The sequence below is a fragment of the Pseudomonas sp. Irchel s3f19 genome (assembly GCF_900187555.1).
GTDB lineage: Bacteria > Pseudomonadota > Gammaproteobacteria > Pseudomonadales > Pseudomonadaceae > Aquipseudomonas > Aquipseudomonas capeferrum.
Window position 1 is genome coordinate 736,817 of the sequence record NZ_FYDW01000003.1, and the last position, 57,671, is coordinate 794,487.

The 57,671-nt window shown below is 58.4% G+C and carries 44 protein-coding genes and 3 pseudogenes (2 of these 47 running past the window's edge); 32 read left to right on the top strand and 15 right to left on the bottom strand.

Translation table 11 applies throughout. From position 1 onward, the window contains the following. The 26 genes and pseudogenes from pheA to CKW22_RS11430 all read left to right on the top strand — a co-directional run. A protein-coding gene (gene pheA / locus CKW22_RS11310) for a prephenate dehydratase (RefSeq protein ID WP_033700696.1) crosses the window boundary here: on the top strand, positions 1 to 574 show its 3' portion. It extends 521 nt beyond the left edge of the window; only the last 574 of its 1,095 coding nucleotides appear in the window; its start codon lies off the left edge, out of view; it ends in the stop codon at positions 572 to 574. 108 nt (positions 575 to 682) lie between these two features. Then, positions 683 to 2,890: a bifunctional prephenate dehydrogenase/3-phosphoshikimate 1-carboxyvinyltransferase gene (locus tag CKW22_RS11315; protein WP_033701506.1), complete on the top strand. Its 2,208-nt coding sequence runs from the start codon at positions 683 to 685 to the stop codon at positions 2,888 to 2,890. Continuing rightward, positions 2,887 to 3,573, top strand: coding sequence for a (d)CMP kinase (gene cmk / locus CKW22_RS11320; RefSeq protein WP_033700694.1), 687 nt, complete (start codon positions 2,887 to 2,889; stop codon positions 3,571 to 3,573). The genes CKW22_RS11315 and cmk overlap by 4 nt, the downstream gene beginning before the upstream one ends. A gap of 124 nt (positions 3,574 to 3,697) precedes the next feature. Further along, positions 3,698 to 5,374 (top strand): 30S ribosomal protein S1, encoded by a 1,677-nt coding sequence (rpsA, locus tag CKW22_RS11325; protein ID WP_003252673.1) that lies wholly within the window; start codon positions 3,698 to 3,700, stop codon positions 5,372 to 5,374. Between the two features lie 287 nt (positions 5,375 to 5,661). Beyond that, positions 5,662 to 5,958 carry an integration host factor subunit beta gene (ihfB, locus tag CKW22_RS11330; RefSeq protein WP_003252675.1) on the top strand — a complete coding sequence of 99 codons (297 nt, stop codon included), beginning with the start codon at positions 5,662 to 5,664 and terminating at the stop codon, positions 5,956 to 5,958. A gap of 19 nt (positions 5,959 to 5,977) precedes the next feature. After that, positions 5,978 to 6,241: a lipopolysaccharide assembly protein LapA domain-containing protein gene (locus CKW22_RS11335; protein WP_095064109.1), complete on the top strand. Its 264-nt coding sequence runs from the start codon at positions 5,978 to 5,980 to the stop codon at positions 6,239 to 6,241. Positions 6,242 to 6,342: 101 nt separating this feature from the next. Further along, positions 6,343 to 7,773 carry an MBL fold metallo-hydrolase gene (locus CKW22_RS11340; RefSeq protein WP_095064157.1) on the top strand — a complete coding sequence of 477 codons (1,431 nt, stop codon included), beginning with the start codon at positions 6,343 to 6,345 and terminating at the stop codon, positions 7,771 to 7,773. Between the two features lie 218 nt (positions 7,774 to 7,991). Then, a complete protein-coding gene (locus CKW22_RS11345; RefSeq protein ID WP_095064110.1) occupies positions 7,992 to 9,044 on the top strand; it encodes an LPS O-antigen chain length determinant protein WzzB in 1,053 nt (350 codons plus the stop codon). A 120-nt stretch (positions 9,045 to 9,164) separates the two neighbouring features. Next, positions 9,165 to 9,695, top strand: a pseudogene (rfbC, locus tag CKW22_RS27805) (dTDP-4-dehydrorhamnose 3,5-epimerase); the annotation flags it as partial. Positions 9,696 to 9,752: 57 nt separating this feature from the next. Further along, entirely contained in the window at positions 9,753 to 10,136 is a 384-nt protein-coding gene (locus CKW22_RS27810; RefSeq protein WP_256577293.1) for an FdtA/QdtA family cupin domain-containing protein, read from the top strand. Continuing rightward, the gene (locus CKW22_RS11355) at positions 10,129 to 10,599 is read left to right on the top strand and encodes an acyltransferase (RefSeq protein ID WP_095064112.1); all 471 of its coding nucleotides are present in this window, start codon (positions 10,129 to 10,131) and stop codon (positions 10,597 to 10,599) included. The genes CKW22_RS27810 and CKW22_RS11355 overlap by 8 nt, the downstream gene beginning before the upstream one ends. Continuing rightward, positions 10,592 to 11,698 (top strand): DegT/DnrJ/EryC1/StrS aminotransferase family protein, encoded by a 1,107-nt coding sequence (locus CKW22_RS11360; protein WP_095064113.1) that lies wholly within the window; start codon positions 10,592 to 10,594, stop codon positions 11,696 to 11,698. The genes CKW22_RS11355 and CKW22_RS11360 overlap by 8 nt, the downstream gene beginning before the upstream one ends. 8 nt (positions 11,699 to 11,706) lie before the next feature. After that, a complete protein-coding gene (locus CKW22_RS11365) occupies positions 11,707 to 12,978 on the top strand; it encodes an O-antigen translocase (RefSeq protein WP_095064114.1) in 1,272 nt (423 codons plus the stop codon). Positions 12,979 to 12,981: 3 nt separating this feature from the next. Continuing rightward, positions 12,982 to 14,415 carry a hypothetical protein gene (locus CKW22_RS11370; RefSeq protein ID WP_095064115.1) on the top strand — a complete coding sequence of 478 codons (1,434 nt, stop codon included), beginning with the start codon at positions 12,982 to 12,984 and terminating at the stop codon, positions 14,413 to 14,415. A gap of 2 nt (positions 14,416 to 14,417) precedes the next feature. Continuing rightward, complete coding sequence (locus CKW22_RS11375) at positions 14,418 to 15,683, top strand: hypothetical protein (protein ID WP_095064116.1); 1,266 nt, start codon at positions 14,418 to 14,420, stop codon at positions 15,681 to 15,683. Next, complete coding sequence (locus tag CKW22_RS11380; RefSeq protein ID WP_177447940.1) at positions 15,643 to 16,491, top strand: hypothetical protein; 849 nt, start codon at positions 15,643 to 15,645, stop codon at positions 16,489 to 16,491. Before CKW22_RS11375 ends, CKW22_RS11380 begins: the two co-directional genes overlap by 41 nt. Further along, positions 16,488 to 17,195 carry an acyltransferase gene (locus CKW22_RS11385; protein WP_095064117.1) on the top strand — a complete coding sequence of 236 codons (708 nt, stop codon included), beginning with the start codon at positions 16,488 to 16,490 and terminating at the stop codon, positions 17,193 to 17,195. Before CKW22_RS11380 ends, CKW22_RS11385 begins: the two co-directional genes overlap by 4 nt. Next, positions 17,192 to 18,283 (top strand): glycosyltransferase family 4 protein, encoded by a 1,092-nt coding sequence (locus CKW22_RS11390; RefSeq protein WP_095064118.1) that lies wholly within the window; start codon positions 17,192 to 17,194, stop codon positions 18,281 to 18,283. The genes CKW22_RS11385 and CKW22_RS11390 overlap by 4 nt, the downstream gene beginning before the upstream one ends. Next, positions 18,273 to 19,382, top strand: a complete 1,110-nt coding sequence (locus CKW22_RS11395; RefSeq protein ID WP_095064119.1) for a DUF1972 domain-containing protein — start codon at positions 18,273 to 18,275, stop codon at positions 19,380 to 19,382. Before CKW22_RS11390 ends, CKW22_RS11395 begins: the two co-directional genes overlap by 11 nt. Continuing rightward, positions 19,382 to 20,371, top strand: a complete 990-nt coding sequence (locus CKW22_RS11400; RefSeq protein WP_095064120.1) for an SDR family oxidoreductase — start codon at positions 19,382 to 19,384, stop codon at positions 20,369 to 20,371. The genes CKW22_RS11395 and CKW22_RS11400 overlap by 1 nt, the downstream gene beginning before the upstream one ends. After that, positions 20,368 to 21,381: a glycosyltransferase family 4 protein gene (locus tag CKW22_RS11405; protein ID WP_095064121.1), complete on the top strand. Its 1,014-nt coding sequence runs from the start codon at positions 20,368 to 20,370 to the stop codon at positions 21,379 to 21,381. The genes CKW22_RS11400 and CKW22_RS11405 overlap by 4 nt, the downstream gene beginning before the upstream one ends. A 58-nt stretch (positions 21,382 to 21,439) precedes the next feature. Continuing rightward, positions 21,440 to 23,437, top strand: coding sequence for a nucleoside-diphosphate sugar epimerase/dehydratase (locus CKW22_RS11410; protein ID WP_095064122.1), 1,998 nt, complete (start codon positions 21,440 to 21,442; stop codon positions 23,435 to 23,437). 117 nt (positions 23,438 to 23,554) lie between these two features. Continuing rightward, positions 23,555 to 24,625 carry a dTDP-glucose 4,6-dehydratase gene (gene rfbB, locus CKW22_RS11415; protein WP_095064123.1) on the top strand — a complete coding sequence of 357 codons (1,071 nt, stop codon included), beginning with the start codon at positions 23,555 to 23,557 and terminating at the stop codon, positions 24,623 to 24,625. Beyond that, complete coding sequence (gene rfbD / locus CKW22_RS11420) at positions 24,622 to 25,518, top strand: dTDP-4-dehydrorhamnose reductase (protein WP_095064124.1); 897 nt, start codon at positions 24,622 to 24,624, stop codon at positions 25,516 to 25,518. Before rfbB ends, rfbD begins: the two co-directional genes overlap by 4 nt. 5 nt (positions 25,519 to 25,523) lie before the next feature. Further along, complete coding sequence (rfbA, locus tag CKW22_RS11425; RefSeq protein ID WP_095064159.1) at positions 25,524 to 26,405, top strand: glucose-1-phosphate thymidylyltransferase RfbA; 882 nt, start codon at positions 25,524 to 25,526, stop codon at positions 26,403 to 26,405. A gap of 59 nt (positions 26,406 to 26,464) precedes the next feature. Then, positions 26,465 to 27,154, top strand: a pseudogene (locus CKW22_RS11430) (polysaccharide biosynthesis protein); the annotation flags it as partial. A gap of 215 nt (positions 27,155 to 27,369) precedes the next feature. On the opposite strand, the gene CKW22_RS11435 reads toward CKW22_RS11430, so the two are convergent. The 12 genes from CKW22_RS11435 to wecB form a co-directional block, all read right to left on the bottom strand. Then, positions 27,370 to 28,446 carry a DUF6270 domain-containing protein gene (locus CKW22_RS11435; RefSeq protein WP_095064125.1) on the bottom strand — a complete coding sequence of 359 codons (1,077 nt, stop codon included), beginning with the start codon at positions 28,444 to 28,446 and terminating at the stop codon, positions 27,370 to 27,372. Positions 28,447 to 29,085: 639 nt separating this feature from the next. Beyond that, on the bottom strand, positions 29,086 to 31,257 hold the full coding sequence (locus CKW22_RS11440) for a hypothetical protein (RefSeq protein WP_143500725.1): 2,172 nt from the start codon (positions 31,255 to 31,257) through the stop codon (positions 29,086 to 29,088). Positions 31,258 to 31,883: 626 nt separating this feature from the next. After that, positions 31,884 to 32,861 carry a D-glucuronyl C5-epimerase family protein gene (locus CKW22_RS11450; RefSeq protein ID WP_095064127.1) on the bottom strand — a complete coding sequence of 326 codons (978 nt, stop codon included), beginning with the start codon at positions 32,859 to 32,861 and terminating at the stop codon, positions 31,884 to 31,886. Between the two features lie 233 nt (positions 32,862 to 33,094). Further along, positions 33,095 to 33,478: a hypothetical protein gene (locus CKW22_RS11455; protein WP_095064128.1), complete on the bottom strand. Its 384-nt coding sequence runs from the start codon at positions 33,476 to 33,478 to the stop codon at positions 33,095 to 33,097. 72 nt (positions 33,479 to 33,550) lie between these two features. Next, positions 33,551 to 34,777, bottom strand: a complete 1,227-nt coding sequence (locus tag CKW22_RS11460) for a glycosyltransferase family 4 protein (protein WP_095064129.1) — start codon at positions 34,775 to 34,777, stop codon at positions 33,551 to 33,553. Positions 34,778 to 34,784: 7 nt separating this feature from the next. Beyond that, positions 34,785 to 36,020, bottom strand: coding sequence for a glycosyltransferase family 4 protein (locus tag CKW22_RS11465; RefSeq protein ID WP_095064130.1), 1,236 nt, complete (start codon positions 36,018 to 36,020; stop codon positions 34,785 to 34,787). Next, positions 36,017 to 37,753, bottom strand: coding sequence for a hypothetical protein (locus CKW22_RS11470; protein ID WP_095064131.1), 1,737 nt, complete (start codon positions 37,751 to 37,753; stop codon positions 36,017 to 36,019). The genes CKW22_RS11465 and CKW22_RS11470 overlap by 4 nt, the downstream gene beginning before the upstream one ends. A 42-nt stretch (positions 37,754 to 37,795) precedes the next feature. After that, positions 37,796 to 38,209 (bottom strand): hypothetical protein, encoded by a 414-nt coding sequence (locus CKW22_RS11475; protein ID WP_095064132.1) that lies wholly within the window; start codon positions 38,207 to 38,209, stop codon positions 37,796 to 37,798. A gap of 12 nt (positions 38,210 to 38,221) precedes the next feature. Next, positions 38,222 to 40,021, bottom strand: coding sequence for a glycosyltransferase (locus CKW22_RS11480; protein WP_095064133.1), 1,800 nt, complete (start codon positions 40,019 to 40,021; stop codon positions 38,222 to 38,224). Between the two features lie 8 nt (positions 40,022 to 40,029). After that, positions 40,030 to 46,974: a methyltransferase domain-containing protein gene (locus CKW22_RS11485; protein WP_095064134.1), complete on the bottom strand. Its 6,945-nt coding sequence runs from the start codon at positions 46,972 to 46,974 to the stop codon at positions 40,030 to 40,032. Between the two features lie 13 nt (positions 46,975 to 46,987). Beyond that, positions 46,988 to 48,250, bottom strand: a complete 1,263-nt coding sequence (wecC, locus tag CKW22_RS11490; protein ID WP_033700671.1) for a UDP-N-acetyl-D-mannosamine dehydrogenase — start codon at positions 48,248 to 48,250, stop codon at positions 46,988 to 46,990. Continuing rightward, positions 48,247 to 49,389, bottom strand: a complete 1,143-nt coding sequence (gene wecB, locus CKW22_RS11495; RefSeq protein ID WP_095064135.1) for a non-hydrolyzing UDP-N-acetylglucosamine 2-epimerase — start codon at positions 49,387 to 49,389, stop codon at positions 48,247 to 48,249. Before wecB ends, wecC begins: the two co-directional genes overlap by 4 nt. 687 nt (positions 49,390 to 50,076) lie before the next feature. Between wecB and CKW22_RS11500 the strand changes: the two genes are divergently transcribed. Then, positions 50,077 to 50,409: a ComEA family DNA-binding protein gene (locus CKW22_RS11500; protein ID WP_033701499.1), complete on the top strand. Its 333-nt coding sequence runs from the start codon at positions 50,077 to 50,079 to the stop codon at positions 50,407 to 50,409. An 80-nt stretch (positions 50,410 to 50,489) separates the two neighbouring features. On the opposite strand, the gene CKW22_RS11505 is transcribed toward CKW22_RS11500, so the two are convergent. After that, entirely contained in the window at positions 50,490 to 50,657 is a 168-nt protein-coding gene (locus CKW22_RS11505) for a DUF2897 family protein (RefSeq protein WP_077068581.1), read from the bottom strand. Between the two features lie 182 nt (positions 50,658 to 50,839). Between CKW22_RS11505 and pyrF the strand changes: the two genes are divergently transcribed. Continuing rightward, the gene (pyrF, locus tag CKW22_RS11510; RefSeq protein WP_033700668.1) at positions 50,840 to 51,541 is read left to right on the top strand and encodes an orotidine-5'-phosphate decarboxylase; all 702 of its coding nucleotides are present in this window, start codon (positions 50,840 to 50,842) and stop codon (positions 51,539 to 51,541) included. A gap of 135 nt (positions 51,542 to 51,676) precedes the next feature. On the opposite strand, the gene CKW22_RS11515 is transcribed toward pyrF, so the two are convergent. Further along, positions 51,677 to 52,678 (bottom strand): NADP-dependent oxidoreductase, encoded by a 1,002-nt coding sequence (locus CKW22_RS11515; RefSeq protein ID WP_047581796.1) that lies wholly within the window; start codon positions 52,676 to 52,678, stop codon positions 51,677 to 51,679. Positions 52,679 to 52,861: 183 nt separating this feature from the next. On the opposite strand from CKW22_RS11515, the gene CKW22_RS11520 reads away from it, so the two are divergent. Continuing rightward, entirely contained in the window at positions 52,862 to 53,623 is a 762-nt protein-coding gene (locus tag CKW22_RS11520) for an SDR family oxidoreductase (protein ID WP_095064136.1), read from the top strand. Positions 53,624 to 53,758: 135 nt separating this feature from the next. Here CKW22_RS11520 and CKW22_RS11525 read toward each other — a convergent pair whose 3' ends face one another. Next, positions 53,759 to 54,928: an MFS transporter gene (locus CKW22_RS11525; protein WP_095064137.1), complete on the bottom strand. Its 1,170-nt coding sequence runs from the start codon at positions 54,926 to 54,928 to the stop codon at positions 53,759 to 53,761. A 136-nt stretch (positions 54,929 to 55,064) separates the two neighbouring features. Between CKW22_RS11525 and CKW22_RS11530 the strand changes: the two genes are divergently transcribed. The 3 genes and pseudogenes from CKW22_RS11530 to CKW22_RS28125 form a co-directional block, all read left to right on the top strand. Beyond that, entirely contained in the window at positions 55,065 to 56,462 is a 1,398-nt protein-coding gene (locus CKW22_RS11530) for a PLP-dependent aminotransferase family protein (RefSeq protein WP_095064138.1), read from the top strand. A gap of 668 nt (positions 56,463 to 57,130) precedes the next feature. After that, positions 57,131 to 57,658, top strand: a pseudogene (locus CKW22_RS28120) (HAMP domain-containing protein); the annotation flags it as partial. Next, positions 57,656 to 57,671, top strand: partial view of a methyl-accepting chemotaxis protein gene (locus tag CKW22_RS28125; RefSeq protein ID WP_371856412.1) — the 5' portion only. Its footprint extends 848 nt past the window's final position; only the first 16 of its 864 coding nucleotides appear in the window; its start codon is at positions 57,656 to 57,658; its stop codon lies beyond the right edge, outside the window. The pseudogene CKW22_RS28120 and the gene CKW22_RS28125, both read left to right, overlap by 3 nt.

Consider the following 57,671-nt stretch of genomic DNA (forward strand, 5'->3'; position numbering starts at 1 on the left):
CATCCACCACCACTTGCTGGTGGGCGAGAGCACGAAGACCGACAGCATCACCCGCATCTACTCCCACGCCCAGTCCCTGGCCCAGTGCCGCAAGTGGCTGGATGCGCATTACCCGAACGTTGAACGCGTGGCGGTCTCGAGCAATGCCGAGGCAGCCAAGCGGGTCAAGGGTGAGTGGAATTCGGCAGCGATCGCCGGCGACATGGCGGCGAACCTGTATGGCCTGACCCGCCTGGCCGAGAAGATCGAAGACCGTCCGGACAACTCGACGCGCTTCCTGATGATCGGCAACCAGGAAGTGCCGCCGACCGGCGACGACAAGACCTCGATCATCGTTTCGATGAGCAACAAGCCAGGTGCCCTGCACGAGCTGCTGGTGCCGTTCCATCAGAACGGTATCGACCTGACCCGCATCGAGACTCGTCCGTCGCGCAGCGGCAAGTGGACCTACGTGTTCTTCATCGACTTCGTCGGCCACCACCGTGACCCGCTGATCAAGGCGGTGCTGGAGCAGATCAGCCAGGAGGCTGTGGGGCTGAAGGTGCTGGGGTCGTATCCGAAGGCGGTGCTTTGATTGATGGCCTTGGGGCTGCACAGCAGCCCCAGTGGCCCCGCAGACTGTCTTGATTTCTGAACAGGGTTCGCACTCGTGGTAGATGCCGTAACAAACAAACCCGCGCCAATCATCGGGCGCCTGGTCGTCGTAGGCCTGGGCCTGATCGGCGGCTCCTTCGCCAAGGGCCTGCGCGAAAGCGGCCTGTGTCGCGAAGTGGTCGGCGTCGACCTGGATGCCCCCTCGCGCAAGCAGGCCGTGGCCCTGGGCGTGGTCGACCGCTGCGAAGAAGACCTCGCCGCCGCTTGTGTCGGCGCCGACGTCATCCAGTTGGCAGTCCCCATCCTGGCCATGGAAAAGCTCCTCGCGCGCCTGGCCCCGCTCGACCTTGGCAACGCCGTGATCACTGACGTCGGCAGCGCCAAGGGCAATGTGGTTCGCGCCGCGCGCCAGGTGCTGGGCGGGCGGCTGTCGCGCTTCGTCCCCGGCCACCCGATCGCTGGGTCCGAGCAAAGCGGGGTAGAGGCCTCCAATGCCACCCTGTTCCGCCGCCACAAAGTCATCCTCACGCCGCTGCCGGAAACCGACCCGGACGCCCTGGCCAAGGTCGACCGCCTGTGGCGCGCACTGGATGCCGATGTCGAACACATGCCGGTCGAGCGCCATGACGAAGTGCTGGCTGCCACCAGCCATCTGCCGCACCTGCTGGCCTTCGGCCTGGTCGATTCGCTGGCCAAGCGCAATGAAAACCTCGAGATCTTCCGGTACGCTGCGGGGGGCTTTCGCGATTTCACGAGAATCGCTGGCAGCGACCCGACCATGTGGCACGACATCTTCCTCGCCAACCGCGAAGCTGTCCTGCGCACGCTTGATACATATCGCAGCGATCTCGACGCCTTGCGCGACGCGATCGATGCAGGGGACGGGCATCAGTTGCTGGGTGTATTCACCCGCGCACGTGTTGCCCGCGAGCATTTCAGTAAAATCCTGGCCCGCCGGGCCTATGTGGACGCTATGAACGCCAACGATCTGATTTTCCTGGCCCAACCGGGTGGCCGCCTGTCCGGGCGAATCCGCGTACCGGGCGACAAGTCGATTTCCCACCGCTCGATCATGCTCGGCTCGCTGGCCGAAGGCACGACCGAGGTCGAAGGCTTCCTCGAAGGTGAGGATGCGCTGGCGACCTTGCAGGCCTTCCGTGACATGGGTGTGGTCATCGAAGGCCCGAACCAGGGTCGCGTGACCATCCACGGCGTCGGCCTGCACGGCCTCAAGGCGCCACCCGGGCCAATCTACGTGGGCAACTCCGGCACCTCGATGCGCCTGTTGTCCGGCCTGCTGGCCGGCCAGGCGTTCGACGTGACCATGACCGGTGATGCCTCGCTGTCCAAGCGCCCGATGAACCGGGTGGCCAACCCCCTGCGTGAAATGGGCGCAGTGGTCGAGACCGGCCCCGAAGGCCGTCCACCGCTGACCATTCGTGGTGGCCACAAGCTCAAGGCGCTCACCTACACGCTGCCGATGGCCAGTGCGCAGGTTAAATCGTGCCTGCTGCTGGCCGGCTTGTACGCCGAAGGCAAGACCACCGTCACCGAGCCTGCGCCGACCCGTGACCACACCGAGCGCATGCTGCGTGGCTTTGGTTATGCGGTGCAGACCAATGGCCCGGTGGCGTCGCTGCAGTCCGGCGGCAAGCTCACTGCAACCCGCATCGAAGTGCCTGCCGATATCTCGTCGGCGGCGTTCTTCCTGGTCGCGGCCTCGATCGCCCAGGGCTCGGAGCTGGTGCTCGAGCATGTCGGCATCAACCCGACCCGTACCGGTGTAATCGACATCCTGCGCCTGATGGGCGGCGATATCACCCTGGAGAACCAGCGTGAAGTCGGCGGCGAGCCGGTGGCCGACCTGCGCGTGCGCGGCGCCCAGCTGAAAGGTATCGACATCCCTGAAAACCTGGTGCCATTGGCCATCGACGAGTTCCCGGTGTTGTTCGTTGCCGCTGCCTGCGCCGAAGGGCGCACTGTGCTGCGCGGTGCCGAAGAGCTGCGGGTCAAGGAATCCGACCGCATCCAAGTGATGGCCGACGGCCTGATCAGCCTGGGCGTGAAGTGCGAGCCGACCCCGGATGGCATCATCATCGACGGCGGCCAGATTGGCGGCGGTGAAGTGCACGGCCACGGTGACCACCGTATCGCCATGGCCTTCAGCGTTGCCTCGCTGCGCGCCAGTGCGCCGATCCGTATCCATGACTGCGCCAACGTCGCCACCTCGTTCCCCAACTTCCTGGCGCTGTGTGCCGAAGTCGGCATTCGTGTGGCTGAAGAGGGCAAGTCGTGAACACCCAGGCGCCAGTCATCACCATCGACGGGCCAAGCGGTTCGGGGAAAGGCACAGTTGCCGGGCTGCTGGCCCGCGAGCTGGGCTGGCGGCTGCTGGACTCCGGCGCGCTGTACCGTCTGCTGGCCTTCAACGCGAGCAACCACGGTGTCGACCTGACCAACGAAGAGCTGCTCAAGCAGCTTGCCGCCCATCTGGATGTGCAGTTCATCGCGGCCGAGCCCGGTAAGCTGCAACAGATCATCCTCGAGGGTGAGGACGTCAGTAACGTCATCCGCACCGAAACCGTCGGTGCGGGCGCCTCGATGGTGGCTTCGCTGCCCGCCGTGCGCGATGCCTTGCTGATGCGCCAGCGCGCATTCCAGGAAGCTCCAGGCCTGATTGCCGACGGGCGTGACATGGGCACCGTGGTGTTCCCGGATGCGCCATTGAAGGTCTTTCTCACCGCTAGCGCGGAGGAGAGGGCACGTCGCCGTTACCTGCAGTTGAAGGGCAAGGGCGAAGATGTTAGTCTGTCGAGTCTGCTGGATGAGATTCGTGCACGCGATGAGCGTGACACCCAACGTGCAGTGGCCCCGCTGAAACCAGCGGCCGATGCCATTCAGTTGGACTCCACCGAGTTGTCTATCGAGCAGGTGTTGCAACGTATCAGGAGTGAGATCGCACTGCGCGACCTTCACTGATCGCCAGGAGAGCAGGCAGGTGCACCAGTCAACGTCCTGCCCGCTTTCCTTTTAAATAACGAAACCCACATTGTCTGGAATGTGGCGATGGGCGTCTGTTTCGCCCGAATCTACAGGAATTAAAATGAGCGAAAGCTTTGCAGAACTCTTTGAAGAAAGCCTGAAAACCCTCAATCTTCAGCCGGGTGCGATCATCACCGGTATCGTTGTCGACATCGACGGCGACTGGGTTACCGTACACGCTGGCCTGAAGTCCGAGGGCGTCATCCCGCTCGAGCAGTTCTACAACGAAGCTGGCGAGCTGACCATCAAGGTCGGTGACGAAGTTCACGTTGCGCTGGACGCGGTCGAAGACGGCTTTGGCGAAACCAAACTGTCCCGTGAAAAAGCCAAGCGCGCCGAGTGCTGGATTGTTCTGGAAGCAGCTTTCGCCGCCGAAGAAGTGGTCAAGGGCGTTATCAACGGTAAGGTTAAGGGCGGCTTCACTGTCGACGTTAACGGCATCCGTGCGTTCCTGCCGGGCTCCCTGGTTGATGTCCGCCCTGTGCGCGACACCACCCACCTGGAAGGCAAAGAGCTGGAATTCAAGGTCATCAAGCTGGACCAGAAGCGCAACAACGTTGTCGTTTCCCGTCGCAGCGTGCTGGAAGCCGAGAACAGCGCCGAGCGCGAAGCCCTGCTGGAGACCCTGCAGGAAGGCCAACAAGTCAAAGGTATCGTCAAGAACCTCACCGACTACGGCGCCTTCGTGGACCTGGGCGGTATCGACGGCCTGCTGCACATCACCGACATGGCCTGGAAGCGCATCAAGCACCCTTCCGAAATCGTTAACGTTGGCGACGAAGTCGACGTTCGCGTTCTGAAGTTCGACCGTGAGCGCAATCGCGTTTCGCTGGGTCTGAAGCAGATGGGCGAAGATCCGTGGGTTGCTATCACTGCCCGCTACCCAGAAGGTACTCGCGTACAAGCTCGCGTTACCAACCTGACCGACTACGGCTGCTTCGCTGAGCTGGAAGAAGGCGTTGAAGGTCTGGTACACGTTTCCGAAATGGACTGGACCAACAAGAACATCCACCCGTCGAAAGTCGTTCAGGTTGGCGACGAAGTGGAAGTCATGGTTCTGGACATCGACGAAGAGCGTCGTCGTATCTCCCTGGGCATCAAGCAGTGCAAGTCCAACCCATGGGAAGACTTCTCCGGCCAGTTCAACAAGGGTGACAAGATCACCGGTACCATCAAGTCGATCACCGACTTCGGTATCTTCATTGGTCTGGACGGCGGCATCGACGGCCTGGTTCACCTGTCCGACATCTCCTGGAACGAAACCGGCGAAGAAGCCGTACGTCGTTTCAAGAAGGGCGACGAGCTGGAAACCGTCATCCTGTCGGTCGATCCAGAGCGCGAGCGCATCTCCCTGGGCATCAAGCAGCTGGAAGACGATCCGTTCTCCAACTTCGTTGCTGTCAATGACAAGGGCGCTATCGTCAAGGGCATCGTGAAAGAAGTTGACGCCAAAGGCGCCATCGTCACCCTGGCCGACGACATCGAAGCCACTCTGAAAGCTTCCGAAATCAGCCGTGACCGCGTTGAAGATGCGCGTAACGTTCTGAAAGAAGGCGAAGAGATCGAAGCCAAGATCATCAGCGTTGACCGCAAGTCCCGCGTTATCAGCCTGTCGATCAAATCGAAAGACGACGCTGAAGAGCGTGAAGCCATCCAGAGCCTGAAAAACGCTCCGGAAGCGGCTGCCGACACCACCATGGCTGCGCTGCTGCGCGAAGCAATGGCCAAGCAGAACTAAGTTCTGTTTGATCGGTAAAAAGGGCGACCCTCGGGTCGCCCTTTTTTTTGCGTTTGCGTGGGCTTTTTGGTGTTTGCCTTTAGTTTTGGGGCGCCTGGACGATCGAGCGCCGCGTCACCGTAAATCCACCGCAGAACACCCATAGGCCCTTGCCGGCTAGACCATTCTTGTAAAACTTCAATCTTGATTTTTTTTATTAAGTCAATAACCGCCCTGTTCAAATCCTTCCCGGCGTGCTACAAACTGGATAAGCAATGATCTAGCTGCTTGATAACGAAGGGAAAAATATGACGAAGTCGGAGCTGATCGAACGTATTGTCACCCATCAGGGGCTGCTCTCCTCGAAGGATGTGGAGCTAGCCATCAAGACCATGCTTGAGCAGATGTCACAATGCCTGGCCACGGGCGATCGCATCGAGATTCGCGGATTCGGCAGCTTCTCGCTGCACTATCGTGCGCCCCGTGTCGGCCGCAACCCCAAGACCGGCCAGTCGGTCAGCCTCGAAGGCAAATTCGTGCCGCACTTCAAGCCCGGCAAAGAGCTGCGTGATCGGGTCAATGAAGAAGACGAGGCTGAAGCCTGATCAACCAAGGAGCAATCTGATGCGGAACCTCAAGCGCGCCCTCGCGGCGGTGTTCGTGCTGTTGTTGGCGGCTGTGGTGCTGTTCTTCGTGCTGGAGAATCAGCAGGCGGTCTCGCTGGTCCTGTTCGGCTGGGCGGCACCGGCCGTGCCGGTTGCGGTGCTGGTGCTTGCGGCCCTTGTCATTGGTTTGGCGGTTGGGCCATTGCTGGGCGCCTACGGCGTACAGCGCAGCAAGCGCAAGATCAGGGCGACTGCTCGTCAGGCAGCACTCAACGGCAGTTAGGAATTTTCCTACGCTAGTTTGGGAAAGACTCACCTATGCTTGCCCCGGTCGTCATGAACTAATAGCGCACTTCATCTTCGGCCCAAGCGAGTGTGCGCAGCATGGAATACCCCGTCCTTTCTCACCATGGTGGCACTCGAGGCGTAACCGGTTCTTGTCACCAGCTTCGTCTGGATGGCGCTACCAGCCTGCTGGTTGATTGTGGGCTGGAGCAAGGGGCCGATACACCGGCAGGTGCTGAGTTTGCACCGCTGGGGTTCGAGGTGAATGGGGTGCAGGCGTTGGTCATCACTCACGTGCATCTCGACCACGTTGGTCGCATTCCGGTGCTGCTGGCGGCCGGTTACCGTGGCCCCATCCTCTGCAGTGAGCCGTCCGCCAAGCTACTTCCGGTGGTGTTGGAGGATGCCTACCGGCTAAGCATCAGCCGTGAGCCGGCGCATGTGGCGCGTTATCTCGCCCTGCTCGAAGAGCTGATTGTGCCGCTTCCGTTCGAGCAGTGGCATGACCTTGCAGGCCTTTTTGGCCTCGGCTGCCGTATCCGCTTGCAGCGCGCTGGCCATCTGCTGGGCTCTGCCTACGTGGAATGCCATGTAGAAAACGAGCGAGGCAGTGTGCGTTACGTGTTCTCGGGCGACCTTGGTCCTTCTGGCAATGCCTTGTTGCACCCGGTGCGGCCCCCTGAACGAGTCGATGTGCTGGTGCTCGAAAGCACTTACGGCGATCGCCTGCATCCCTGTCTCGGCGACCGTGGGCAGAGGCTGGAAGCAGCCATCGACCGCGCCCTCGCTGACAAGGGCACGATTCTTATACCGGCATTCAGTCTGGGCCGAACTCAGGAGCTGCTGTATGAGCTTGAGGGCATCCTCCATCGCAAGTCCCTGCTCGGGTGTTCGGATGCCACTTCGGGTGAAGACCCGCTCGATTGGTCTCAACTGCCCATCATTCTTGACTCGCCTCTGGCCCAGCGGATCACCTCCGTTTACACGCAATTGCATGATTACTGGAATGACGAAGCCAGGGCCCATCTGGCTGAAGGGCGCGACCCGCTTGGTTTCACTCAGTTGATCAGGGTGGACACCCATGCCAGGCACCAACAGGTGGTCAATTACCTCAAGAGCACCGGGCGCCCGGCGATAGTCATTGCTGGCAATGGCATGTGCTCGGGTGGGCGTATCGTCAATTACCTCACGGCCATGTTGGGCGATTCACGGCATGAGGTGATGTTCGTCGGCTACCAGGCTAAAGGCACGCCGGGAGCAATGATACAGGCGAGCGAGGGGGTGGAAGGGTTGGCCCAGGTCGATCTGGGTGGGCAGATGCATGAGCTTCGGGCGAAGATCATGACCTTGCCGGGCTATTCGGCGCATGCGGACCAGAAAGGCTTGGTGCGGTTTGCGTTGGGTGGCCAGGTGCAGCCCGCCAAGGTGCTGCTGGTGCACGGCGAAAAAACTGCGAAAAAGGCCCTGGCAATGGCTTTGCACCAGGAAGCTGAGCGGGCCGGTATACACCTGGAAGTCTCCATCCCCTGACCCTTGGTCTGGCAGCGGTACCCTAGCTGACGCAAGGTGGGAACTAATGCGGCTGGGGTCTATCTACTGCGACTAGTCCAGATGCTGGATCGGCTAAAGGTAGGCATAATGCCGCTACACTGAGAGAGCGCGTCTCGCCCGGTTCCAGGCAGAGATTCGTGTTCTTTTGGTATGCCAGAAACCGTGTGCACAGTCAGACCCGAGGAAAAACACAAGAAATGCGCAATGACCTTGAGCGCCGCAGTAGCAATAGTGAAGAAGTTGACGTGTTGGAGTTTCTGGAGGGGGTATGGCGGCAAAAGTTACTCATCTTTATAGTGACGATTGCTGTCACTGCACTTGCTGTGGCTTATGCGTTCTTGGCCAAGCCGGTTTATGAGGCCAAGATTTTTCTGGCAGCGCCTTCTTCCAGTGATATTGCCGACCTGAACTACGGGCGTACCAGTCAGACTGGCCTCGAGCCTTTCACCTCGCGAAAGGTTTTTGATATCTTCATCGAACATTTGAACGGTGAGACCCTGCGCCGTCAGTTCTTCAAAGAAGTTTACGTGCCTTCGTTATCTGCGGGGCAGGGCGCACAAAGCGCATTGTACGCAGCGTTCAACAGCTCATTTGACGTCGTGCAACTGGCGGGGGGGCCGGCGCGGGCCTATGTCGCTTTCCGCGGTCGCGACCCTGCCTTGGCGTCGAAGTGGGCGGCCGCCTACGTCGAAAAGGCCAGCGGCGCCGCAAAGGCCGAGGTATTGCACGATGCGACCAAAGAGGCTGACGTTCGCGCCAGCACACTGCAGTTGGAGGTCGACAACCTGCGTGAGAACGGCCAGCGTCAACGTGAAGACAAGATCATCCGCTTGCAAGAAGCATTGCGTATAGCCACTGCCATTGGACTGCAAAACCCGCCACTGATTAGTGGGGAAGTGTCCAAGGCGTTGACGTCGAAAATGGATGGTGAACTGACTTACATGCGGGGCAGCAAGGCATTGGCCGCCGAAATCGATAATTTACAGCAGCGTAGAAGTGAAGATCCCTTCATTGCCGAGCTTCGTGAAGTGCAAAGTAGGCAGCAGTTCTATCAGGGGGTGGTTGCGGCGAATCGAACAGTGAGTGTGTATCAGCTCGACGGAACTATAGAACAACCGGATGTGCCGGTTAAGCCACGACGCAACTTGATTATTGCACTGGGATTGATTGCTGGCTTTGGTCTGGGTTGTCTGATAGCGACCCTGCGCTATGCCCTGCAGAATTTGCAAAGGCGCCGCGCCTGCCCTTGAGGCGAGTATGAAAGCGCACCTGGAATTTTGCGCGAGACATTTGCCGTGCGAACGGTGAAACTACTGAAATAAAGGGGGCTGGCCTCAACGGCCCCGAAAAAACATGCCAAAGGTTTGCCGATGAAGCTTGTTCAAACGAACATTCCCGATGTAGTCATAGTGGAACCCGCCGTGTATGAGGATGATCGCGGGTGGTTCACGGAAACCTTCAACGAAACCCGCTTTCATGGCGAATTGCTCAAGCTTGGCTTGAGCAAACCCCGTGCATTTGTCCAGGACAACCATTCGATGTCCCATCGGGGCGTTTTGCGCGGGCTGCATTTTCAGCGTGCGCCGCACGCCCAGGGCAAGCTCGTGAGGGTGGTGCGCGGCGCGGCCTATGACGTGGCAGTCGATATCCGCCCTGGCTCCCCGACCTTCGGGCAATGGGTAGGGGTGGAGCTGACCGAGCGCAACAACCGTATGCTGTGGATTCCCGAAGGTTTCGCGCATGGGTTTATTGCCCTCGAGGACGAAACACATTTTCTGTACAAAACGACGGATGTGTACAACAAGGCCGCCGAAGGCAGCATTCACTGGGACGATCCCGACCTGGCGATTGACTGGCCGATGCGTGATGGCCTCATCGTCAGCGAAAAAGACAACCTCGCGCCGCCGTTCAGGCATCACCTGAATGCCGCCGGGGAAGGGGCATTGTCCCAGATCGAGATGTTCAAGGTACTGGGGGATCATCGCGGCCAGTTGGTGGCCTTGCAAGCCTTGGATAACGTGCCGTTCGCAATCCAGAGGGTCTATTACCTGACCGAGACGTTGCCCGGGGTCGCCCGCGGGTTCCATGCCCACAAGGCGCTCAATCAGCTGGCGATCTGCGTGTCAGGGCGCTGCCGCATGGTCATGGACGACGGTGCCAACCGTACTGACCAATGGCTTGATACCTTCAACAAAGGCATCTTAATTCCGCCTATGGTATGGCACGAAATGCATGACTTCAGCCCGGATTGTGTCCTGCTTGTATTGGCTGACGCCCATTACGACGAGGCCGACTACATTCGTGACTACACAACGTTCACGGAGTTGAAACGCGATGCCTAGCATTCATCAATTGGCCGATGTGAAAAGCGATGCCATCGGCGAGGGTACCCGGGTCTGGCAATTCGTGGTGGTCATGAAAGGTGCGCAGATCGGGCGTAATTGCAACATCTGCGCACATACCCTGATTGAAGGCGATGTGGTGCTGGGCGATAACGTGACGGTCAAGTCCGGCGTTTACTTATGGGACGGTACGCGTATTGCCGATGACGTATTCATTGGCCCCAATGCCACCTTTACCAACGACGCAATGCCGCGGTCCAAGGTCTACCCGGAGCAATTCAACGGCATCAGCCTGGAGCGTGGCGCCAGTATTGGTGCAAATGCCACCTTGCTGCCAGGCATTGTCGTTGGCGAGTACGCCATGGTGGGGGCCGGGGCGGTCGTGACCAAAGACGTCCCGCCCTATGCAGTGGTGGTAGGCAATCCAGCAAAAATTATCAGGGTGATAGACCGCAATGGTTAAGTTTCTCGATCTGCAGGGTGTGAACGCGCAATACCGTCAGGCATTGATTGATGCTTGCACCGAAGTCATCGACTCTGGCTGGTACATCATGGGTGAAAAGCTCAAGCAGTTTGAGGCCCAGTTCGCCAGCTACTGTGGGGTGAAGCACTGCATTGGCGTCGCCAACGGCCTTGACGCGCTGACGCTGACCTTGCGTGCCTGGAAACTGCTTGGCCGTATCGCCGAAGGCGACGAGGTACTGGTGCCTGCCAATACCTACATCGCGACCATCCTCGCGATTACCGAGAACAAGCTGGTGCCCGTGCTGGTGGAGCCCGATGAGGGCAGCTTCAACCTGGGGGCGCACAACCTGGCGCAAGCGCTGACCCCGCGCACGCGCGTGATCATGCCTGTGCACCTGTACGGGCGGCTTGCCGATATGCCTGCCATCAACGCGTTCGCCAGTGAGCATGGGCTGTTGGTGCTCGAAGACTCTGCGCAGTCACATGCTGCCGAGCTGGACGGACGCCGGGCGGGTGCCTGGGGCGATGCGTCGGGCTTCAGCTTCTACCCTGGCAAGAACCTGGGGGCTCTCGGTGACGCCGGTGCGATAACCACCAACGACGATGGGCTGGCCGAGACGCTGAAGTCGCTGCGCAACTACGGTTCGCACGTTAAGTACATGAACATGTACCAAGGGGTGAACAGCCGCCTGGACGAACTGCAGGCAGCGCTGTTGAGCGTGAAGCTCGCGTACCTGGACGAAGAGACACGTCTGCGCCAGCACGTTGCCCAGCAGTACCTGGCCGGCATTCGCAACCCGGCCATTCAGTTGCCTGACCCGGGCGCTGCCGGCCAGCATGCCTGGCACCTTTTCGTGGTGCGCAGCGATTGCCGCGAACAGTTGCAGCAGCACCTGGCACAGCAGGGTGTACAAACTCTGGTGCACTACCCGATACCGCCGCACCGGCAGCAAGCCTATCCGCAGTTGGCCGATCTGTCGCTGCCGCTGAGCGAGCGGCTGCATGAGCAGGTGCTGAGCCTGCCCATGGACCCGACCCTGACTGCGTCCTCAGTCGAGCACGTCATTGACGCCTGCAACCGCTTTACGCGTCCTTGAGTGCCGGTATGACCCTGATCAGAACTAGCCTGCTCAATGCCGTAGCGGTTGCAGTGAAGATGGCCACCTTGCTGGGCCTCAACAAGGTGCTGGCCCTGTATGTAGGGCCGTCTGGCTACGCGGCCATCGGCCAGTTGCAGAATGCGGTGACGATGTTCACCACCCTAGCCAGCGGCGCCGTCAGCACCGGCGTTACCAAGTACACTGCACAGTTCGCCGAACAGCCCGAGCAGCAACGCAAGATATGGAGAACCGCCGGGACGCTGTCGGTGCTGGTGTCCCTGCTGCTGGCGGTGTCCATTATCGTGCTGCGAAAGCCGCTTGCCAGCTGGTTCTTCAATGACGAATCGTTGGCGACAGTGCTGCTCTGGTTTGCCGCCACCTTGGTGTTTTTTTCGTTCAATTCGTTGTTGCTGGGGGTGCTCAATGGCAAGAAGGATGTCGCCCGCTATGTGCTGGCCAATATCCTCGGTAGCCTGATTTCGCTAGTAGTCACCTGTGCGCTGACTATTCAGCTGGGGCTGTACGGTGCACTGGTGGCTCTGGCGGTCTACCAGTCCTTGAGCTTTGTGGCCACGTTGCTGATCTGCATGCGCACCCCATGGTTCCGCCTTGGCGACTTTTTCGGTGGCCTGGACCGGCAAGCGCTGGCCCGGCTCTCGAAGTTCGCCCTGATGGCCGTGGTTACGGCCTGTTCCCTGCCAGTTTGTCATGTATTCCTGCGTGACTACCTGGGCACTACGTTCGGCTGGGAGCAAGCTGGGTACTGGGAGGCAATGTGGCGCTTGAGCTCGGCGTACCTGATGCTAATCACCACCACCCTGGCGGTGTATTACTTGCCGCGGCTTTCCGAACTGGCGGACGCCGGTGAACTGCGTCGGGAAATCCTGCAGGGCTACAAGCTGATCCTGCCCATGACCCTTTTCGCCGGGCTGGTGATCTACCTACTGCGCGACTTCATCATCCTGGTGCTGTTCTCTGAGTCGTTCCTGCCGATGCGCGAGTTGTTCGCCTGGCAGATGGTGGGCGACAGCCTGAAAATTGCCAGTTGGCTGATCGCGTACTTGATGCTGAGCAAGGCTTTGACGCGGCTCTACCTGGTGACGGAAATCCTTGCCACGCTGTCGCTGTACGGCTTGACGGTGTACCTCACGCAACTCTGGGGGTACGAGAAGGTCACACTGGCCTACGCCGTCAATTACCTGCTGTACGCGATAGTCATGTATTTCACGGTTTATCGGCGCTTGCCGTCGATTGTCGCTGATTCGGCACGGAGCTGAGTGATGAAAGAAGTGGTTGAGCAGCTACAGGCACGCATACTGAAGGCAGCGCCAGGGGCCGCACTGGCCCAGGCACAAGTCTATGGCGCGCTGCTCTGGGCCGTGGACCTGGACATCTACGAGGCGGCTGCGCTGGAGCGCCACCTGGTAGCTCAATGTGCCAGCCAGGTCACGGTGCCCGCCGCCAGCGGGGTAGCGGGGGGCTGTCTGCATGTGGTCAGCGAACCCTATTTGCAAGGCGGGCACACCCGGCTGATGGAGCGCCTGGCGCATATGCACGGAGGGCCAGTGGACCTGCTGGTAACGCGCAGCGCCAAGCCTCAGGTGCTCGAGCGCCTGGCAGGCTACTTCGCCCATATCGAGGTGGCGCGCGGCGATGACCCGTGTGCCCGGCTACAGTCCATCGTCGACACCCTGGGCCGGTACGACAAGGTGGTGCTGCACATCCACCCGGACGACATCACCACCACCGTCGCCTGCGGCCTCCTGAAGCAGCAGCGTGGTGCCGCGGTGACGGTGTATTTCGTCAACCACGCGGACCATGTGTTCAGCTTCGGCGCTTCGGTGGCCGATGTGTATTTCGAGATCAGTGCCTACGGGCATCACCTGGACAAGAAAAAACACCTCACCTGCCAGAAGAGCTTCCTGGCGATCCCGATCGAAACCAGCGCAGCCATCGTTTCGGACACTGCGCCCACGCACGCGCGAATCAAGGTGTTCAGTGCCGCCTCGGCGGCTAAGTACAAGCCGCACGGCGGCCTGGACATGCGCCCGTCGATCACGGCAATTCTGACCCGGTTTGTCAATGCCGAGTGCTGGATCATCGGGGCCAACCCCTTGACCAACATGTGGTGGTGGACGGTGAAACTGCGTTACCCCACGCGCTTTTTCATCCGTCGACACTTGCCGTACAAGGACTACCTGGCCTTTGCGGAAAAGGCCGATTTCTACCTGGACAGCTACCCTGTACCCGGTGGTACCGCGTTTGCCGAGCAATTGCTCAAGGGCCGGCGATGTGTGGGGCTGGTTGCGCCGATCCAAGGGTATTCGCCAGCTGATGGCTTGAAGGTTGCCAGCATCGACCAACTGCTTGCCAGTATCGAACATCCGCAGCCCAGTGCACCGGTGGTCGAAGCGGTACAGCGGGTGAATTCGGTCGAGGCCGTGAAAGCGCGTTACCTGGCCTGCATCGAACGCGGCGAGTACAGCGAAAACCTGCTGGCGGCCATGCTGCCGTGGACGGGCAACCTCGATTTCATGAAACCGACAGGAAAGGTCACTAGCATGATCCCTGCGGATGTCTTCGACGCCCTGTGCCGCATAGACGCAAAGCTGGCACTGCGAACGCTGCTTGCCTACGCCTGGGTGCCGAAAATCAAGATCTTGATCAAGGTCACGCTGTTCCGGCTGGCCAGGCTGACTAGAGCGCGAGGGTAAGTGTGATCAAGATCTTTATCGGGGTGTTGTTCGGCCTGCTGTTCTTCAGCGATTTTGCCGTGTTGACGCTAGGGCTGAGCAGTGTCTTTGCCGGTTGGCGAGAAATGATCAGCCTGCTGATAATCATGTGGCTGCTGCTGCGGGCGCTGACCAGCGTCACCGCGCGTGGCACGCTTAACCCTGAAGTCGGGCGGTCATTGCTGATCGTGTTGTTCTTCGCCTTCCTGTACCTGCTGTTCGGTGACCTGAGTGCCTCGTCCGTGCGCATGTTCCGCGCATTGGCCGTGCCGGTATTCGTCGGCATGGCGGTGGCCATCTGGGCGCAGGCCGTGTCGACAGAGAAAAAACTGCGTCATGTGTATTGGTCGGTGCTGGCAATGAGTGTGCTCACCGGCGTGTATGCGTTGTACCAATACCTGACCATCGCCTCGGCCGAGCAGTTCTGGTACTGGCCGCTGCTCACGGCCAAAGGCTACGAACTGCAACCGTACAACTCAATGCGCGACGGGCTGCCGCGCGTTTCCGGTTTTTTTACCGGTACGCTGGAGTTTTCTGCGGTTATTCTCAACACCGCCGCCATGACGCTGGCCGTGTTGCTCAGCGGGCGCGACAGGTCGTTTGCCCGACGCCTGCTGCTTGGCGCTGTGTTTGTGCTGTTGTGCGGGCTGATCGCGATTGGCTCGGTGCGCACCGCAATGATTGGCCTGGTATGCATCTGCTCGATGCTAGTGGTGGCCAGGGTGTTGCGCACGGCTTGGCTGATCTCGATGCTGGGCTACCTGCAGTTCGTGGTCCTGACCGTAGCGATTTTCGCCTACCTGTCGATGGGCTACACCGAGGACCTGTCGGCGCTGGACCGCGAGCGCCAGTGGTTGCACATGTACCAGGTACTCACCACGCACCCGATGGGCTATGGCTTTGGTGCGGTAGGCCCGGGCCAGCCGCACTGGTTCGATTCGTTCTGGCTCAACCTGCTGGCCACGTGCGGGTGGGTCGGCCTGCTGATCATGGCCGGGTTGGTTCTCTGGTATCACAGGCTGGTGACGCTCATCGTCCGGGATCGGCCTCATGCCAGTTCATGGAAGAACGGCCTGGGTAACTTCGTTATTGCCAGTTACCCGTTCTTCCTCAGCTCGTTCTTTTTCCAGTCTTATACGAACAGTGTGGTCCTTTACATTTTTGCGGTTGTGGTGATGGTGATCATTGGTGAAAACAGAAGAACAAAAGTTGAGCTTGGCAGTACTGATCGTTCTGTATCGCAAGGCTAGCCAGGACTCGATTGCCCTGCAGTCGCTGCTCGCGCAGCAGGCGTTGTTGCAGGGCGATGGGATCGACCTGCAACTGTACGTCTGGAACAACTCCCCCGGCGTTGCACAGCCGTGCCCGGGTGTGCGCTGGTACGAGGCCGACAACCAGCGTTTATCGGTGATCTACAACCAGGTGGCCAAGGAGGCGTTTGCCGCTGGGGTTGACCTGTTCATGATTTCGGACGACGACACCAACTATTCGAACATACGCCTGTCCAGTTGCCTGACGCGGATCGCCCAGGTGCGCAGCACGCCAGCGGGGGACCAGGTGGGCGTGTTCATGCCTCGGCTGGTCAGCCACGGCCAACTGGTCAGCCCCGGCAAACGCTGGTTGTTCATGGGCCGCCTGACGCCTGGCGTGGCTGCGGGGCTGGTCGATTCGAAAAACCTGCTGGGGATCAACAGCGGTTTGATCTTCACCCGTGAATGTTTCCAGCGCATGACGCCCTTCTATGATGAGCGGCTGCGTTTTTATGCCACCGATACCGACTTCTTCATTCGCTACGAGGGGTATTTCCCCAAGGCCTGCGTGCTGGATGTGGAAATTGCCCACGACCTCTCCGAGCACAGCGCAGATACGCCGGAGCGCGCCCTGTTCCGCTTCGAAGAAATGATCCACGGCCTGCGCATCAGTTTCCATTCCCATGGCCTGCTCGAGCGACGTCTGCTTGACCTGTACCTGGCCTATGCGGCCTTTCGCAAAGCGCTGGCCTACCGCAGCCTGGCCTTCATCAAGGCCTTGTTTACCCAGGTGAGGGCCGTGAAATGATGCATGCCTTGCTGGAAAGGCTAGTGCTGTTGGTCAAGAAGCGTCACTTGACAGTCGACCGGCGTATTTCGTCGGGCTACTTGCTGGGGCTGTTCGTGACCAAACTGATGATGGCCTGTCGCGGCGTGATCCGCCTGCGCAGGCGCCGTCTGGCGTTCATTGGCTCGGGGGTCACCTTGAAAGAAGTTGGCAAGATCGATTACGGCCCAGGGCTGGTGATCGACCAGGGCTGTTTCGTCGACGCCTTGTCCAATGACGGCATCCGCTTCGGTACTGCCGTGTCGCTGAACAAGCAAATCATCATCGAGTGCACCGGTAGCCTAGCCAACATCGGCAAGGGCCTGGTGATCGGTGACAACGTCGGCCTGGGTGCCGGCTGCTTCCTGGGTTGCGCCGGCGGTATCGAAATTGGCAGCGACACCATCATTGGCAACTTCGTCAGCTTCCATTCGGAAAACCACAATTTCGAAGACCCGCACCAGCCCATCCGGCTGCAGGGCGTGAGCCGCCAGGGCATCAAGGTGGGGCGTAACTGCTGGATCGGCGCCAAGGTGACCGTGCTCGATGGTGCGGTGATCGAGGACGGTTGCGTGTTCGCCGCAGGGGCGGTGGTGGCGGCGGGGGTGTATCGCAAGAACTCGATTTATGGCGGCGTGCCGGCCAAGTTCATCAAGTCGCGCGTCGCTGAAGAAGGGGTGGCATGAAAACTTTGCACTTTGTCCATCTGTTGAATGACTACAGTGGCAGCCCCCGGGTACTCAACCAGACCATCACTGCGCTGCAGCAAAGTGGCGCCGCCTGTACCCTGCACGTAGGCTCCAGCGGCCACGGCGTGCTCGACGAACTGCAGGTGCCGACCTGCAAGTTTGCCTACAAGCGTTTCGACAACCGCTGGCTGACCTTGCTGGCGTATGCCGGTTCACAGGTGGCGCTGTTCTTCAGCCTGTTGCGCTGGGTGCGGCCGGGGTCGGTTGTGCTGGTCAACACCATGCTGCCCTTCGGTGCTGCCCTGGCTGCGCGCTTGCGCGGTGCTAAGGTGGTTTACCACGTACACGAGACCTCCATCCGGCCTGCGTTGCTCAAGGCGTTTCTACGCCGGGTGATCGCCGTTTGCGCCAGCAAGGTGGTTTATGTTTCCCGGTACTTGCAGGCCCAAGAGGCGGTGGCTGGGGTGCCGGCGGTGACCGTGTACAACGCCCTGGCCGAGGGGTTCCAGCAGCAGGCGATGGCCACGCCTTACCAGCACCTGCACGCGGGGCGTTTCAATGTACTGATGTTGGCGTCGCTGAAGGCCTACAAGGGGGTGGACGAGTTCCTCGCCTTGGCCAGCGCACTGGCCGCTGACCCGGTGCTCAAGTTTACCCTGGTGCTCAACGCCAGCTCGCAGGAAGTGGACCATTACTTCGCCGGCAGGGCGCTGCCAGCAAATCTCACGCTAAGCCCGGCCAGTGCGGATGTGGTGCGGTTCTACCGTGATGCCAGCCTGGTGCTTAACCTGTCCCATGTGGACGGCTGGGTAGAAACCTTCGGCCTGACCATTCTCGAGGCCATGGCCTTTGGCATACCCACCATCGTGCCGCCGGTAGGGGGGCCGGTCGAGTTGGTAAGCGACGGTGTAGAGGGCTACCAGATCGATTCGAAGAACCCTGAACAGCTGGTGCGCACAGTTGCGCGCCTGTCGCAAGACCCTCAGGCATGCCAGGCATTGTCTGAACGTGCACGCAGGAAAGCGAGTGAGTTTTCCACCGCCAACTTCCAGAAAAATATCGTGATGGTGTTTGATGACCTATAAGATTGCAGTGATTGGAACGGTAGGTTTGCCCGCTCAATACGGTGGCTGGGAAACATTGACCGAACAATTGGTGCGCAACCTGCCGAGTGACTGCGAACTCACCGTCTATTGCAGTGCGCCCCATTACCCCGAGCGCCCGACGTTTTTCGAACGTGCCCGTCTGGTGTACATCAATCTTAAAGCCAACGGTATTCAGAGCATTCCTTATGATGTTTTGAGCATGCTGCACGCCTATCGCAAGCATGATCTGATGCTTATTCTCGGTGTGTCCGGTTGTATTGCTTTGCCCTTTATCCGTTTGCTGACCCGCAAGCCAATCGTAGTGAATATCGATGGCTATGAGTGGAAGCGCGCCAAGTGGTCGAACTTTGCCCGCTGGTTCCTGAAGTTGTCGGAAGCGGTGGCGGTGCGTTTTGCCCATGCGGTGATCACCGACAACAAAGTGCTGCAAGAATACGTGACCGCGCAGTACAGCAAGCCCAGCGAACTGATTGCCTATGGCGGTGACCAGGCCAAGGCGGGGGAGCCGACGGCGCAAGCACGCCAGGCCTATCCCTTCCTCGATGCGCCCTATGCGTTCACGGTGTGCCGGATCGAGCCTGAGAACAACATCCATGTCATTCTCGAGGCCTTCGCCGGCTCTGGCATGCCGCTGGTGATCATCGGCAACTGGAACCACAGCGAATACGGCGTGCAACTGCGCAAGCAATATGAAGGGGGGAGCGGCATTCACCTGCTGGACCCGATCTACGACGTGGAGCAGTTAAGCCCGCTGCGCAGCAACGCAACGGTCTATCTGCATGGCCACAGTGCCGGCGGTACCAACCCATCGTTGGTCGAAGCCATGTGGCTGGGCTTGCCTATCGTCGCCTTCGATGTCTCGTTCAACCGCGCCACCACTGAAGATCAGACCTTGTACTTTGCCGACAGCACCTCGCTGCGTAACCATGCGCAAGCGCTGATGGGCGATCAATCGCGGCGTGCGCAATTGGCCGCACGCCTGCATGAGATTGCCCACCGCCGCTACCGCTGGTCTGTCATTGCCGACCAGTATCGCGCCGTGTTCACCCGTCTGTTGGGCCGGGCGGGGAGAGGATGATGGCCGCCAAAGGCAATTCCCAACGCCAGGCGATGCTAGTGACCGGTGGTAGCGGATTCGTAGGCAAGGCCCTGCTCGAGCGTTTGGCCGGTAACCCGGTTTGGGTCGCCCGAGCGCTGGTCAGAAAGCTTCCTGAGCAGCGCTTGCAGGCCGTGGATTACCGTCTGTTCACTGAACTGTCGGAAATCGATGCCATGTCGGGGCATTTCGAGCAGGTTGACACCGTTATCCACCTTGCGTCGCGCGTGCACGTGATGCATGAAACCGCTGACGATCCCTTGGCTGAGTTTCGCCGGGTCAATGTCGAGGGCACGCTGGCGCTTGCTCGTGCGGCACTGGCTGCGGGCGTGCGGCGGTTTGTCTTCGTCAGCTCCATCAAGGTCAACGGGGAAACCACTGACGGGCGTAAGCCCTTCACGGCCGACGAGGCGCCTGCCCCCTTGGACCCATACGGCATCTCCAAGCGCGAAGCCGAAGATGGCCTGCGCCAACTGGCGGCGCAAACCGGGCTGGAAGTGGTGATCGTGCGACCTGTGCTGGTGTACGGCCCAGGCGTCAAAGCCAACTTCCGCAGCATGATGAATTGGCTGAGCAAAGGCGTGCCGCTGCCCTTTGGCGCCATTCACAACAAACGCAGCCTGGTGGCGCTGGATAACCTGGTGGACCTGCTGGTGACGTGCATTGACCACCCGGCAGCTGCTAACCAGACGTTTCTCGCCAGCGATGGGGAAGACCTTTCCACCACCCAGTTGCTTCAGCGATTGGGCCGGGCACTGCGCAGGCCGGCACGCTTGCTGCCGGTTCCCGATGCGCTGATCAAGGGCGCGGCAACGCTGGCAGGCAAGCGCGGGTTGTCCCAGCGCCTGTGTGGATCGTTGCAGGTGGACATCACCAAGAACCGTGAACTTCTGGGCTGGGCACCGCCGCTTGATGTCGATCAGGCACTGCGGGCCACGGCTGACAACTTTCTGAAAGAGCAAGATAAATGACGGCATGGTGGCTTATTCCCGTCGTCGCAGGGGCTTCCCTGCTTTTGACTGCAGCGCTGCGGCGCTACGCCCTGAACAAGCAGATCATCGACGTGCCCAACGCGCGTAGTTCGCACACCGTGCCCACCCCACGGGGCGGTGGCGTGGCGATCGTGCTGAGTTTTCTGGCCTGCCTGCCGGTGCTGGGCCTGGTCGGTGCGGTGCCACTGCCGGAGCTGGTCGCCATCGGCGGGGCAGGTGCACTGATCGCGGTGATCGGCTTCATGGACGACCACGGCCATATCGCAGCTCGCTGGCGCTTACTTGGCCACTTCGCTGCAGCTGCCTGGCTGCTGTACTGGCTGGGAGGCCTGGCGCCGTTGCAGGTGTTTGGCGTCAGTGTCGACCTGCAGTGGTTCGGCTACATCCTGGCGGCCTTCTACTGTGTGTGGATGCTCAACCTGTATAACTTCATGGATGGCATCGACGGCATTGCCAGTGTCGAAGCCGTCACCGCCTGCTTAGGTATGGTGCTGCTGTCGGCCCTGGCCGGCGTGCCGCAGCTAATGCCGCTACCGCTGCTACTGGCTGCTGCCACGCTCGGCTTTCTGTTCTGGAACTTCCCCCCTGCCAAGATTTTCATGGGCGACGCAGGCAGCGGCTTCCTCGGCATCGTGCTGGCGGGGTTGTCGCTGCAGGCTGCCTGGGCAGCGCCGCAACTGTTCTGGTGCTGGCTGATCCTGCTGGGCGTGTTCGTGGTGGATGCCACCTTCACCTTGATCCGTCGCCTGCTGCGCGGTGACAAGGTGTACGAAGCCCATCGCAGCCATGCCTACCAGTTCGCCTCGCGCCATTGCGGCAAGCACTTGCCGGTGACACTGGCCGTGGCGGCGCTCAACCTGTTCTGGTTGCTGCCGGTGGCCCTGTGTGTGCTGTTGCTGGGCCTGGACGGCGTGTGGGGCGTGATCATCGCCTACCTGCCATTGGCGTATCTGGCCTTGCGCTGGCGCGCCGGTGAACTCGAACACTAACTAAAGTGATAGGAAGAAGGCGGTAGACATGTCACTTTGGAATGCACTCAGAGGTTCTATGGATAAGCTGCGCTCAAGACTGCTTGGACTGCCTCGACGCCATAAGCGGCTGATTCAGGTAGCGACCGATGTCGTTGTGGTCTGGTTCGCGCTGTGGCTGGCGTTCGTTGTGCGGCTGGGCATCGATGACCTGGCCAACCCTGTTCGTGACCACACATGGCTGTTCGTCACAGCGCCGATCATCTCGATCCCGCTGTTCATCCGCTTCGGTCTGTACCGAGCGGTAATGCGCTATTTCGGCAACGACGCACTGATCGCGATCATCAAGGCGGTGACCCTGTCAGCGCTGATTCTGGGCTTCATCATCTACTGGGCCAGTAACCACCAGAACGTGGTGCCACGTTCCATCACCTTCAACTACTGGTGGTTGAGCCTGATCATGGTCGGTGGCCTGCGTCTTGCCATGCGCCAGTACTTCCTCGGTGACTGGTTTGCCACCGCGGTGCAGCATGTGCCCTTTGCCAACCGCGACGATGGCCTGCCACGGGTTGCCATCTACGGTGCCGGCTCGGCCGGTAACCAACTGGTGGCTGCCCTGCGCATGGGCAAAGCCATGCGCCCGGTAGCGTTTATCGACGATGATGCCAGCATCACCGACCGGGTTATCGCCGGGCTGCAAGTGTACAAGCCACAGCAGCTGCAACGCATGATCGACGACACCGGTGCCGAAGAGGTGCTGTTGGCGCTGCCCTCGGTCAGCCGCAGCCGCCGCCGCGAAATCCTCAACCTGCTCGAAGGTTACCCACTGCATGTGCGCAGTGTGCCCGGCTTTATGGACCTGGCCAGTGGTCGCGTGAAAGTGGACGACATCCAGGAAGTGGACATCGCCGACTTGCTGGGACGCGATGCCGTGCCTGCGCAAGGCGACCTGCTGCAGCACTGCATCATCGACCAGACCGTGTTGGTGACCGGCGCCGGCGGCTCGATCGGTTCAGAACTCTGCCGGCAGATACTGGGCCAGGCGCCGCGTACTTTGCTGCTGTTCGAGCACAGCGAATTCAACCTCTACAGCATTGCCAGCGAACTTGAGCAGCGCATTGTCCGTGAAGGCTTGTCCGTACAGTTGCTGCCGATACTGGGGTCGGTACGCGACCAGGGGAGGATGCTCGATGTAATGCGGGCTTGGCAGGTCGATACGGTGTATCACGCGGCGGCCTATAAACATGTCCCCATGGTTGAGCACAACATCGCCGAGGGCCTGGCGAACAATGTCTTCGGCACCTTGCACACCGCCCAGGCGGCCTTGCAGGCTGGCGTTGCCAACTTTGTGCTGATTTCTACCGACAAGGCCGTGCGCCCGACCAACGTCATGGGCAGTACCAAGCGCCTTGCTGAAATGGTCTTACAAGCCTTGAGCCGGGAGCTGGCGCCCGTGCTGATGGGCGACGCCGGGAACGTTTCGCAGGTCAACAAGACCCGCTTCACTATGGTGCGGTTCGGTAATGTGCTGGGCTCTTCAGGCTCTGTCATCCCGTTGTTCCACAAGCAGATCAAGGCCGGTGGGCCGCTGACTGTGACCCACCCGAAGATCACCCGCTACTTCATGACCATCCCCGAGGCTGCGCAGCTGGTGATCCAGGCAGGTTCCATGGGGCAGGGTGGCGATGTCTTCGTGCTGGACATGGGCGAGCCGGTGAAGATTGTCGAACTGGCAGAAAAGATGATTCACCTGTCCGGTTTCAGTATTCGCTCGGAACGCAACCCGCTGGGGGATATCTCTATCACCTTCACCGGTTTGCGGCCTGGCGAGAAACTCTATGAAGAGCTGCTGATCGGCGAGAACGTGATTGCTACACGCCATCCGATGATCATGAGCGCCAATGAGGACTATCTTTCCTGGGATGTGCTCAAGCAGCGCCTGGACACGTTGAAGGCAGCCACTGCTGCCGACGACTTCACCACGGTACGCCAGTTGCTGAGGGATACCGTCAGTGGTTATTCACCGGGTGGCGAAATTGTCGACTGGCTGTACCAGCGTCGGCGCCTGGAGCCCTGAAATGCGCGCCAGGCACTACGATTAAAAATTCAACAAGCGTTGCTGGCAGTGCGGCGCTAGAGAGACCAACTTCAAACATACTGAAGTTTGTCAGCGGATATTGGGAAGAGCGGAACGATGACTATTCTTGTAACGGGTGGTGCGGGCTTTATCGGTGCGAACTTTGTCCTGGACTGGCTCGCCAACGGCAATGAGCCTGTGGTCAACCTCGACAAGCTCACCTACGCAGGCAACCTGCAAACGTTGAGCAGCCTGCAAGGTGACGAGCGGCATATCTTCGTGCACGGTGACATTGGTGACTCAGCGCTGGTGGAGCAACTGCTGAAGGACCATCAACCCCGAGCCATCGTCAACTTCGCTGCCGAGTCCCATGTGGACCGTTCGATCCACGGCCCCGAAGATTTCATTGAAACCAACATTGTCGGCACCTTCCGCCTGCTGGAAGCCGTGCGCGCCTACTGGGGCGGCCTGGATGAGCAAGCGCGTCAGGCGTTCCGCTTCCTGCACGTTTCCACCGATGAGGTATATGGCTCGCTGGCTGCCGACGAACCCGCGTTCACTGAAACCCATCAGTACCAGCCGAACAGCCCGTACTCGGCAAGCAAGGCGGCTAGCGACCACCTTGTGCGTTCCTATCACCACACGTATGGCTTGCCGGTACTGACCACCAACTGCTCGAACAACTATGGCCCTTACCACTTCCCGGAAAAGCTGATTCCGCTGATGATCGTCAACGCCCTGGGCGGTAAGCCACTGCCCGTGTACGGCGATGGCCAGCAGATTCGTGACTGGTTGTACGTGAAGGACCACTGCAGTGCCATTCGCCGCGTGCTCGAGGCAGGCCAGACTGGCGAGGTGTACAACGTGGGCGGCTGGAACGAGAAGCCGAACCTGGAAATCGTCAACCGCGTCTGCGCGCTGCTGGACGAACTTCGCCCCCGCGCCGACGGCAAGCCTTACGCCGAACAGGTCACCTACGTCACTGACCGCCCCGGGCATGACCGCCGCTATGCCATCGATGCCCGCAAACTTGAACGCGAACTCGGTTGGAAGCCCGCTGAAACCTTCGAAACCGGTATTCGCAAAACGGTCGAGTGGTACCTCGCCAACCAGGCATGGGTCGAGAACGTACAGTCTGGCAATTACCGTGATTGGGTCGAAAAGAACTACGCAGGGCGCACGGTATGAAGATTCTCCTGCTTGGCATGGACGGCCAAGTGGGCTGGGAGTTGCAACGCAGCCTGGCCCCACTAGGGCATCTGTTGGCGCTGAATGCCAGAAGCCAAGAATACTGCGGCGATTTGTCGAACTTGCCAGGGTTGGCCGAAACCGTCCGCCGTTATGCGCCCGATGTCATCGTGAACGCTGCGGCCTATACAGCCGTGGACAAGGCAGAGACGGACCGCGAGCAGGCGTTCAAGGTGAATGCCGAGGCAGTTGAAGTGCTGGCGCGGGCTGCGACGGAGTGCGGTGCGCTGCTGGTACATTACTCCACCGACTACGTGTTCCCAGGTGCGGGGAGCGAAGCTTGGCGCGAAGACGACGCCGTTGGCCCACTCAATGCCTACGGCGAGAGCAAGCTGGCAGGCGAGCGTGCGATCCAGGCCTCCGGCTGTGCCCATTTGATATTCCGTACCTGCTGGGTGTACGCCGCACGCGGCAACAACTTTGCCCGGACCATGCTGCGCCTGGCAGGTGAAAGAGATAGCCTGGGCGTGATCGATGACCAGTTCGGCGCCCCGACGGGTGCGGAGCTGATCGCCGACGTGAGCGCCCACGCCATCACTGCAACCCTGCGTGACCCAAGCCTGGCCGGCGTGTACCACCTGGCTGCTGCCGGTGAAACCACGTGGTGCGGCTATGCCCGTTTCGTTCTGGCGCAGGCCTCGGCCCTCGGCGTGCCGCTAAAGGTCGCTGCCTATCAGGTCAACCCATTGACCACGGACGCCTACCCGACCCCGGCCAAGCGCCCGGCCAACTCACGCCTGAATACCAATAAACTGCAGAAAGCTTTTGCCCAGACGTTGCCTGACTGGCGCCTGGGTGTGGCTCGCATGCTTACGGAAATAAACGAGAAATGAACAACATGAACCGTAAAGGCATCATCCTGGCAGGCGGGTCGGGTACTCGTCTGCACCCGGCGACTCTGGCAATTTCCAAGCAATTGCTGCCGGTCTACGACAAACCGATGATCTACTACCCGCTCACCACCCTGATGTTGGCGGGCATTCGTGACATCCTGATCATTTCCACCCCGCAAGACACCCCACGCTTCGAGCAGTTGCTGGGCGATGGCCACCAGTGGGGCATCAACATCAGCTACGCCGTGCAGGCCTCCCCTGACGGCCTGGCGCAAGCGTTTCTGATTGGCGAAAGCTTCATCGGCAACGACCTGTCGGCACTGGTGCTGGGTGACAACATCTATTACGGCCATGACTTTCAGCAGTTGCTGCGCAACGCCATGGACCGCGGCGAAGGCGCCAGCGTCTTTGCCTACCACGTGCACGACCCCGAGCGTTATGGCGTGGTCGAGTTCGACGCACAGGGTAAGGCGATCAGCCTGGAAGAAAAGCCCGCCAAGCCGAAGTCCAGCTATGCCGTGACCGGCCTGTACTTCTACGACAAGGATGTGGTCGAGATCGCCAAAGGCATAAAGCCGTCTGCGCGTGGCGAGTTGGAGATTACCGACCTGAACCGGGTGTACCTGGAACAGAACCGGTTATCCGTTGAGATCATGGGGCGCGGGTATGCCTGGCTGGATACCGGCACACATGACTCGTTGCTGGAGGCCAGTGGGTATATCGCGACCATTGAGCGGCGGCAAGGGTTGAAAGTGGCGTGCCCGGAGGAGGTCTCGTTCCGGCAGGGATGGATTGGGGCGGAGCAACTGATGAAACTGGCGGAGCCGCTGGCCAAGAATGGGTATGGGCAGTATTTGAAGCGGTTGGTGGGGGATAGGGTTTATTGACATAGCCCTCAAAGACCGCCTTTGAGCTAGAGAGTTTTGAAGGCGGGGAAACTGGCAAGGTGTTGGACAGCCTCAAACGCCTTGCCGAAATGACCCTGCAAGCCCTGAGCCGCGAAGTGGCACCGGTGCTGTTCGGTGATAGCGGCAAAGTCTCGCAGGTTAACAAGACCCGTTTCACCATGGGGCGTTTCGGCAATGTGCTGGGTTCTTCGGGCTCTGTGATCCCGCTGTTCCACAAACAGATCAAGGCCGGCGGCCCACTGACCGTTACCCACCCGAAAATCACCCGCTACTTCATGACCATCCCCGAAGCCGCGCAGCTGGTGATCCAGGCCGGCTCCATGGGCAAGGGCGGTGACGTGTTCGTCCTCGACATGGGCGAGCCGGTGCGGATTGTCGAGCTGGCAGAGAAGATGATTCACCTGTCCGGGTTCAGCGTCCGTTCCGAACGAAACCCGATGGGCGACATCGCCATTCAGTTCACCGGCCTGCGGCCAGGGGAGAAGCTCTACGAGGAGCTGCTGATTGGTGACAACGTGATTGCCACCCGGCATCCAATGATCATGAGTGCCAATGAAGATTTCATGTCGTGGGACGTGCTCAAGGATGCGTTGCGGGAGCTGTTGGCGGCGGTGGCGCATGACGACTTTGTGCGGGTTCGGCAACTGTTGCGGGAGACGGTGATCGGGTATGCGCCGGATGGCGAGATTGTGGACTGGATTTATCAGCAGCGGCGGTTGGAGCCGTGAGGGAATGATGTAATGGCAGGGGTCCGGGTGTGCGCCGGCACGTCCACGCGGTCTGCAGACTTGTTGACTCTTCGAATCCGTCAACCACATGAAGTCTGCCAGCGTCAATACGGCGCTGGCCAGAGCTCGTAAAGGTCGTCGAGAAATCAGCTAGCATTAGGCTGGATGAAGAAGTCATGGCTTGTGGAGGGACCATAAGCTGGTTCTAGTTAAAGTCAGGGCAGCGGTGTAACGTTGCACTTTAAGCTGATTGTCTGATCTAAATAGTCTTTGTAGAAAGCCGAGACTGTTAATTCACCAGGTGTACTAGGTTTGGTAAAGCGTGCACTTTCTGAAGCGTCGTACCAGCGTATGTCATGGCGATCTCCATCAACGTATAGATAGAAAGCGAAATTTCCACTCTCGCAAATTTTGCCATTGAGTATCAATGAGCAGTGGGCAAAGACTTCGCTATCAGTGCTATATGCAGCAACAGAAAGCCGCACCCCCATAGAGATTGGAGGTGAATCAGTGTCGATTGCGCTGTTCTCTGAGGTGTCAGGTTCGCTTTCAGTCTTCTGCTTGAGATTTATTTGTGCTAGTGCTTCTTTGTAATAGCGCTCGCAGTAGTGAAACGGTGATGCGCCCCAGCGATGAAATTCATCGGCCGATAAAAGTGTAGAGTCAAAATTTAGAAATTGACTATGGTCGAGTTCGTCACTGAGCTTGTCATACATCCACTCCAGTTCGCGATTAGCTTGATTAATGGACTCGAAATTAACAGGGAAAGCTGTATCGCTCTCTCGTTCGAATCTAGAGGCCCAAAATACTTTATTTACGATCACGCGGTCGAGCTTGTTGTGGTGCTTCATGAGATCAAGAAAAGCATGCATACCTTTCAACCACAGCTCACGGCGCTCACCAGAGCCGTGCCGGATCAACCTAAATCCATTAACGCTGCTGTCTTCCAATAGCCTGCTTTCAGCCAGTTCACTTGAGTTCGTTATTATTTGTCCCGAGGGTAACGCAATAAGGTCGAAGCGCTCGTCAATCAAGTCGATCAGTATTGTGTGGGCTTTTTCTAATTTGTGCGGTACTGCGAGTAATTGCTTCGAGAAGTCATAGGCAACCATGCGGCGCCGAAAAGCAGAAGGTATACGATCTAACGCTTTGATGTTCTCATAGGGTGCGCTGCATAATGTGGCCATGGATGATCTTGCGAAATAATCCGTTAACTTAAAGTTACGGCTCTCCTCTAGGTTGAATATATCTCTAGATACGCAGCTGCCGTAAATTACTAAGTTCTTGATCACTCTGTTTTAGCCTTTGTCATGATAGCCATGGTTAGATATGCAAGCTCTATTGTATGGCATGTGAACGTCATTGAGAATTCATTATCCATAGGCCATGGCAGAAATGCAACGGACTCATCACCTTCGCCAGAATTCATCACAGCCCCTCCTAGTCTGGCTGTGTGAATGAGTGCGGATGGCTGGTGGCGCACGCAGTGACTGCCTTTAGCTGGCCTCAGATGCTAATCTGTCTCAGCGTCGCGGAGAGTCGAAAAGGGGGGCAGCCTGGCCGCAAGAGCATTCGCAGAAAATCATATTCTTCATAGTCTCCTTGCCTTCCGATTTGCGAGTGACGACTGCGCTCATCTGAGGGGCATAGATGTCGTAGCGTTATATTGCGGAGCCCTCCATGATTCGAAGTGAATGGCATTGTTGTGCGTTAAGGCGCGATTCGAACCTAGTGAGTTCTATTAAGGGGATGTGTCTGTTATATAACCCCTTGGCCTAATTATATATTTGTCAGTGGAACAGTGGGGCTGTGAAGGCGTGGGTTGCATTAATATGATTGACAGCATTTAAAATGTTTGGTTATGTATTGTCGTGCATATGGTTCATTAAGTAAGTGCCTCGTATGCTAAGAGGCACTCTGGCTGTGTGAGCTTAGGAAATTAATTGTATTTGGTTGGCGATTGATATAATTTTAGTGTGCAAGTTTTGAAATTGTGTGCCGCTTGCTTGGCCTCTAAAATTATTTTTTGCGAAGTAATAGACAGGGACTGCAAAGCTGTCAATAAGATGTTCGTTTGTTTCGCAAATTATTTTTAACGCAGAAAGAATGTTGTCGAGTCGTGAGTCGAGCATCGCGGTAAACTGTTTTTTGTATAGGTCGTAATTCTCGCACTCGACGGTACGCAGCAAACGCTTCTGCTGTTGGGTAGCTTCCCAGTCAGCTCTGTCGCCATCAATCTCCAGTTTGAGATCGCGCAAGTAGGCCGGCACTGGAACTAAAGATGAAGATAGCGTTGCCTTTGCCTCATTATCCATGTCACTTTCGTATGGGTACTGAGAGATGAAGGGGTTGAGAGCATTCATAAGGTCAAGCTGAAGCTTCACGCTTTTATGTTCAGTGAAGCATCTTTTTTTCAATGCGAATGCAGACTTGGATTGTAAGATGGCAAATTCAGGCCCGGAGTTATCTGTTCTTAGGCTCTCGCTGCAATGAAGCCCGTTGCGGTAATAAAGGTAGTGGATATCAAACTTTTCAAGTGCGCCAGTACCGGGAAGTAAATTCAATTCTTCTGAGAAAATGGCTTTGGTTGAGGCGTGAAGTTTACTGTTGGTGCCAAATAAAGAAAGATAGCCAAACTTGTCAAAGTATCGCTCTGCGAAATCGCTTACTTCATATGTGTCGAGTTCGCCGTTCAGGTGCAGCCGTGCGAAATAAGGACGGGCTACAATTTCTCCACCGAACCCTGTGATGCGAATCGTACCAGGCCTTTGGGTTTTAAGGTTTGAATAGTTAAACGAGTAATAGGTGCCCATGTAGTAGCTAGATATATTATCGTACAGCTCTTTTGGCGGAGGCATGACAATGGTTTCCGCAGTCGTATCATGCTTGTATCCGTATTTTGAAACGATGGCCAATGCAACGTTTAGTTCGTCAGGTGCGCCGCGAGTATCTTGACTATTGATTACTATTTTTTCCCGGTGCTCTGGGAGGTTGGTGGCCGCACTGAATACGAGTCGCGAATCCATTCCGCCGGATACATCGACGATGACTTGCTCAAATTTTTCATGCTTAGCTACTATATTGAGGTTTGATATTATCTCTTGCCTAGCGCTGTCTAAAAGCTCGTTGTACTCTTCCTTTGAAACTTTCCGGCCGTCGTGCAAAACGTTGCTGATAGGTTTGTCATTGATATGCATGCCGCTGTTGTCGAAGTAGATCAACTTGTCGACAGGTAGACAAATGACGCCAGCAACATCCATGCGGCGTGAGAAGTTTTGATAGAATGGCTGGAGGCCTACGAAGTTAATTTTGGAAAGAGCGATGTCATAGTCTATTCTTAGTTCAATTCCCGCCACTTTCAGTGATTTAAGTAAGAGGTGGTAGCTGTTGCTTAAGAATGTGTTGTTATTATCTTTGTAATAGAAGATTTTTCCGAAGCCGAAATAGTCAGTCTGTACTGTAACTCGCTCACTGCGCTTAGTGACAGAAACAAAGTTTCCTATCGCGGCCCCAAGGTCCTCAGCCGCCATGTCTGCTGTTAGATCTGTGTCTCCGAATATGAATTGGGATTTGCAGATGGCTGTACCTGAAAATAGTAGTATGCTTTTGCAGGGTAGGTGGGTTTCTGAAAACTGATAAATATTTAAAGATGCATTTGCGAACTTGATGTTCTGTGTTTTTATAAGATGTGTATCTACCTCTGTTGCAAGAATGGCAGAGGTTTTGTGTTTAGAGCTTGTATGGTGTATTAAAAAGCTCGAAAATGGCTCTTTTAATGTGTAAAGATTGGGCGGTTCAATATCTGGTAACGTGCCGCTATCCCAAAGTGCCCTTAACTCATCCAAGCAAGAATCGGTTTTAAAAAAAAGGCTGCCGGAGCGTTTTAGCGTATTCGTCCCTTCGCGCTTCAAGTGGGCCTGAATATAATAGCTTCCAGGCTCCTCAAGAGTCTTGGAGTATTCGTTCTCAGGCGTCCATTCGCTGCGATCGATAATGGCGCCATCTTTCATTAGGTAATAATAGAATTGATCGCCAGTGCAGTAGTCTGTCTCAATTTTACATTTTATGTCTGATCCGACGATTTTGGTTTCAAGTGAGAACAATCTGAAAATCCCTGTATTTAATAAGAGCTGCTTATATATCGATCGAAATAGAGCTAAAATAGTGGGTGCTCAATCTGCGATGATGTGTTAGTCATGTGTGTTTGTATTTTTACTAAAAACTAAATATATGTCAATGGAGGTGTGAGTTCAAATACGGATCTGTCAGCTTAATTGAGTTGTAAGCGCTTAAGCTTCTGGACGGTCAGGCAGTCGCCTGGTCCGTCACGTCGGGGGATGTTTTGAACCGCTCAGACTCTAGGCGCTTGAGGCAAAGGCACAAGCCGTTGCGCCCCAGGTAAAAAACTTCGCACGAATACGCGGCTTGTTGAGGAAAGCGAAAAGCACGGGTTGAATACCGCGACTTTGATGTCAAACTCGACCAAGGCAGCCAAATCGCCAATGGATTTTCTTGAGTACACATACACTTTTCTGACTTTTGTGCCGGGTCGCATCATGGCGGATGGGCTTCAGAAAGACTCGGGGGCACAGCATCCGGGATCAAGCGGCGGCTTTGTGTTCATGGAGCTTAAGGATGCCCCCCCGATTGGGCGCTGCTCTAGATGTGGAATCCTCTGAGGCGCCTTTGGCCTCACTTGGATTCCTGTAGCGCTGCACGTCGCAATTGGTCACATCGATTTGAGCGGGGTGTACAACTCCCGTGCAGCTGCTCTTCCCACGGAATAGATCTCTTTTTCGCGATCTTTGATTGACTCACGGTAGAATTTATCAAAAGCCTGATATGTGTGTTTCAGTTGCTCATCATCAGTGGCTTCAGACAGGTGCTTGGCGAGATGGACTGCTCTCGCTTGTCCGTAATCCGGAAGCTGTGGGGCTTCAATCGAGTAGGAGAAAAACTGACCTTCTAAAAGCTGGCCGCTCAGATTTTTCGACATTGTTAAAATAGCTTGTTCGATGGTTTCATCGACAAAGCCCATGTCTGTCAATTTTCTGAATTTAAGGAGTGCAATCAAGGCGCCGATATGTCCGTTATAAATCCGGAAGCGCATCGTGCCGTCTGGCTGTTCTTCAGTGCCCAGCTTCTTGAAATGCTCTGCGTCTGTCTCTAGGGGGGTGAAGACATACTCGTAAAGCCAGAGGTCGCCACGCGTGTCTTTCTCGGATAACTTGAGCTTGGTGTCGTTGGACGTTATCGTCGAGATGAGCTTCAATGCTTTGTTTAAGTGTTTCTCATCATGGGTGGCTTCAAATATTCGCATGTAGCCATAGGCGGTATACGCATTCATGAATGCGCCATAGAAAGGTCTTTTCATGGTGGCCCAATACATGGGGAATGAAAAGTCGTTTCTGATGTAGTTGTGATTGCCCAGTGTATCAGTGTAGATGGAGGCCGCCAAATCCAGGTAGTCGATCTGGTCGAATACTACTTTTGATGGGCCTTGAACCTTGCAGGTGATAGCCAGTGCACATGCATTAATAGCGAAGGCGAAAGGGTTGAAGGGTTGACTGTAATCAACTACGTACTTCTCTGGCCATTGTCTGAAGAGGTCGAGGTGATGCTTGGGTTTCCACTTGCCGCCGTGTGGGCCCGTCCCCATGGCTTTGTCGAACCAGTCGTCGGTGAGCGCTTCGTAGTTAATATGCATGTGTAGCCTAGCCTGAGTTTGGGGCGGTGACAGATTGATTGTTATTGATGTTCTGGGTGCTGGTTGTTATGAGTATTGATTTATCGTTTATGCAGGTATAAGTCTGTTGAGGGGAACAGAGCCAGAAGGGGCGCGGAGAGCAATGCAGGTCAGTGATAGTTCTGAAAGATATTCCCACTGTGACGTCTCAGCAGTGGGAATATCTAGTCGTTCGGCGTGGGTAGCGAAGCAGCTTATTGCTGCTTTTCTTGCCAGTAAATGCTCACCAGTGCTGGGTTTTTATCATTGATCAAAACACCAATGGTTGGCGAGTTTTTCTTCATGTAATGGACTTTAACTGAGGCGGACTCAGCGTTGGGTTGCTCGGCAGCAACATACCCCAATGCGCGGAAGCGCTCGTCGACTTTGGCCTTGGTTTCAGCTTGAGCCAAGTTGTACTGGATATCGAAAGTCTTGAAAGTACCGTTTTCGATAGGTTTGGTAACATTTTTTGTCATGTTACCTTCGAGCGTCAGCTTTTCGCCGGAAGGAAGTTGGATGTCAGTCCCTTTTTCTTCATTGCAGCCGCCCAAAGCGAGCAGGCAGGACAAAACCGCGACGTAGGTGATTTTTTTCATGTTAAGCGTTAGACCTTGGGTTTGTTAATGTAAATTTAAACTCTGAATTCTAGCAAACTTGTCGACCCTTGACTATTCAGTTTGCTCGAACTCCGAATGCTTGGGTGATGTGGTCAGCAAGTCGAAGGCCATCCTCCTTTTGATAGCTGTTCGCGAGTATTTTTGTATGAAATCATTTCGAGCTGTGGGGCCCAGTTCCAGGCTCCTGAATGATCTGATAGCGGCTTCGAGATCACAGGGGCTGAATACCGCCGTATTGTGAATGCGTCTGCTTGCAAATCGACCTGGGTACCCGGACAAACCTGCCAAAATAGGTTTCTGGGTTGCTGCGTACTCGAACAGCTTGGAGGGCAATACTCGACGGAACGCCTTCATGTCATTCAAGTGCAAGAACAGTACATCGGCTTCACGATAAAGCTTCAATAAAGAGTCACGTTTCATCGGGGGCGCGAGATAGACGTTCGTCACCTGCTCGCGAGCCAGTGCTTTCTTCAAGCGCTCGATGGCCCCGCCAGATCCGATCAGATGAAAGTCGGCTTCATCCTCGAGGTGCTTGGCCAATTGCGGGACAATGAGGTGCAGGCCTTGCCCGGTACCAATGTTGCCTGCGTACACAATTTTCAATCGGCGCGGTAGCGCAGGCAGGTATTGCGTGACGACCGGTGCCGTCGGCAACGGCGGCGGCGTGAGGAAGAGCTCATCGATCCCGTTGGTATGCAAGGTGAATACCTTGTCGGGGTAGCGCTTGTTAAAATAGGGCGTAAACCCAGGTGAAATAAGATTAACTTTGTCAGCCTGTCGGATCGTGCTAGCTTCAATGGATGAAAAGACAACAGAAGCTAGTTTGCCGAGGGTAGGTGGCAGTACCCCTTGCAAGGTGTCGACAAAAATATCTCGAATGTCCAGATACAGCTTGGTACCTGTTTTTCGGGAGATGTAAGCGCCCAGCGAGGCTGTCATCAAGCGCGAAGAGGTGGCAAAGATCAGGTCGTACTGTTTGCTGTTGGCTACTTTGCATACTTGGTAGGCAAACGAGCCGAATGAAAACGCCTGGTCAATGAAACCACTTTTATGGGCAGGCACCGCCAGTCGCCGTACGGTCAGGCTCGGCGACTGCTCAAAGCTCGAGGCCGTGGTCTTGAAGGTATGGTACCGGTTGGGCTGTGTGGTAACGACATCGATTTCCACATGGTCGCCGACATTATCCAAGAGTGCTTTTACCAATGCCTCGGCACGGAAGGAGCCTGCCGACAGGTCCGGCGGGTAGTAAAAACTCAAAAAGAGAATGCGTGTCTTCACGGCCGGGTTACCTGGTGTGAGCGTGGGTGAGCAGCACCCGCTCGTAGAGATCAACTAAACACTTTTCCTGGCTTTCCCAATTCAAGTTTTGCGCCGTCTTCCTGGCGTTGCTGGCGAACCGTGCGCGCAGCGCGGGGTCTTCCAGCAATTGAATGATTGTGCGGCTGAGGGCTTGCTCGTTATTGGCCGGTACCAGCAGGCCGATGTCATTGCTTCTGACAATCCTGCGGATTTCAGGGAAGTCAGTGGCAATCACCGGTAGCCCGGCGATTACATACTCGAAGAGTTTGTTCGAATCCGTGGTGTAATGATTGAGGCAGGTGTTTTCAATAGGTTGCACACCCACGTCGGCAGAGGCCGTATAGCTTGGCAGTTCGGCCAGGGCCACCGTTGGAATGAAATGCACTTTGTGCTGCAGGTTCAGTTCTTGCGCCAACTGCGTGAGCGGTTGGGTCAACCGGCCTCCGCCGATCAGCACAAAGTAACAATCAGGCACGTGCTGCGCCGTGCGGACCAGTTTTTCCAGCCCGCGGCCTTGCTGTAAACCACCTTGATAAAGAACGATCGGCCACGGCTCGACCAGGCCGAGCTCTTCTCGAATGCGGTTCGAGGGTGGGCTTTCAATCAGCCTGGGTCGGTTTTGTAGAACCAATGGCCGCTCCACGCCATAGGCGCGAGCAAAGTACTTGGCCCGTGCGTCGGTTGTGGTGATCGTGCCATTTGCCGAGGGCATCAGCTGTTTTTCTACAAACCCGACGACCTTTCGCAGGCTCTTGTAGCCTTCTCGGCTGGTACTGATTTCGTGTGCGTCGTACACCAGCCTGGCGCGTGACAACTTTGCTGCCAGCCAGGCGGTGGGCAGGGTATTGACGTCATGCGAGTGCACGACCGTCGCCCGGTACTCAAGCATCTTGAACAGCAGCGCGAGGTGCGTCCACCCGCGTGATACAGCTCTTAGAACAAGCAATTTCAAGCTGGGCTTCACCGGCGCGGACTGCTGAGACTCGCCACCGGCTTTCACCGCAGGCTGCAGGTTCTTCTTACGCAGTTTCCAAAGCGGCGAGCGGGCCACTCGAACAACTTCTATGCCATCGTCGAGCACCGCCTGCTGTTGGGTGACGCCTGGCGTGTGCAGTGCGAACACGCGAACTTGATAACCGGCCCGTTGCAGCGTTTGAGCTTCCTTCATCACGCGCGCGTCGTTGAGGAATTCATTCCATACAATCATCGAGACTTTCGTCATTGCGTCGCGCCCTCTACAGCTGTGGGTGTATCAAAAATCTCGATGCAGCTGACGATGTCAGGTGTCAATGCAAGGGCTGCCGAATAGTCTTTACGCACAATATGTCTTTCCAGCATGTACATCAGTGCAGCCAGCCAGACCTTTTGCTGCTCGGCGTTAGCAAGTGCCGGGCGCTGGTCGCTAGAGCCGAGCGTTTCGAAAAGCGCATCTTTTTGCGCGATTGGCCAACTGCAGCCAATCGCTTCAATGCGCCAATTACTCCAGTGGCTGAGGACAAAGCCGGAGGAGGGGGACGCCAGTAGTGTGTTGTTGGTGACATCCAGGGGCACGATCTGGCGAGGAAGCTCGGCCAGTTGCCGGGTAATGCACGGCAGGGTGTTGATGATGCGCTCGACACGTTGAGTGTCGTCATCATTGATACACGCCAGACGGAGCGAGCTGATCGTGGCTTCATCAAGACGTTGTTCGAGGTACAAGCGCGTGCGGGTGAATTGGGCAATCAGCTCTGCAGCGGGCTCCAGTAGTATCAGCCTCTTTGCCACGCCAAGTATGCCTTCGCCAATCTGCCGGCCGGCCAGCTTGTCAGACGCTTCAAATCGATAGACATGGCAATCTATATTGCTGACCTTGTAATGACCCACAAAGGGCAAGACTGGCAAGCCGCGTTGCGTCGTCAGCAGCGCCCGTTCCTGCAGCGCCGAGGATGAGATGTTGTTGCCAAACACTTTGACCAGCAGGCTGTGCTCAACGGCGTCATCGGCGAACTGCAGGGTGAAGGCGTAGATATCGGTAAAGCCCACCTGATGCCATTGCATCTGATAGCTGTCGACCGCCTCAGCATTCAGTTTTTGAAGCAGCTCGCGCACCCATTTGTCTCTGTTTTCTGCCTGCAGGATATAGTCCAAGCCATTGCTTTGCGGGCGCAGTTCGATGAGCGGCTGAGACTGATAAAACAGCGCATTGACCTGCCGATGCTGAATGCGCAGGCCGATAACGTCCAGCATCATGCTCGACAGCCGCTGCAAGCCCTGGCGCATGATCAGAACGGCGATGACGGCGTTGAAAATCTTGGTGTGCTGGAAATACAGGAAGTCAGTCACCAGGACGAAGAAACTCAGCAGGAACCCTGTTGCCGCCAAGGCATTCAGAATAGGGCTGTAGTGCTGGTGGAAGCTATCGCGAATGCGCTTGCTGTGGTTGTAGGCCAGCACGCAAACGGTCGATGCTACGGCCAGATACGCGAAAATCGCCAGCAGCAGGCTCGGGTATACAAAGGCAAGCGCCACCGTGCTCAAGCCGAAAAAAGCCCCCCCTGCCATCGCTCGGTTGAAGCGAGAGTAGGCGTTGGTGGCAATTTTTTCCTGGTTCTCGAACAAATTGAGCTTGGACGTGCGAGCGAGGAGGGTCTGGGTGCCTTTACGGCACAGCAGTGCGGTCGCCAGTTCCGCCAGCAGATAGGCGATATAGGAAAGGGCCGCCGCTGCCGTCAATGCATAGATCAAATGATCCTTCTCGAGCGTATGCAGGATCGAAGGAAAATAGGCAGGCGTTTTTTCTGAGCCCAGGAGAATGATGACTTTGAGGGGCAGGAAGAAAGCCAGTAAAAGAAATATCTGGCTCGCCAAAGTACTGATTTGCACCAGGCCGGTAATGATCGGCACCACCTTGACGAATTTCACGCCCAGGGAAATACACCAGCCGATGGTGGCTTTTATCTGCTGCTGAAGTTTCATGCTAACGTGAAACCGTATAAGCAAATGTGAGGTGCGCGTGCATTATTTTTCCTGCCAATAAATATTGGCGAGGGTCTCATGCCCACCTTCTTTGGCGCGCGTCACAAAAATAGCGCCGATCGGTGGCTGGGACTTTTTGTAATACTGCACTTTGAACTGGGTTGCATCATTGCCGATAATCTTGCGCGTGTAGCCGTTGTTTTTCAGGACAGCGTAAACGTCGTTTTCAGCGATTTTGTCAACGCCGGCATAGACGAACTCATGCATGCTCATGAAGCCCGCGCTGTTCGGTTTCTTATACGACTTCTGATGTGTGCCCCGGAGGAGCACATAGGTAGCGTCACTCAGGCGCAGGGTGTTGGCCGATTTTTCCGCTGGCATCACCTCGCCTGTCGGTTGTTGATCGCAACCGGCCAACATCGTCAGGAGTGCAATAAGGAAGAGGTACGGTTTCATGATCTGATCACTTCAATTGATGATCCGCGCCAGCAATTGTTTGGCGAGGGTTCTGTAATAGGTGCCGTGGTAGTAATACGGGCAAAACGCCCATTTGTGCTCGTTTTTTGAGACGTGTTGCACCATCTTGGCAAATACTTGTTTGGCGATGGTTCTGTAGTACGGGCTGTCATAGTGATACGGGCAATAGGCCCAGCGAGGCGCCCCCCCTGCAATCAAGCCAGCGTCCTTGCCGCCGATTCTCTCGACTGGGATCGTCGAGTTCTCCAGGCCTTCCAGCATCGGGTCAATGATTGCATTGTTGAGGTCGATGAGGTTCTCGAAGGTGCTCCCGGCGAAGCTTGCAACGGTTTCCTTGCTTTTGTACTGGCTCGCCCAGTTGGCCTGGTGCACGAAAATGTTCGGGCACAGGCTAGCCAGGCGCTCAAGGAACATGGGCAGCGCCCAGGTGCGCAATTGCTTGGCCTCCTCACTCCAGGGGGCCTGCAACTTGAACTCGATACCGCAACGCGACAGGGTTTTGAGCATGAGCGGGCTGGCCGAAACGATGGAACTTCCAAGCGTTGCGATGCCGATGCTTTCGTCAAAGAAATCGACAATGACGATGTCGGGCCGAGCTTGCTCAAGCTGTTTCCAGTGGTCTTTGGAGGCGTCCCACTGAACACGTTTAGCCTCGGCGTCTTCGGTATCGACCTTGAACCGGGCATCGAGGCAGGGCGGTGCCATGTAAGAGATGACCGACGATTGAGACATGTAAAAACACACCTCGAAGCGTTCGAGGGCTTCTTGTTGAAACGTGAACAAATTGTGCGAAGCACTTGAACCGAGAATGGCAACGCGAATCTTCCCTGCCTTCGCTTTCACGGGGTTCGGGCGCGAGGCCTTCACTTCAAGGCGAGCTCTTTGCGACAGGAGTTTGTTCAATACTTCTTGGTCGGCACCAAAGACGTTCTGTTGTTCAGCCTTGATTTGCTGACGGACCGTATTTAGCTTTTCAAGGTATTTGTGCGGCATGCCCAGCGGAGACTCTCGCAGCAGCTGGGTCAGGTATTCAAGCTGGGCAGTCTGTAGGCCGAACCGCGCAAACAGCGCCGGATCAAACCCTTTCACGCACTCGGGCGAGCTGAGTATGCGTGCGCGCGCGCCAAAGAAGTACGAATCGCTGAGCGGGTGCTTGGTATACAGATAAAGCGGTTCCGCTCTGCTCAGATGAATGTGCTCGGCGGAAATCCGATGCTGTTCCAGCGTCGAGACGACCAAGTGGTGCGCATACTGAGTAATGGAGTGCGACTTGGGGCCTGCTGTCTTGTCCACCAGGGTCAGTGCAAGTGCCAGCGTGTCGTATTCGACCGGGCGATAGCACTCATCCGAAGGCAGGAATTCGATACCGTTTTTCAGCGATATCAGCAGCACCTCCGAGATGTTGTGCTCGGAGGTGGCCTCGGCCTGGATCAGGTCGATGACGTGCTCATCAATGCAGTCGTCATCATCCATGCGCGAAGTTACCAGGACCGCCTCGTCAACGTCCTTGATCAGGCGCAGGATTTCGCGACTGACCATAGAATAGTCGCTGACCCGAAGCGTGCGCGCATTCAGGCCAGAACCACGCAGCAACGTCTCCAGTCGCGTCCGGTGCAGTGTCGGCAGTGCTTCATCAACGAAGATGATCCATTCGAAACCCTGATTGCTCTGGTTGGCCAAAGACGGGAGGGCAGTATTGCTAAAGACCTCCAGCCTGTAGGAGAGCCACAGTTCATCCTTGATGCCGATACCAAAATTGGTAAAAACGAAATGCTTCAAAGCGGGTTTCATCATCGTCTTCAATGATTCTGTATCACAGCAACTTCCCGCTCGGCCATCTTGACGCTGGCGCTTTGCTCGCGAACACGCTTGGCTGCAGCTTTGGACTTCACGACGAAGGTGCTGCCATTGAGGTACATGTCCTCGATCGCTTTCGCCAGTTGCTCGTGGCTTTCGGGCTCGACCACGTAGCCGGATTGGTTGTCGACGAACTCGGGTACTGCCGCGACGGCGGTAGTCACAGGTACCAGGCCTGACGACATGGCCTCATCACGGGATACGCCTTGGGTGTCCATGCGGCTCGGGCACAGGAAAATGCCGTAGTCCTTATGGGTTTGAGCGATCTCCGTGTGGTTGAGGAAGCCCTGCTGGATTTTCACGTTGGCGTAGCTGCGTAGCGGAGCCAGCGTTTCTTCAAACAGAGGGCCATCACCGATCAGGCAGAACTCCATGTCATTGAACCAGGGCTTGCTCGTCAGGCTCTGGATTGCCTTGACAGTCAGGTCGTTGGCGTAGGTCTTCGAGGTGTAAGGACGAATCGAGAGCACCTTCTTGCGCTGCTCGGCCGACTTTTCCCGATGGTCGAACAAGTCGGTGTTGATCGGGTTGTGAATGATCTCGTACTGAGCTTCCGGCAGGCGGAACCCGAGGTCTTCCATGACTTCTTCGGCGAAGTAGCGAGACACGAACACCAGCTTGAGGTTCGGGTGCATGGGTTGCAGCAGCCCACGCCAGAAGGTCATGCGTTTTTCGCTGGCGAGCTTGCCCAGGTGCAGTTGTTCGTCGGTCGCGAAGTTGAACTCACGACGCCACCAAGGCTGAATATCCGCGCCGTGTACCCAGACAGTGATGCGTGTGCTGTTCAGGAATGGACGCAGCACATTCCACATCTGCTCGTCGAGGAAATGCACGAGGATCGATTTGTAGCGATTCTTCTCGAGCATCTTCGTCAAGGTCGATGTGCAACCTGTGACTACATCGATGTTCTGGAACTCGTGGTAGCTCACGGTCTCATTGGGGCGCAAACGGAACACGTCTACATCGATACCGTGTTCCTGGTAGGCCGTTACCCGGGTGTGCACGAACTTGTTGCGGTACAAGTCGGAGTAGGTCGGGTAGTGATTGGTCAGCAGCAGGTGCTCGCCACGGCCCATCATTTCAGAGGGCTGCAGGTTGCGATGCCCCAGCACCAGTGCTTTCAGGTCGGTGCTGCCCGCCGCGTAGGCGCGCAGGCCAAAACGCACGAACACAGCTTCTGGCGGAACATCGGCGGTCTGGTTGCGGTTCGGATACTGCATGACGTGGCTGATGCGCTGTTTGTCGGCATCCAGGAACAGCACGACCAACTGCAGGTTCAAGCCGGGTGTGCAGTCGAGGAACAGCTTCAGGCGGCCCTCTTCGCAACCCAGTTCATCCACACGGACTTCCTGTTGGGCGTAGATGTATTCGTGCTTGCCGTCTGCGAGCTTGGAGTGCACGCGCCAGTTATCGCCGTCGACGATCAGGTCCACGAACTTGTTGCGAATGACGCCAAACATGTCGGCCAAACCGCGGCCAGTGATCTCAGGCGCATCGTGGCTGACCTGCAGCGGCGCGATCGACTGTGCCCGGGCTTGCAGCTGATCGATGGTCATGCCCAGGTTCAGCTCGAGGTCGTTGACCTTGGTGCTGACAGCCTCGTGTTGTGCCGCGCCGTTCTCGCAGTAGTTGAACGGATCAATGGCCAACCCTTGAGCATGGGTGTACTGCAGTGATTGCAGGTTCTTCAGCCAGCTGCGCAGGGGTTGGGCGGCGACGATCTCGGTTGCCACCAGCGAACGGCGGGCGGCAAGTGTTTGTGTCGGGCGGTAGGCCTGTTCGTTGGACAGCAGTTCGGCTTGCTGGCCTTTGCAGGTGAAGTGTGCAGCTTTACCAATCACCTGAGCACGGCTGTAGCGGGTTGCCAGTGCCAGGTCGAGCAGGTAGTTGGGGCCGTAGTAGTCGCCAGGCACGAAGGCGGCAACCCAAGGGGTATTGCCAACCAGCTCACCGAGAGAAGTCTTCTTCAGTTGGGCAGGCTTGAGCACCAGGATTCGCGGGTCGTCAGTCACGATGCTGCTCTGGTAGGCATCGCTGATGATGACCATGCGCACCTGGCTGTAGGTCTGACGGTTCAGGTGAGCGCGCAGCATGTCGAATTGCTGGCGATCCTGAGCCTCACAGACAACCACGATCTCCGGCAGGCGCTGGGCCTTCGAGGTGCCGGTGACTTTGCTCATCACGTATTCCAGACGCTGGGTATAGGTGTGCTCCTGCATCACTTTACGCAGGGCGGCCAGCCTCAGCTTGTCGCTGTTCAGCGGGTCTTCTGCGAGCAGTTGCAGGCGACGGAGCATCTCTTCGCCATTGTCGGTGGTTACGACCAGGTCGCCGAACAGCAGGCGCACACCGCGCGAGAAGTTGCTCACGGTCAGGGTGTTGCAGCCGAGCAGTTCGAAGACACGTCGGGCAAACATCGATTGCGACTGTTTGATCGAGTTGAGGTTGATCGCGTAGCGGTAACCTTTGTATGCCGTGTCGATTTTCTCGAAGGGCAGGGTGCCGACGATGTACGGTTGGTATTCCTCGGGGAACTGATAGTTGACATCGTTCTTGCCGAAGTTACGGTCGAAGATTTCCAGTGGGCGGAACTTCGGCAGCTCGGTGACGAAGTTGCCCAGGTCGCGGGTGCGCTCAGGGTAACGGGCGTAGTAGGCACCGGCGAAGCAGAAGGCATCCTTGCGTTCGTACAGTTCGATCGGGTTGTGCAGCGCAGGCTGACAAGCGAACGGCAGCAGGTAGACGCGGTCGTGACCGAGTGCGCCCTTGTAGCGGTGGATGCAGTCGATATCGGTGGTGAACACATGGTCGAACTGCTTGGCCGTGGTCAGGAAGGTCTCGAAGTGGACCGGGTCTTCCTTGTTCCAGAAGACGGTCGGCACTTTGTTCTGGCGGCACCAGGCGAGAATGTCTTGCAGCTCCTGGCCGTTGTGGCCAACCTTGCTGCCCCACAGGTCATCCTTGCCGCGCCAGGCGGACTCGATGAACAGCAGTTCTGGGCCGAAGCCTTCGATTTCCACTTTCCAGTTGGCTGGCGTGAGTGGCATCAGGTCGCATTCGTAGCGGTACGAGCCGAAGGTGAACTCATCCATCACGCACGCTACTTTCAGGCGGCTGACGGGCTGGTCGGCCTGGCGCAGCAGGGTAGTGCGGCTCTGCTCGCTGGTTGCCAGGGCAGCTGGCAGCTTGAGGTAGTTCTCGTCCTGCACCACAGGTGGCGGCGGCAGCAGTGCCTTGAGCGGTTCGTTGGCCAGCAGTTTCTGCTCGTTTTGCTGGCGTTGCTGGTTGGCCTTGCGGTACAGCCGCAGCAGGCGCACCGGCAACTTGACCAGGCCGCCCAGGGAGCTGGCGCTGTTCTTGATCTGGTAGCCGAGCTGGTAGGTCATGCTGGAACGCGTCTTGACCAGGCGCTGTTCAGCCAGGTGACGCTGGGTGTTGGCTCGGCCCAGGTTTTCGTTGAGCTCGTCGATCTTGCGTTGCTGAGCTGAGCTGCGTTCCAGCAGCTGATTGAGGCTGGCCTTCAACTGCGGAATCTGTTCGCCGGTGAGGGCGCGGTACTTCATGTTTGCCGCGCCAAGACCTGCCTTGGACGAGTTGAGTTCGGCTTCCAGTTGCTGACGCAGGCCCTGCCATTCTTCGTTGGTGGCGGCGAGACTGGCTTCGGCAGCTTGGCGGCTGACGCTTTCCAGCTGGAGTTGCTCTTCGAGCATGTCCTTGGCTTGATTCAGCGACGCAATGGTCTCTGCCAGCGAGGCCCGGGCTTCTTCGGACTGGGTGTTGGCGAGGGTCAGCGCCTGCAAGCGGTCTTCCAGCACGGCACGTTGTTCAACCAAAGCATTGATGGAGTTGACTTGTGCTGCATGCTCGCGCTGGCTTTGTGCCTGAACGTCGTTCATCACCTGCAACTGGACTTCCAGCTCAGTCTGACGTTTCTGCAATGCGGTAATCGTGGTCGCGTGTACGGCATTGGCCTGCTGGCTCTGAACCTGCAGTTCGTTCATGGTCTGGCGCTGATCGGCCAGCTCTGTTTCCAGTTCAGCTTGACGGGCTTTCAACAGAGCGATGGTCTCAGCCTGAGCAGCGTCGGCCCGTTGGGTTTGGGCCTGCAATTCGTTCATATACTCCAACTCGCTTTCAAGTTCGGCTTCCAGTTCCGCTTGGCGCATGCGCAGCGTAGTGATCGTGTCGTCTTTCTCGGCAATATCCTGATTGCTTTGGGTTTGCAGACGGGTCATTGCCTGAATCTGGTTTTCCAGCTCGGCTTCCAGTGCTGCCTGGTGTGCTCGCAAGGCAGTAATGTCTTCCATGTGGGCTGTATTGGCCTGATGTGTTCTCTCCTGTAGCTCGGCAGCCTCCAGCAGCTGGTTTTCCAGCTGTTCATGGCTCGACTGCAGCGCTGCAATGGTGTCGAGGTGCATTGCGTTGGCCTGATTGGCCAGGTCCTGCAGTTCGGCGGCCTGTTGCAGTTGGCTTTCGAGGTCGGCATGGCCCGACTGCAATACTGCAATGGTCTCGAGATGAGCTGCGTTGGTCTGGTTGGCCAGGTCCTGCAGTTCGAAGGCCTGTTGCAGTTGGCTTTCAAGGTCGGCATGGCCCGACTGCAATACTGCAATGGTCTCGAGATGAGCTGCGTTGGTCTGGTTGGCCTGGTCCTGCAGTTCGAAGGCCTGTTGCAGTTGGCTTTCAAGGTCGGCATGGCCCGACTGCAACGCTGCAATGGTGTCGAGGTGGGCAGCGTTGGCCAGGTCGGTCTGGCCCTGTAGCTCGGCTGCCTGCTGCAGCTGGGCTTGCAGGTCGGCATGGCCAGACTGCAATGCAGCGATGGTGTCGAGGTGGGCGGCTTCCTGCTCTTGAGCCTGAGTTTGGTACTCGCTCATGGCTTGCGCCTGGTCTTCAAGCTTGGCCTGGACTGCCGCTTGATGTGCGCGCAACGCCGTAATGGTGTCTATATGCTCGACATTGGTCTGTTGTGCCTGCGCCAACAGGTCGTTCGACTGTTGCCGTTGGTTTTCCAGCTCGGCTTCCAGTGCCGTCTGGTGGGCGCGCAAGTCGGTGATGGTGGCAACGTGGCCCTCGTTGACCTGCTGTGCCTCGGCCAGTTGTCCGGCTACCGAGCGGAACTGGTTTTCCAGGTCACTGTGCTGCTCACGAAGCGCGCTGATGCTATCGCCCAAGGCAGCGTTTTCTCGCTGGTCCTCGGCGCGCAGTGCAGACATCTGCTCGAGCTGGGCTGCGAGCGCATCGTGCTCCGCCCTCAATGTTTCGAGTCTTGCGGCCTTGTGCGCTGCCCGCTCTTCAGCGGCAGTTCGCTGCTGTGCCGTTGCCTGCAGTTGCTCTTCGATGGATTGATGCAACTGCTGCAAGGATTCCAGCGCTGCTTCCCGCTGGCTGAGTTCCGAGCTGAGCTGGCTGATGTGGCCGGCTTTTGCGTCGGTACTTTGCTGGGCTTCTTGCAACTGAGCCTGAGTGCTTTGCAGTTGCTCTTCCAAGGCCTGCTGCTGCCCTGCAGAGGTGGCCAGGTTGTCATGCAGTGCGCGATTGCTTTGAGCCAGCTGAGCGAGTTCGTCGCTTGTTTCGCTCAATTGCTTGCGCGCGTCTTCATGCTGGCTCAGCAGCGTGTCATATCGTTGCTCGGCGTCTGCAAGGCTCTGCACGCTGGCTTCTTCGAGCGCTGCAAACTGTTGCTCCAGAAGGGCGTACTGCTCCGCAGCCGTAATGCACTTCTGGTTTGCCTCGGTCAGTTGCGCTTTGACGGCGTCGAGTTCTTCGCTCAGTTGTTGAACGTTGCGAACGCTGGCTTCAAGGGACTCCCGGCTCGACTGTTCAAGCGAGGCGATATCCGCTTCACGTTCCTTGAGCTGACGGGAGAGGGCCTCGGCCTTCTGTGCTTCAGGTTTAAGCAGGGCTAGCTGCTCGGTCGCTACGCGATACTTCCTGTTGGCTTCTTCCAGCCGCTGTTTGATTTCCTCAAGCTCCTGGACCCGCTGGGCCTTGGCATCGAGGATTTCACGGTTGGATTTCTGCAGGGTTGCAATGTCCGCGTCGCGCGTTTGCAACTGCTTGGACAATGCCTCGGCCTTCTGGGCCTCAGGCTTGAGTTGGGCGATCTGCTCGGTGGCGCCGCGATACTTCTTGTTCGCCTCTTCCAGACGTTTGCTGATCGCGCCGATGTTCTCGCGCAGGGTGCGCTCGATGGACTCAAACGCCTTTTCCAGTTCACGTACGCGCTCGACCGTCAGCGAGTCGATGATGCCGGGTTTATGCGTTTCGCTTTTAACGGCGACAATGCCCAGCCACTTGCCCAGCATCTTGATCTCGATGATCTGCAAGTGCTCGGCCAGCAGCCGGAAAGGTTCCATCAGGTAGAACGTGTGCTTGTGGTCAATGAAGTCATTGACCCCGAACGGCACGGTGATCACCAGGCGGCCACCCTGCTTGAGCAGTTCGTTGGCCTTTTCGACGAACAGCTCCGGGCGGACCAGGTGTTCGAGTACTTCGCTGATGACGACGGTGTCGGGTTCGACCTCGAGCGTGTCCAGCGCGAGGAAGTCAGAATTGATATACGTGACGTTTTGCTGGATATGGGCCGGCTCGGTCGACAGGTAACCCTTGGCCTCTTCGATGGCCTGCGGGCTGGTGTCCACACCGGTGACCTGGCAGCCTTCACGTGCCAGCAGCAGGGGCACGATGCCCTGCGAGCAGCCGACATCCAGGATCCGGCGCCCTTTGACCTGGGCGCAGATCCAGTGGATGCGGGCTTGGGTTTCCCGCATGAACTGATCACCCAGCTTGCCGTAATAGGCTTCCATCACACGGTCATGAATATCGGCCAAAGGTGACGGCAGCTCATTGTTCACGGTAGGTTTCTCAAGCGTGGTGTTGTTCATGCGGACTGTTCCATCAACCCTGGGTAACGCCTGCGGCGTCGATCACGAATGCAGCATCGCGGACGGTGAAGGTGCCGCGGAATTCACGGTGCTTGACCAGCAGTACGTGAATGTCGGCGCTGTCCTGGGCGAAGTCGAATTCCACGTGCTCGTGGCGCGACAGGCGCTGCGGCAGGGCTTCGATGTTCGGCTCGACCAGTTGCAGGGTGGCTTCCAGCTCGTTGCCCAGGCGCTCGGCAATGCTCAGAGCCGGGCTTTCGCGCAGGTCGTCGATGTCGGCTTTGAAGGCCAGGCCGTAGCAGGCGATCTTGACTTGCTGGGCCGATTTGCCCGGGTTCTTGATCAGGAAGTTGGCCAGGGCCATCTTGACCTTGTCGATCACCCACTCAGGCTTGCTGTCGTTGACCACACGGGCGGTACGGATCAGGCGCGCCTGCTCTGGGGTCTGGCTGACGATGAACCATGGGTCGACGGCGATGCAGTGGCCGCCTACGCCTGGGCCAGGCTGCAGGATGTTGACGCGCGGGTGGTGGTTGGCCAGGCGGATCAGTTCCCAGACGTCGATGTCCAGCTTGTCGCAGATGATCGACAGTTCGTTGGCGAACGCGATGTTCACGTCACGGAAGCTGTTTTCGGTCAGCTTGCACATTTCGGCGGTGCGGGCGTTGGTGACGATGCACTCGCCTTCGACGAAGGTGCGGTACAGGCGTACGGCAGCGTCCGAGCACTTCTTGGTCATGCCGCCGATGATCCGGTCGTTTTCGACCAGCTCACGCAGTACGTGGCCTGGCAGGACGCGCTCAGGGCAGTGGGCGATGCGGATGTCGGAGTCTTCACCGTGGGTCTGCGGGAAGCTCAGGTCCGGGCGCGCCTGGGCCAGCCAGAAGGCCATCTGCTCAGTGGCGCCGACCGGGGAGGTCGATTCCAGAATGACCAGGTCGCCCTTTTTCAGTACTGGAGCGATGGCTTTGCTGGCGGACTCGATGTAGCTCAGGTCCGGCTCGTGGTCGTCCATGAACGGGGTCGGCACGGCGATCAGGAAGGCGTCGGCAGCTTCCGGAACGGTGGAGGCACGCAGGAAACCTTCGGTCACGGCAGCGTGAACGACCATGTCCAGCTCAGGCTCGACGATGTGGATTTCGCCGCGGTTGATGGTGTCGACCGCGTGCTGGTTGACGTCGATGCCGATGACCTGCTTCTTGCGGGCGGCGAAAACGGCGGCAGTTGGCAGGCCGATATAGCCCAGACCTACGACAGAAATCTTGTTGAAGCTCATGCTGCGTCCTTGGAGTTAGAGAATACGGAAAGGGCATCGAGGATTCGCGCGCACGCTTTTCCGTCGCCGTAGGGGTTGTGGGCCACGCTCATCTCGCGATAGGTCGCTTCATCAGTGAGCAGTTGCACCAGGTGTTGCTGGATCGAGTCGACGTCGGTGCCAACCAGTTTGACGGTGCCAGCCGCGACCGCTTCCGGGCGCTCGGTGGTGTCACGCATGACCAGTACCGGCTTGCCGAGGGCTGGGGCTTCTTCCTGGATGCCACCGGAGTCGGTGAGGATCAGGTACGAGCGGCTCATCAGGTAGACGAACGGCAGGTAGTCGAGCGGCTCGATCAGGTGGATGTTGCTGACCCCGGCCAGCAGGCGGTTCACCGGCTCGCGCACGTTGGGGTTGAGATGCACCGGGTACACCACGTCCAAATCCGGGAACTGGCGAGCGGTCTGCACCAGGGCTTGGCAGATGCGCTCGAAGCCATCGCCGAAGTTTTCGCGGCGGTGGCCGGTGACCAGCACCATGCGGCGGTTGGCGTCGAGGAAGTCGAACTGGCTTTCGAAGTGGCTCTTCAGCGCTGGGCTTTCCAGCTTGCGAACCACTTCCAGCAGCGCGTCGATCACGGTGTTGCCGGTGGTGTAGATGGTCGCGGCGTCGGTGCCTTCCTTGAGCAGGTTGTCACGCGAGGTCGAAGTCGGCGCGAAGTGCAGCGCTGCAAGCGTGCCGGTCAGGCGACGGTTGCCCTCTTCAGGCCACGGCGAATACAGGTTGTTGGTGCGCAGGCCAGCTTCGACGTGGGCGATCGGGATTTGCTGGTAGTAGGCCGCCAGGCTGGTCGCCAGGGTCGTTGCGGTGTCGCCGTGGACCAGTACCACATCCGGCTTGAACTCGGCCAGTACGGGCTTGAGCCCCTGCAGAATGGCCGTGGTCACGTCTGTCAGGTCCTGGCCTGGCTTCATGATGTTCAGGTCGTAATCGGGCGTGATCTCGAACAGCTCCAGTACCTGGTCAAGCATCTGGCGGTGCTGGCCAGTAACGCAGACACGGGACTCGAAACGGTCGTCCTGGTCAAGGTTGAGGGCCAGAGGTGCCATTTTGATGGCTTCTGGGCGGGTGCCAAATACGATGAGGGTCTTGAGGGACACGGCGACGGTCTTCTTTGTGTTGAGTGAAGGCGGTTGTTACTGGGCTAGGGCTGTGAAACTCAGGGGTTGTGCAAGTCGGCCGGGGGGGTTGGCCTGGCTGGCACCGCGTACGAGGAAGCGAGCGGTTCCAGTGGGGGGTGTGAAAAAAAATTCATCTTGCTCGGATCCTTCAAGCACAGCGGTTGTCCAATGGCCGCAAATTTATCACTTAGTCATCAGAATGACATCCCGTCTGGCACGTTTTTTTCCCCTGATTCAGGGGAAATGCTTATTGACATCGAAATATCGGATCCGATTTTTCTCGGAGCAATCAACAAAAACGATTGTTTGATGTTATTCAGGCATCATGCCAATAGAGACGATGTGGCGAGAGTTCGCGACGAGCGGGTAGGGGCCATATCCGGCAAGGCTTGTAGGAAAAGCAACAGCGTTTAGTCTGAATGAAACGCAGGTTAAACGGGAATTCACCTAAACGCCATCGTCTATCTCAACTAGTTCATGAAGTTAGCGCGAAACATGGCATTGCGCCATTATTTCTGGGGGCGTGAAGTTGGTTTTCTTGCTGTTCGATTCGGTAACGATTCGCTGGGGTGAGTGCCTGTTGCGAAATCAGGCGAACCGCTAGGGTTGATTGCGCAGCCACAGGAAAACGGCTGTTCGATTAGACCAACCCAAGGAATATTCATGATGCGTAATACCGTACTGTCCTACCTGCTGCTGCCGCTGTTCGCCAGCCTGTCCTTTACCCTCAGCGCCGCTCCCGCGACTACCACTGCGGTACCAGACCCAGTGCCAGTGGTCAGCCATGTGGCGGCGCAGCCGTTGCGGGTGGATCTGAACAAGGCTGATGCCGCTACCCTGCAAAAAGAGCTCAACGGGATTGGCAAGGCCAAGGCTGAGGCCATCGTTGCCTACCGGGAGACCCATGGTCCGTTCGCCTCGGTGGATGAGCTTTTGGAGATCAGGGGTGTCGGTAGCGCGTTGTTGGAGCGTAATCGCGACAAGGTGATGGTGGAGTAAGCGAAGGGGGGCTTGCCCTGCTTAATTGCGGGGCAAGCAAGGTGCTCCCGCCAGGGGAGGACTGGGGCTGGCAACAGTGGCTAGCGGTCCTGCGAATCCTTGGCATCCGCCTCGGCATTGCGCTCGTGCACCTTGCGCAGCTGGTCGTCGGTCAGCGGCAGTTTTTTCGCTGTATCTCGCAGCATCATCAAGCCGCCGACAATCGAGCCGAGGGCTAAGATGAGTATCAGCCAGGCATACCAGGGCATTGTCGTTCTCCTTTGATCGTCAGTGGGCGGCGCTTGTACGCATGTTGAGCAATTGCCGGATCCTTTGGTTCAATTATAGGAGCCGTGCACCGCAGGGCCAATTCCATGACCCGCGGCCCCCAAAGCCTGCGCCACTTCGTTTACAATGCGCGCCGTTTTCGACTTGCCAAGAGACCCTCACCATGTCCGCCTGCCAGACGCCCCTGATCGTCGCCCTCGATTTCCCTACCCGTGAGGCCGCTCTGAAGCTGGCTGACCAGCTCGACCCTGCGCTGTGCCGGGTAAAGGTGGGCAAGGAACTGTTCACCAGCAGTGCCTCCGGCATCGTCGAGACCCTATGTGCCAAGGGCTTCGAAGTGTTTCTCGACCTCAAGTTCCACGATATCCCCAACACCACGGCAATGGCGGTAAAGGCCGCCGCCGAGATGGGGGTGTGGATGGTCAACGTACATTGCTCCGGTGGCCTGCGCATGATGTCGGCTTGCCGTGAAGAGTTGGCCAAGCGCAGTGGCCCCCAGCCATTGCTGATTGGCGTGACCGTGCTGACCAGCATGGAACGTGAAGACCTGGCCGGTATTGGCCTGGATGTCGACCCGCAGGAGCAGGTACTGCGCCTGGCGGCGCTGGCCGAGAAGGCGGGTATGGACGGCCTGGTGTGCTCCGCGCTGGAAGCACCGGCGCTGAAGGCTGCGCACCCGCTGCTGCAACTGGTGACCCCGGGTATCCGCCCGGCCGGCAGCGCCCAGGATGATCAGCGCCGTATCCTCACTCCGCGCCAGGCACTGGATGCAGGTTCGGACTATCTGGTGATTGGCCGGCCGATCAGCCAGGCCGCAGACCCGGCGCAGGCGCTGGCTGCGGTGGTGGCGGAGATTCGAGGGTAAACACCCGCGTTGATAAAAAAGGCCAACACGCGCGTGTTGGCCTTTTTCATATACGGCTGATGCCGAGAGTGCTGGGGCTGCTGCGCAGCCCTTTCCGACCGGTCCGGCGCCCCGGCAAGGCCGCGCCTACAGGGGTTAGACCTTCAACACCAGCTTGCCAAAATTCTCCCCGCTGAACAGCTTGAGCAGCGTCTCTGGGAAGGTATCCAACCCTTCCACCACATCTTCCTTGCTCTTCACCTTGCCACTGGCCAGCCAGCCGGCGATCTCCTGCGCGGCCTTGCCATAGTCCTTGGCATGGTCGAACACCACAAAGCCTTCCATGCGCGCACGGTTCACCAGCAGCGACAGGTAGTTGGCCGGGCCTTTGACGGCTTCCTTGTTGTTGTACTGGCTGATGGCGCCACAGATGACGATGCGGGCCTTGAGGTTGATGCGGGTGAGCACGGCGTCGAGGATCTCGCCACCGACGTTGTCGAAGTAAACGTCTACGCCTTTGGGGCATTCGCGCTTGAGGCCGGCGAGCACGTCTTCGGCCTTGTAGTCGATGACACCATCGAAGCCCAGCTCGTCCTTGAGGTATTGGCATTTTTCGGCGCCGCCGGCGATGCCGATTACGTGGCAGCCTTTGAGCTTGGCGATCTGCCCGACGATGCTGCCCACCGCACCGGCGGCGCCCGAGATGACCACGGTGTCACCAGCCTTGGGCTGGCCGACTTCGAGCAGGGCGAAGTAGGCGGTCATGCCGGTCATGCCCAAGGCCGAGAGGTAGCGGGGCAGGGGCGCGAGGCTGGGGTCAATCTTGTGCAGGCCTTGTGGCTCGCCGGTGAAGTAGTCCTGTACGCCGAGCGCGCCGCTGACGTGGTCGCCGGGCTTGTAGTCGGGGTGGTTCGAGACCACCACTTCGCCGACGCCGAGGGCGCGCATTACCTGGCCGAGGCCTACTGGGGGAATGTAGGACTTGCCTTCGTTCATCCAGCCGCGCATGGCGGGGTCGAGGGACAGGTACAGGTTGTGCACCAGGACTTGGCCTTCGCCGGGCTGTTCGGCGGGCACTTGCTCGAAGCTGAAGTCGTCACGGCGCACGGCGCCGACGGGGCGTTTGGCGAGCAGGAAGCGGCGGTTGGTCTGGGTCATGTCGGGTCCTTGTGGGCAGTGGAAGGTGAAGTGCATTCAATCTACCTTGCTGATGCAACCAGGTGGGTAACATCACTGGTAAGCATGGTAGACCAACCGTTGGCCTGATGATGCTGCCCAGCTTGGCTGGGCGCTGACTATGCTTGGCTGCGATATCACAAATGGCCGCGTCAGGAGCAAACGATGAGCATGACCTTTTCCGGCCAGGTAGCCCTGGTCACCGGCGGCGCTGCGGGTATTGGCCGGGCGACGGCGTTGGCTTTTGCCCGTGAAGGCTTGAAAGTGGTGGTGGCCGATCTCGACCCGGTCGGCGGCGAAGCCACGGTGGGCCTGATCCACGATGCGGGCGGCGATGCGATGTTCATCGCCTGCGACGTGACCCGGGAGGCCGATGTGCGCCAGCTGCATGAACGGCTGATAGCCGCCTATGGCCGGCTGGACTACGCCTACAACAATGCTGGCATCGAGATCGAGCAGGGCCGTTTGGCCGAGGGTAGCGAGGCGCAGTTCGACGCCATCATGGGCGTCAACGTCAAGGGTGTGTGGCTGTGCATGAAGTACCAGCTGCCGCTGCTGGTTGCCCAGGGCGGTGGGGCGATCGTCAATACCGCATCGGTGGCAGGGTTGGGCGCGGCGCCGAAGATGAGCATCTACAGTGCGTCAAAGCACGCGGTGATCGGCTTGACCAAGTCGGCGGCAATCGAATATGCCAAGAAAGGCATCCGGGTGAACGCGGTGTGCCCGGCGGTTATCGACACCGACATGTTCCGCCGTGCGTATGAGGCGGACCCGCGCAAGGCCGAGTTCGCAGCGTCGATGCACCCGGTGGGGCGCATCGGCAAGGTCGAGGAAGTTGCAGGTGCGGTGCTGTACCTGTGTAGCGATGGCGCGGCTTTCACCACCGGGCATAGCCTGACTGTGGACGGCGGAGCGACGGCGATCTGACTTGCGGCGTGTGTGGGTGTAGGAGCGGCCTTGCGTCGCGAAAGGGGCGCGTAGCGGCCCCAGCAATCTATGCGGCGAAGCTGAGACCGCGGGGCCGCTACGCAGCCCGTTCGCGACGCAAGGCCGCTCCTACAATCAGTGGCGTACCTGCACCAGCGGCTTTTCTGGCAAAGCTGCTCGGGCAGACACCACAAGTGCCAGGCCAACCAGCACACACCCCAGCACCAGCACCCCACCAAACACCAGCAAGGCCACCCGCGCGCCCAACCGGTCGCTGAGCAACCCGGTAAAGATCACCGGCAAGCTGAACCCCAGGTACGCCAGCAAGAAGAACCCGGCACTGGCTCGGGTTTTCTCGCTGCCGGCCAGTTGGTTCACCGCCGCCAGGCCGCCCAGGTAGATAAACCCATAACACGCACTGCTGGCCGCCACGGCGCCCAGCAAGACCGCAGCCAGTTGCCCGCTGTCGGCACCCCAGGCCAGCACCGCGTAGCTGCACGGCAAAATCACCAGCCCCAGCAGTGCGGCCTTGAGGCTCGAAAGGCGACGGGCCATCGGCTGGAACAACAAGCCGCAACTGATCACACAGAAGGTCGAGAACCCTGACCACGCGCTCAGGCCATGCTGGCGCAGGATCCCCGGCAGCAGGGCGATGACTAGGCCCACGCAGGCCCAGGCCAGCAGAATGGCCAGGCCATAGGCAACGCTGCCACGCGGGTAGTACGGCAGGCGCAGCATGGCGCTGCGTTGTGCCGGGCGTGGGTCGGGCAGGCGCCACACCAGCACCAGGGCAACGACGGCCAGCAGCAGTTGCAGGTGGAAGCTGCCAGGGGTCAGGCTTGGGCCGCGCAGCAGGAACAGGCTGGTAAGCGCCGCGCCCAGGCCAAAGCCCAGCGAGGTGCTGGCGGTAACCCAGTTGGCAGCGCGGCCGCTGCCGTCGCTGCCCATCAGCTCGCTCATGTAGGCGGTGGCCGTGGCCGAGGCCAGGCCGGTGCCCAGGCCCAGGAACAGCCGCGCCAGGCCGAGGGTTTGCAGGCTGGGGGCCAGCAGCATCAGCACGGTGGCGACCATCGACAGCAGCAGCGCGGCGATTATCATCGGCCGGCGCCCGACCCGGTCGGCCAGCCCGCCCAGGGCCAGCAGCACTGGCAGCACGCCCAGCACGTAGCCGGAGAAGGCCACTGCGGTGGCGGCGGCGCCTTGCCCGGAGAGGTCGGCGTAGGTGATATAGAGCGGGGCCTGGAGGTTGACCGCCAGAGTGATCAGGCACAGGGCGAAGGCTAATCGGGTGGAGGCGCAGGGCATGGGTGGGATCCTGAAGTTTATGTATCTGCCCCGCGAAGAGGCCCTGCCCACACTGACCTTTATCCGCCGCCGCAACCAGACACACCCACCGCTCATTTATGCTTAACTGTTCGCTCAAAATCCGCGAACACTTACCATGCACTTCTCCCTGAACCGCTCCAGCAGCACCCCCCTGGTGCAACAACTCACCGACCACCTGCAAACCTGGATCGACCAGCAGCGCCTGCGCCCCGGGGCGCGCCTGCCGTCGATCCGTGCACTGGCGCACAGCCAGGCGGTCAGCGCGTCTTGTGTGATCGAGGCCTATGATCGCCTGGTCGCCAGCGGCTGGCTGGAGGCGCGGCACGGCACCGGTTTCTTCGTCGCCGAGCGCAAACCAGGGGGCGGGGCCGATGATGGCCAGCCCTGGGGCGAGGCCGGCGATGGTCACTGGCGGCAATTTCGCGAGGGCCATGACGAACTGCTCAAGCTCGGTTGTGGCTGGTTGCCCAACAGCTGGCGTGCCACCACCGAGCTGGCCCAGGCCGTACGCCTGGTCAGCCGCGGCAACCCGCAAGACCTGCTCGACTACTGCCCACCCCTGGGCCTGGCCAGCTTGCGCCAGCAACTGCACAAGCGCCTGGCGCGCCTGGATATCGCCGCCGGCCCGGAGCGCATCCTCACTACCCAGGGCGCCAGCCATGGCCTCGACCTGTTGGTACGCACGCTGCTGCGCCCAGGCGATACGGTGTTGGTGGAAAACCCCGGTTACTACAACCTGTTCAACCTGCTGCGCCAGCACCAGGTGCGCATGTTGCCCGTGCCGCGCCTGGCCGAGGGCCCAGACTTGGCTGCGCTGGAGCGCTTGCTTGCGGAGCATCGCCCACGATGCCTGTTCATCAACAGCCTGTACCACAACCCGACGGGCACCAGCCTCACCCCCAAAGTGGCCTACCGCCTGCTGGAACTGGCCCGCGAGCACGACCTGCGCATCATCGAAGACGATATCTACGCCGACTTCCAGGAGGGCCCGGCAACGCGCCTGGCCACGCTGGACAGCGAGCAGCGGGTGATCTACATGGCCAGTTTCTCCAAGACCCTGAGCAGCTCGTTGCGGGTCGGCTACCTGGTTGCCGAGCCCTTGTTGCTGGCGCGGCTGGCTGAACTGAAAATGGTCAGCGGCATCGGCACATCGCGGTTTGCCGAGCAGGTGGTCGGGCAGATGCTGGCCAACGGCAGTTACCGCAAAAGCGTGCAACGCCTGCGGTTGCGCCTGGGTCAGCACATGGCCAAGTTGCTTGGGCAACTGGAGCAAGCAGGCTGGGAGGTGTTCTGTGAACCCTATGGCGGCATGTTCGTCTGGGCCAGGGTACCGGGGCGTGACTTCGCCAGCCTCGAGCAACGGGCCCTGGAACATTCGGTGCTGCTCACCCCTGGTAGCGCCTTCGATTACCAGGGCGCCGCCAGCGCCTGGCTGCGCATCAATGTCGCTTACGGGCAGGATTCTCGCGCCCAGGCCTTCTTGAAATACGCAGGGCGACCCCCAGCACACTGATAGCGACACGCTCATAGCTATTTGACACTATTCTGGCGTCAGGCCCTTGTGAGTGGACTGGCATCGTTGCCACGCTTGGCCTTCGGCAAACCTGACAAGGTGAAGGGGAATCGGCGATGGGTGCGACCAAGCACGGTGTTCTGGCCAACCTGGGCATGGCCCGCAAACTGGGCCTGGGCTTTACCCTGGTGCTGTTGCTGACCCTGGCGGTGGCGGCCATTGGCATCGCCGCGTTGCACAGTGTGGGCCAGCGCTTTGACGGCTTGCGCCAGCTGGCCCAGTTCAATACCGACCTGCTCAGGTTGCGCCAGCACGAACAAACCTTTGCCCTGAGCTCTGATATCAAGCAGGCCGAGGCGTTGCGCAGCGGTTTGCAGGGGTTGGCCGAGCGCGCCCGTGGCTTGCCGGCGCTGGCGGCGGCCGAGGCTGAGCTGGGCGCTTACGGGCAGGCGTTCGAGGCCTTTGTCGAGGCGGTGCAGGCCAAGGAGCTGGCGCTGGACATGGCCAGTTGGTCGGTGTCCAGCGTGGCCAACAACCTTGATGTGCTGCAGGCCGGGCTGGCCGATGACGGCACCTACACCCTCAAGCAATCCCAGGGCCAGCAGGGCGGTGAGTTTCTTGAGCAGGCTGGGCAAGTGGCGCAGGTTTCACGGCTGATGCTGCAGGCGATGGACGAAGCCCGCGTGCGCCTGGAAAAGAGCCGCAAGGGTGAAGAGGGCGTCGGCCAGGCGCGCATCGCCCAGACCCTCGAAGCCGCGAACCTGGTCGAACAGCTCAAGGGCGCCGTCAGCGATGCCGGCTACCAGAGTGTGCTGGGTGAAGTAGCCGGGCACATCGGCAGCTTCTCCGACAAGCTCAACGAATACACCGACCTGCTGGCCAAGGAGCAAGGCCTCAAGGCCGAGTTGCAGGCGCGGGCCGAGCAGGTCACCGGCCGGGTCGACCAGGCCTACCTGGGACAGGAGCAGGCCTTGCAGGGCGAATTGTCCCGCAATGCCCTGGCCATTGCCCTGGCCACGGGGCTTGCACTGTTGGCCGGCGTGCTGGCTGCCTGGCTGATCACTCGCGCGGTGGTTGGCCCGCTCAAGCGCGTCATCGCCCGCGCCCAGCGCATTGCTGCGGGCGAGTTAGGCCTGGAGGCAGAAGCGCCGCGCAGCGATGAGGTTGGGCAGTTGTTGCAGGCCATGCAGCAGATGGCGGCCGGCCTGT

Coding starts and splice junctions, on each gene's coding strand:
- rpsA (WP_003252673.1), top strand. CDS start 3,698: ATGAGCGAAAGCTTTGCAGAACTCTTTGAAGAAAGCCTGAAAACCCTC.
- ihfB (WP_003252675.1), top strand. CDS start 5,662: ATGACGAAGTCGGAGCTGATCGAACGTATTGTCACCCATCAGGGGCTG.
- CKW22_RS11335 (WP_095064109.1), top strand. CDS start 5,978: ATGCGGAACCTCAAGCGCGCCCTCGCGGCGGTGTTCGTGCTGTTGTTG.
- CKW22_RS11340 (WP_095064157.1), top strand. CDS start 6,343: ATGGAATACCCCGTCCTTTCTCACCATGGTGGCACTCGAGGCGTAACC.
- CKW22_RS11345 (WP_095064110.1), top strand. CDS start 7,992: ATGCGCAATGACCTTGAGCGCCGCAGTAGCAATAGTGAAGAAGTTGAC.
- CKW22_RS27810 (WP_256577293.1), top strand. CDS start 9,753: ATGTTCAAGGTACTGGGGGATCATCGCGGCCAGTTGGTGGCCTTGCAA.
- CKW22_RS11355 (WP_095064112.1), top strand. CDS start 10,129: ATGCCTAGCATTCATCAATTGGCCGATGTGAAAAGCGATGCCATCGGC.
- CKW22_RS11360 (WP_095064113.1), top strand. CDS start 10,592: ATGGTTAAGTTTCTCGATCTGCAGGGTGTGAACGCGCAATACCGTCAG.
- CKW22_RS11365 (WP_095064114.1), top strand. CDS start 11,707: ATGACCCTGATCAGAACTAGCCTGCTCAATGCCGTAGCGGTTGCAGTG.
- CKW22_RS11370 (WP_095064115.1), top strand. CDS start 12,982: ATGAAAGAAGTGGTTGAGCAGCTACAGGCACGCATACTGAAGGCAGCG.
- CKW22_RS11385 (WP_095064117.1), top strand. CDS start 16,488: ATGATGCATGCCTTGCTGGAAAGGCTAGTGCTGTTGGTCAAGAAGCGT.
- CKW22_RS11390 (WP_095064118.1), top strand. CDS start 17,192: ATGAAAACTTTGCACTTTGTCCATCTGTTGAATGACTACAGTGGCAGC.
- CKW22_RS11395 (WP_095064119.1), top strand. CDS start 18,273: ATGACCTATAAGATTGCAGTGATTGGAACGGTAGGTTTGCCCGCTCAA.
- CKW22_RS11400 (WP_095064120.1), top strand. CDS start 19,382: ATGGCCGCCAAAGGCAATTCCCAACGCCAGGCGATGCTAGTGACCGGT.
- CKW22_RS11405 (WP_095064121.1), top strand. CDS start 20,368: ATGACGGCATGGTGGCTTATTCCCGTCGTCGCAGGGGCTTCCCTGCTT.
- CKW22_RS11410 (WP_095064122.1), top strand. CDS start 21,440: ATGGATAAGCTGCGCTCAAGACTGCTTGGACTGCCTCGACGCCATAAG.
- rfbB (WP_095064123.1), top strand. CDS start 23,555: ATGACTATTCTTGTAACGGGTGGTGCGGGCTTTATCGGTGCGAACTTT.
- rfbD (WP_095064124.1), top strand. CDS start 24,622: ATGAAGATTCTCCTGCTTGGCATGGACGGCCAAGTGGGCTGGGAGTTG.
- rfbA (WP_095064159.1), top strand. CDS start 25,524: ATGAACCGTAAAGGCATCATCCTGGCAGGCGGGTCGGGTACTCGTCTG.
- CKW22_RS11450 (WP_095064127.1), bottom strand. CDS start 32,861: ATGCATATTAACTACGAAGCGCTCACCGACGACTGGTTCGACAAAGCC.
- CKW22_RS11455 (WP_095064128.1), bottom strand. CDS start 33,478: ATGAAAAAAATCACCTACGTCGCGGTTTTGTCCTGCCTGCTCGCTTTG.
- CKW22_RS11465 (WP_095064130.1), bottom strand. CDS start 36,020: ATGACGAAAGTCTCGATGATTGTATGGAATGAATTCCTCAACGACGCG.
- CKW22_RS11470 (WP_095064131.1), bottom strand. CDS start 37,753: ATGAAACTTCAGCAGCAGATAAAAGCCACCATCGGCTGGTGTATTTCC.
- CKW22_RS11475 (WP_095064132.1), bottom strand. CDS start 38,209: ATGAAACCGTACCTCTTCCTTATTGCACTCCTGACGATGTTGGCCGGT.
- CKW22_RS11480 (WP_095064133.1), bottom strand. CDS start 40,021: ATGAAACCCGCTTTGAAGCATTTCGTTTTTACCAATTTTGGTATCGGC.
- CKW22_RS11485 (WP_095064134.1), bottom strand. CDS start 46,974: ATGAACAACACCACGCTTGAGAAACCTACCGTGAACAATGAGCTGCCG.
- wecC (WP_033700671.1), bottom strand. CDS start 48,250: ATGAGCTTCAACAAGATTTCTGTCGTAGGTCTGGGCTATATCGGCCTG.
- CKW22_RS11500 (WP_033701499.1), top strand. CDS start 50,077: ATGCGTAATACCGTACTGTCCTACCTGCTGCTGCCGCTGTTCGCCAGC.
- CKW22_RS11505 (WP_077068581.1), bottom strand. CDS start 50,657: ATGCCCTGGTATGCCTGGCTGATACTCATCTTAGCCCTCGGCTCGATT.
- pyrF (WP_033700668.1), top strand. CDS start 50,840: ATGTCCGCCTGCCAGACGCCCCTGATCGTCGCCCTCGATTTCCCTACC.
- CKW22_RS11515 (WP_047581796.1), bottom strand. CDS start 52,678: ATGACCCAGACCAACCGCCGCTTCCTGCTCGCCAAACGCCCCGTCGGC.
- CKW22_RS11520 (WP_095064136.1), top strand. CDS start 52,862: ATGAGCATGACCTTTTCCGGCCAGGTAGCCCTGGTCACCGGCGGCGCT.
- CKW22_RS11525 (WP_095064137.1), bottom strand. CDS start 54,928: ATGCCCTGCGCCTCCACCCGATTAGCCTTCGCCCTGTGCCTGATCACT.
- CKW22_RS11530 (WP_095064138.1), top strand. CDS start 55,065: ATGCACTTCTCCCTGAACCGCTCCAGCAGCACCCCCCTGGTGCAACAA.